Here is a 57,671-nt window from a genome sequence, read left to right as displayed (position 1 = left end):
GACCGACACCGTGCACATCGTCCTCGCCGGCTCCGCGGACACCCGCGCCTACGCCGCCGCGCTCTCCCTCCTGCCCGGCGTGTACCAGGTGGACGCGCCGAGCGGCGCCTACCGGCACGGGCAACGCAGCGCCGCCCCGGGCCAGGACCGGCTGACGGCACCGACAGGACGCGTCCGGCTGGCCGTCGTACCGACCCAGCAGGCGATGTACGGCGACGTGCCCGCGTTCGTCGACCGCATCCGGAAGACCCCGTCCCCGGCGCCCGCACTCGTCGGCGGCTATCCCGGGGAGACGACCGACTTCCGCGCGACGCTGCTGGAGCGACTGCCGTACGCGATCGGGATCGTCCTGGCGGCCACCTACGCCATCCTCTTCCTGATGACGAGCAGCGTGCTGCTGCCCCTCAAGGCCACCGTCCTCAACCTGCTCAGCCTGTCGGTGATGTTCGGCTGCCTGGTATGGGTCTTCCAGGACGGCCACCTGTCCGGCACCCTCGGCTTCACACCGACCGGGTCGATCGAGCCGAGCATCCCCGTGCTGATGTTCTGCGTCGCCTACGGGCTGTCGATGGACTACGAGGTGTTCCTGCTGGCCCGCATCAAGGAGGAACACGACCGCACCGGCGACACCCTGCGCGCCGTCGGCGAGGGCATACGCCGCAGTGCCCCGCTCATCACCGCGGCCGCCGGAATCCTGGCCCTGTCGTTCCTCTCGTACGTCGGCTCAGGCGTCGTCTTCCTGAAGGAACTCGGCCTCGGCACCGCCCTGACCATCCTCGTCGACGCGACCTTGATCCGCCTGGTGCTGCTGCCCCTGGCGATGCGCCTGGCGGGCCGGGCCAACTGGTGGGCACCGAGAATGCTGCGGCGACTGCGAATCCGGGAAGCACGCACGCCGACGGACGAACTCCCCGCGGGATACGTGTGATCACCGTCAGCCCTCATGCGTGGGGGTCCGCGTCCTCCCCGGCCTGCGCGTCTCCGGCGAAGAGACCTCCACCGTCACTCTCACCCCGTTCGTGCCGTTCCTGTGGCGTCGCGCGACTTCGCGGGACGCCACCGCTCGCATCCTCCGAGGCGGCGACGACCACCACCTCGTCCCCGGCGATCCAGCGTCGGCGGTGTGCCTTGGGCGGGTTGACGTACAGCCCGTAGCCCGGGGCGCGGCCGGCGTCGGCGTGGCTGCGGTACCCGATGGCGCACTCGCCCCGGTCCCGCGCGGCGGCGACGACGGTGGCGAAGGACGCCTCCTGGTCGAGCCGTACGTAGTCGGCGGCGGAGCGCAGGTGGATCTGGGTACCGCCGGCCGAGAACAGCTCGTCGAACACCGCGGCCAGGTGGCGGTTCTGGGAGATCTGCGCCATCAGCAGCCCGATGAGCTTGCCGCTGATGATCACGTCGGCTCCGGGGCCGATCGGTGCGAGAGGCCGGTTGCTGTCGTCGGTCAGTTCGGTGACCACCGGAAGTTCCCGGCCGATGCGCTCCTCAAGGTGGCGCAGCACCAGCAGGGTGACGAGCGTGCGGTTGTCCGACTCCTCCGGGGCCTCGCCCGGCCGTGGGTCCCGGCTCAGCACGATGACGCTGTCGTAGAGGGCGATGTCCAGGCCGTACAGCGTCTCCGGGTGGGTCGTGTCGCCCCTGCGGTGCACGCACGCCCAGTCGGCGTCGCCGGTGTCGCACACCGCCGGCACCGTCGTCTCGTCCTCGTCCGCGAGCACGTCGGCGACGGAGCCGGGGGGTGCGTTGCGGCCCCATTCCCCGAGGATGAGCGGCGCGCGGCGGTTCCATCCCAGCACCAGCAGGCGCTCGGGCCGCGTCTCCCGCGGCCGGGGGCCGGCGATGAGCCGCTCCTCCACGAGGGGTGCGCAGTCGGCCAGTTCGGCGGTGTCGTCGTCGGCGGTGATGACGATGATCCGGTCGTCCCCTTCGATCACCGTCCGCGCCGGGGGGTTCAGCCACGGCACCCCGTCACGGACCAGCCCGACCGCGCATGCGTTGCCGTAGGAGAGAAGCACATCGCCGAAGTCCCGGCCGACCAGCGACGGGTGGAAGGTGGGGTAGAACTCGTCCCCGGCGAAGTCGAGGAGCTCACGGTGGACGAGGGACAGCCCCGGGCGGCGCGCGGCCTGGGCGATGAGCCGGGCGGTGACCGTGTCGCTCTCCACGACGATGCCGCGCTCTCCCGCGGCCAGACGGGCCGCCAGAAGGTAGCGGCTGTCCCGGACCGCGGCCACGACGGGCGCGGTGCCGCCGTCGGCGGATGCCGTCGCCCGCAGGGCCAGCAGGGTCTTGACCACGTCCGCGTCTCCGCGCCCGTCGTCGGGCGGCAGCACGAGCACGGAATCCGCCGTGCCCGGACTGGTCAGCGCCAGCACGGCCGGGTCGGTCGACGGACCGCTGCGGCAGATCAGACGGGTCCGGCCGGTGGGCCCCACCTTGCTGTCCAGAGCCTCCTCCATCGCCGTCTTGTCGCGGTCGGCCAGGACTGCCACGGCCGACTTCCGCTGGTTGGCGCCGGCCGCGACCAGTTCCCCCACCACCGTGAACACCTGCTCCGACCAGCCCAGGACCACCACGTGGCCGTGCTCCAGCAGCGTGGAGCGCCCGCGGCGCAGGGCGATGAGCCGCTCGGTCAGCCCGGTCGTGATGAGACCGACGAGGGTCGAGACGTACACCAGGGCGACGAGGGCGAGCAGCACCGACAGCAGCACCCGTAACGGCGGGCCGGTTTTGCCGCCCAGACGCAGCGTCTCCCCGGTCAGTCGCCAGACCTCCGCCAGCCTTCCGGGAAGGGTGGCGGGGACGTGCGGATTCGTCCACACCAGCACGGCGCTCGCGGGGACGACGAGGGCCAGGCAGACCACCACCAGCCAGCCGACCAGGGCCGAGGTTCCGCGCGCCAGGGTCGTGTCGAACCAGTACCGCGCTCGGGCACCCACCCCGGGACGCCGCTGTTCCACCTTGTTCCCCCTCCGCGCACAGAATCCGACGGGGGCAGTGTGCTGACCAGTCGTCCCGCGAGGCGCGGAACGGCGCGCGATTCATCCCTTCGCCGTAACCGGGTGCAACGGACCACCTGGCCGTGCCCCCGCACACCCGGCCCGGTCAGGTTTGACCGGTGGTCTTCGCTCGTCCGTGGCACATCGCCCGTGACTCGGGGCGTGCCGCCCCGGCGGTCCAGTAGAAGTTCGCCATGACCGAAGATCACCAGGTGGACGCCGGCAACGGCGGTCTGACCAGGCGCACGCTCACGACCGCCGCCGGCACCGCCGCCGCGGCCACCCTCCTCGGCGCGGGCAGCGCGGCCGCCCTGCCTGCCCAGGCTCCCCCTCGGACCCCCGCCCCGGCCGCCCCCTCCGGCGCGCGGGCCGCGGACTTCGACCGGTGCCTCGCCGTCGCACGGGCCCTGCTCGTCGTCGACTCCGCCGACCGGCCCCTCGTACCCGGCTACCGACGCGTCCTCAAGGACGGCTTGCCACGACGCCGGACAGGCGCCGCCAAGAACGTCCTCGTCATCGGAGCGGGCCCGGCCGGCCTCGTCACGGCCTGGCTGCTGCGGCAGGCCGGACACCGCGTGACCGTCCTGGAGGCCAACGGCAACCGGGCGGGCGGCCGCATCAAGACCTTCCGCCGCGGCGGCCACGAGCGGGCGGAGCAGCCCTTCGCCGACCCCCGGCAGTACGCCGAGGCCGGCGCGATGCGACTGCCCGGCAGCCACCCGCTGGTGATGGACCTCATCGGCCAACTGGGCCTGAAGAAGCGGCCGTTCTACTACGTCGACGTCGACGCGGACGGACGTCCCGCTGCCCACACCTGGATCCACGTCAACGGCGTCCGCATGCGACGCGCCGACTACGCCCGCGTACCCCGGCGCATCAACCGCTCCTTCGGCGTCCCGCGCGCCCACTGGGACACGCCGGCCGCCGCCATCCTGCGCTCGGCCCTCGACCCGGTGCGCGACGAGTTCAGCACCCTCGGCCCGGACGGCAAGCGCGTCGACAAGCCGCTGCCCGAACGGGTGCAGGGCTGGGCCAGGGTGATCCAGCGCTTCGGCGACTGGTCGATGTTCCGCTTCCTGACCGAGCACGCCGGCCTCGACGAGCGGACGGTCGACCTCATCGGCACCGTCGAGAACTACACCTCACGGCTGCCCCTGTCCTTCGTCCACAGCTTCATCGGCTCCTCCCTGATCAGCCCGGACACGACGTTCTGGGAACTGGAGGGCGGCACGGCCGTCCTGCCGGACGCCCTGCTCGAAAAGGTCCGCGAGGACGTGCGGTTCGACCGGCGGGTCACACGGATCGAGTACTACGATCCCGACCGCGCCGGCCGCGACACCGCGCACGTCCACGCCAAGGGACCCCACGTATGGGTGGACACCGTCTCGGAGGGACGGGACGGTCGGGTTGTCCGGGAACAGTTCACCGCCGACGCGGCCGTCGTCACCGTCCCCTTCTCCGGCCTGCGGCACGTGCAGATCAGCCCGCTGATGTCGTACACCAAGCGCCGGGCGATCACCGAACTGCACTACGACTGCGCGACCAAGGTGCTGCTGGAGTTCAGCCGCCGCTGGTGGGAGTTCGACGAGTCCGACTGGAAGCGGGAACTCGACCGCATCGACCCCGGCCTGTACGACGCCTACCGCACCGGCCGCACCCCCGGCGACGGCCGTCTGCTCGGCGCGCACCCCTCCGTCCCCCGCGGGCACATCACCCCCGGCCAGCGCGTGCACTACGCCGCCAACCGCGCCGTCACCCGCGACCAGCCCGAAGCGGCCGACGTCATCGGCGGCGGCTCGGTGTCGGACAACGCCAACCGCTTCATGTACCACCCCTCCCACCCGGTACCCGGCAGCGAGGGCGGAGTGGTCCTGGCCTCCTACAGCTGGGCCGACGACGCCCTGCGCTGGGACTCCCTCGACGACGACGCCCGCTACCCGCACGCCCTGTGCGGCCTGCAGGAGGTCTACGGCCAGCGGATCGAGGTCTTCTACACCGGCGCCGGCCGCACCCAGAGCTGGCTGCGTGACCCCTACGCCTACGGCGAGGCGTCCGTTCTCCTGCCCGGCCAGCACACGGAACTGCTCCCGTCCATTCCGGCCCCCGAGGGCCCCCTGCACTTCGCGGGCGACCACACCTCGGTGAAGCCGGCGTGGATCGAGGGAGCACTGGAGTCAGCCGTACGCGCCGCCCTGGAGGTACACGGCGCACCGAGCCGGTCGTAGAGCGCCGGGGGGGGGGGGAGGGGTCGCCGGGCAGGCTTCAGTGCCAGCAGGTGGCCTCTCCGTCGTCGTCGCTGCCGTCCGACGTGCTCCCGATGGAGACTTCGTAGGCGATGCCGTCGCTCACCTGGGGCCGGGGCGAGTAGGCGTCGGTGCGAAAGTCCACGTCGAGCAGCAGGTGCCGGCCGCTGTCGGTTCTGGTCCAGCAGGCGCCCTCCACGGTGTCCGGCGCGGCTATGGGGGAGGGGTCGCGCTCGTACTGCCAGCCCGCCGCGGACGCCGCTCTCGTGTAGTGGGCGATGACGTCCGCGCGCGTCCCCGGGAAGGCGTAGATGCGGTCCGCGTGGAGCCAGGGCTTGCCGCTGCTGTCGTCGTCGCAGGCGGTGGTCACGCCCTGGCCGCGGTAGTTGGCCGGCGCCGCGGCGTGCGCGGGGGCGGCGTCGAGCAGCGGCTGTGCGGCCAGTCGCTTGAGCTCGTCCTCAGTGCCCTGGCAGCTGTCGCCCCCGAGGGCGGTGCACGCCCCGAGGAAGGCGGCCGGCAGCAGGACTATGACGGCCAACGCTGCGCGGGAGGAGGCGGAGCAGGGGGTGAAGAACAACGGGTGCTCCTGGAGAGGCGGGCTGACGGAGAAGGGGGGACGCGGTCGTCTCGGAGGCGCGTGCGGCCGCAGCGGACGCTGGGGCGGAGTGATCATAGGGGCGGCCTTGCTCGCCGCAGTGTCCGGCTGCCTCGCAGCGTCCCGGCCGGCCCGGGCCACGACCAGCAACAGGGCGGCAGCCGACGGCTCCCCGCGAAATCCGGGGACGTGCCGAGGGTGGATAGGCGATCCCGATCAGGGGATCCTTCTTGACGAAGTCCCCTGCGACGGGGCGGATTTCGGGCTTACGGGCGTGTCGCAGTCCCGGTCGCGCCATGATCCCCGTCGCGCCGATGTGCCAACAGAGTAAGGACAGAAGTCGAAACGGGGGAGGCGTAGCAGTGCGGAACCAGCTCCTCGGAGGCCGTTACCGGTTGGTGCAGCCGCTCGGCGAGGGCGGAATGGGGCAAGTATGGGAGGCGGAGGACGAAATGCTGAGGCGGCGCGTCGCCGTCAAGGTGATCTCTCGGCTGGCCGGCGACGGAAGCCGCGGCAGTGAGGCACGCGCCAGATTTCTGCGAGAGGCACGCATCACCGCCCACCTGCAGCACCCCAACATCGTGACCGTCCACGACCTCGGCGAGACGGGCGCGGGAAACGAACGGGCCCCGTTCCTGGTGATGGAGCTGGTCCGAGGGGAGAGCCTGGAGGCGGTGCTGTGCCGAGGTGCGGTCACCCTGCCGGACGCCGCCAGATGGGGCGCGCAGATATGTGACGCCCTTGCTGACGCGCACCACGCCGGAATCATGCATCGGGACATCAAACCGTCCAACATCCTCCTCACGCCTTCCGGAACCGTGAAGGTCGTCGACTTCGGCATCGCGCGGGCGGTCGACCCCTACGCGACCCCGGACCGCCTCACCCCCACCGGCTTCATCGCGGGCACGCCCCCCTACATGGCGCCGGAACAGGCGCGCGGCCTCCCGGAACCGCGCAGCGACCTGTACGCCCTCGGGTGTCTGCTCTTCGAGCTGATCACCGGCCGACTGCCGTTCCAGGCCCCCGACACGGTGGGTTACCTGACCGCGCACCTCACCCAGGAACCCCCCGTCCCCAGCTCGGTGTCGAGCAACATCCCACCCGTCTGGGACGACCTCGTACTGACCCTGTTGCAGAAGGACCCCGGCAAGCGGTATCCGAGCGCCGCCGACCTCGCCCGGGCGCTACGAAAACTCGACCGCGTACAAGAGCGCACATCTTCGGCGGGCCACGAACCACGCAGCGTCCTCCTGACCGAAATGGCCCGCGCCATGAAGACGTCACTCGCGCGCCGGGCGACCCTCTCCGTGTACGAAGCCGGCAGTGGCGCCGTCCGGACAACACAATCGCTGGTGAAGACGACGGTTCAACTGCCGTCCACCGCACCACACGAGTCCTTCGCCATGTCCTGGACCGGCCAAGAGCCACTGATCACCTACGCGGCAAGACCACGCGCGATGGCTTACTGGTACACAGCTCTGCTTTCGTCCGCGATCGCGGTGGCCAGCATTTACTTCCCGCTCCATTTAGGACTCGTCACGCCTGGAGCCACTGACGGCCAGGAGGGCTGGCTGGCCATCCTGACCTTGGGGGGCACACTCGGCGGCTTGGTTGCACTCGGGTCCGCTGCCGGCGCTCTCAGCGGGACGCTCGCGATCGGCAAATACGCGGGTACGCGGACAGCGCGATCCCCATGGACTCTTCAAGTCGATCAACAGGGCATCACAACCGGCAGCGCCGCTGGACGGCGAGAGATCGCGTGGAGCCAGATCCAGCGCGTCAGCATCGAGGAAATCCAGGGAACACCGTCCTACCGTTACACCGGAATTCACATCGACCCGGAGCCCGGCGCCGGCAGGCCGACCATCCTCCGGCCGGCAGGCTGGCCTTATTCCCAGCCGGACACGGTCAAAGCTCGCCCGCGCGTCCCGCTCTGTGTCCTTGGCCCCATGACGGAAAGACAGCGGACAGAACTGATAGAGGCCCTTGCTGTATACGGCGGCCAACGGTGGATCTCCGCAACACGCTTCACCACGCTGCCGGTCGACCTGTGAAGGGAGTGGATCGGTGTCGACGTTCCGTCGAACGACACGTGGGGGGCCTTCACCCTCCGACCGGCCCTGGAGCGGGACCATGAAACTTTCTCGGTGGCTGTCCGGCGCTGCCGCCTTCCTGCTGGCCGGCGTGCTCGCCACTGTGCTGTCCCTGGCGTCAGCCGGGCCGGCCCGAGCGGGCCAGACCGGTCTGCGGGCGGCGGATCCGAGCGTCATCCGGGTCGGCGGCACCTACATCTCGGTGCAGTCCGTGGGTGACGGCATCGCCGTACGGCAGGCCTCGTCGCCCGACGCCCTCGCGTCGGCGTCCGCCCGCCGGGTCTGGTCGGACACGGGCAACCTCGGTGAGGTCTGGGCGCCGGAGATCGTGCGCGACAGCGGCCGCTACTACATCCACTTCACCGCAGGCCGCGGGTCGGCACACCGGATGTACGTCATCAGTTCCAGCAGCCCGGACGGCGGATACAGTGGCGCGACCAGGCTGGCCCTGCCGGACGACAAGTGGGCCATCGACGGCAGCCTCTTCGCGTTCAACGGGCAGTGCTGGTTCGTCTGGTCCGGCTGGGCCGGGGACACCAACGTCGAACAGAACCTGTACATCGCCCGGATGAGCAGCCCGACCACTCCGACCGGTGCGCGGTACGTCATCTCGCAGCCGCGTGAAGCGTGGGAGCGGGTGGTCGGCAATCCGTTCATCAACGAGGGTCCCGAGCCCATCAGGGACCCGAACGGACAGTTGCACATCGTCTACTCCGCCAACGGCAGCTGGAGCGACCAGTACTGCCTGGCCGACCTGCGGCTGCGGGCCGGGGGCGACCCGACCTACGTGTGGGACTGGTACAAGTCCAACGGCTGCCTGTTCGGCTCGAACCGCGCGACGATGATGGCCGGCTGGGATCCGACCCTGTACGTCGACGGCCCAGGCCACCACAGCTTCGTGCTCCTCGACGGTGACATCGCCACCAGCCCGCCCGCCGGCCCGAGGTTTCCGCTGATGTTCCACGCGGTCCCGAAGGGAACGCCGTACGCGTGGGAGAACCGGTACTGGTACACCGGCACCTTCACCTGGTGGGGCAACACCACCTACCGTCGCGCCAACGTTCCGGGCGCCACCACCGACACCGGCTGGAGCCTCAAGTTCTTCGAGTAGGGCCGCAGGCGGTCGGCCGGCGGAACGGCTCCCTTGCGCCCGCGAGCCCCGAGTGCACCAACGCCTTCGCCCGCCCCGAGGAGCACAACGGGGCGGGCGAAGGCGGCAGCGGAGACGTCACTTGGTGAGCGGCGCCAGCTTGGGGTCGTTGGCGTACGCCTCGGCGGCGTTCTGCTTGGTGACGATCACGGGCGGCAGGAGGAAGGCCGGGACGACCTTGACGCCGTTGTTGTACGACTTGGTGTCGTTGATGGCCGGCTTCTCGCCCTTCTGCAGGGCCTTGATCATGTTGACGGTCTCGGCGACGAGCTTGCGGGTGTCCTTGTTGATGGTCGAGTACTGCTCACCAGCCATGATCGACTTGACCGACTCGACCTCGGAGTCCTGGCCGGTGACGACCGGGACGGGCTTGCCGGCGCCCTTCACCGAGGTGAGGATGGCGCGGGCGAGCGTGTCGTTGGGGGACAGGACGCCGTCCAGGGTCTTCTTGCCGCCGTAGGCGGAGGTCAGCAGGGAGTCCATGCGCTGCTGCGCGTTCTCGGCCTTCCAGCCCTGGATCGCCGTCTGCTTGATGTCGGTCTGGCCCGATCCGACAACGATGTCGCCCTTGTCGATGAGGGGCTTGAGCACCTGCATCGCGCCGTCGAAGAACACCTTGGAGTTGTTGTCGTCCGGCGAGCCGGAGAACAGCTCGATCGTCCAGGGTCCCTTCGGCTTCTTCGCCTTCATGCCGTCGACGAGTGCCTGACCCTGGAGCTGACCGACCTTGAAGTTGTCGAAGGCGATGTAGTAGTCGACGTCCGGGGTGTTGGTGATGAGCCGGTCGTAGGCGATGACGACGGCGCCCTCCTCCTTGGCCTGCTTGACCTGGGTGGCGAGCTGGGAGGCGTCGGTGGCGCCGATGACGATGACCTTGGCGCCCTTGGTGACCATGGAGGAGATCTGCGCCTGCTGGTCGGCGACCGTGGTCGAGGCACCCGCGTACTGGACGTCGGCCTTGAACCCCGCGTCCTTGAGCCCGTTGCTGAACAGGTCGCCCGCGAGCACCCAGTTCTCCGAGGTCTTGGAGGGCAGCGCGACGCCGATCAGGGAGTCCTTGGCGAAGCCCTTGCCGTCGCTGTCACTGCCGGCGGCGCCCTCGCGTTCGTTGGAGCAGGCCGTGGCGAGGGTGAGCAGAGCGGCGGCGCCGACGGCGGCGACGGTTCTGATGAGGGATGTGCGCATGGTGGTGGAGAACCCTTCGTGCGTGCTGGGGGAAACCTTGTCGCGGGGGGATGAGCCGGTCACCCGGCTGTCAGGGGGCCGGGTGACCGGCCGTCGGAGGCAAGCGGGCGCAGGACGCGCATCGTGGGGCGCGCCGACACCGCTTGGAGTGGGGATCGTCGCTCAGCCCGCCACCTTGGCGGTGCCGGCGTCCGGGGCCGGATCCGGCACGGTCGCGGTCCCGGAGGGTTCGTCCCGCCGGAAGGGCCGCATGAGCGTTCCCGTGATGGAGAAGCGCCCCTGGCTCTTGTTGTAGACGTCGAGGGCGACGGCGAGCAGCAGGACGAGTCCCTTGATGATCTGCACCATGTCCGTGCCGACGCCCTCCAGTTGAAGGCCGTTGTTGAGCAGGGCCATCACCAGACCGCCGACGATGGAGCCGCTGACGGTGCCCAGGCCGCCGGAGACCGCCGCACCACCGATGAACACGGCGGCGATGGCGTCCAGTTCCCAGCTGAGGCCGTCCTGGGGGCCCGAGGCGGAGGACCGCGCCACGAAGATCATGCCGGCGAGCGCGGCCAGCACGGACATGTTCATCATGACGAAGAAGTTGACCCGCTTCAGCTTCACACCCGACAGTTCGGCCGCCCGCGCGTTGCCGCCGACCGCGTAGATGTGCCGGCCCCCGATGGTGTTGCGGGTGTAGTGCGAGTAGACCAGGACGAGGACGATCAGGATGATGCCGGAGATCGGCAGGCTGGTGCCGATGCGGCCGCCGGCGAACCGCAGCGTGGCGAAGACGATGACGCCGAGCATGACGGCCAGGCGGACGCCCGTGATCCACAGGGGAGCCGTGTCGGCCTTCATCTCGAGCCGGGTCCGGCGCGCCTTCCACTCGCGCCACACCACACCCGCGCAGGCGGCGACACCGAGCAGCAGCGTGAGGTTGTTGTAGCCGGTGTCGGGACCCACCTCGGGGAGGAAGCCCGCGCCGATCTTGCGGAAGCCCTCGGGCACCGGGACGGTGTCGGCGTTGCCGATGTACTGGTTGCCGCCACGGAACAGCAGCATCCCCGCGAGGGTGACGATGAACGCCGGTACGCCGACGTAGGCGACCCAGAAGCCCTGCCAGGCACCGATGGCGGCGCCGACGAGCAGGCCGAGCAGGATGCCGAGGGGCCACGGCAGGTCGTGCTCCTGCATGGCCTTGGCTACGACGATGCCGGTGAAGGCCGCGACCGAGCCGACCGACAGGTCGATGTGCCCGGCGACGATCACCATCAGCATGCCGATGGCGAGGATCAGGATGTAGGAGTACTGGCTGACCACGGCGATGAGGTTGCCGGAGGTCAGGGTCAGCCCGCCGGTCCAGATCTGGAACAGCAGGACGATGGCCACCAGGGTGAAGATCATGCCGAACTGGCGGGCGTTGGAGGTCGTGCCTCCGAAGAGGTTCTTCTGCAGGTCGGTGATGCGGCTCATGGCGTTCGGCTCTTCTTCGTAGCGGTGTCCGTCGTAGCGGTCTTCGTCGGCGCGATCGTCGTCGTAGCGGTCTTCTTCGTGGCGGTCATCTGCTTCATGAGGACTTCGGGATCGGCGTCGGCGCGTGCCACCTCGCCGGTGATGGCGCCCTCGAACACCGTGTAGATGCGGTCGCACAGACCGATCAGCTCGGGCAGTTCGGAGGAGATGACGATCACCCCCCTGCCCTGGGCGACGAGTTGCTGGATGATCCGGTAGATCTCGAACTTGGCCCCGACATCGATGCCCCGGGTCGGCTCGTCGAGGATCAGCAGGTCCGGGTCGGTGAACATCCACTTCGCCAGGACGACCTTCTGCTGGTTGCCGCCGGAGAGCTTGACGACACCCTCGTCGACACTGGGCGTCTTGATGCGCAGGCTCTGGCGGTACTCCTCCGCGACCCGGTGCTCGCGGACCGGGTCGATCACGCGGCGCCGGGTGATCTTCGACAGCTTCGCGGACACCATCGACGTCTTGATGTCGTCCAGCAGATTGAGGCCGATGGACTTGCGGTCCTCGCTCACGTAGGCCAGACCGTGGCCGATGGCGTCCGCGACGGTCTTCAGGCGGATCTCCTCGCCGTCCTTGAAGACGCGCCCCGACAGCCAGGTGCCGTAGGAGCGGCCGAACAGGCTCATGGCCAGCTCGGTGCGGCCGGCGCCCATGAGCCCGGCGAAGCCGACGATCTCCCCGCGCCGGACGTGGAACGACGAGCCCTTGCACACCATGCGTTCCTCGGAGGCGGGGTGCCGCACCGTCCAGTCGCGCACCTCGAAGAAGACCTCGCCGATGTCGGGCGTGCGCTCGGGGAAGCGGCTGGCGAGCTCGCGGCCGACCATGCCGCGCACGATGCGGTCCTCGTCGACACCGTCCTCGCGCACGTCGAGGCTCTCGATGGTGCGGCCGTCCCGCAGGATCGTGATGGTGTCGGCGACGGCCTCGATCTCGTTCAGCTTGTGCGAGATCATGATCGAGGTGATGCCCCGCTCCCGGAAGCCGCGCAGCAGGTCGAGCAGGTGCCGGGAGTCGTCCTCGTTGAGGGCCGCCGTGGGCTCGTCGAGGATGAGGAGCTTGACGTCCTTGGCGAACGCCTTGGCGATCTCGACGAGTTGCTGCTTGCCGACGCCGATGTCCTTGATCAGGGTGTCGGGGTCCTCGCGGAGCCCGACCTGCTCCATCAGCTCCCGGGCCCGGTGCTGGGCTGTCTTCCAGTCGATGGCGCCGCGGCGGCGGGGCTCGTTGCCCAGGAAGATGTTCTCGGTGATCGACATTCCGGGCACCAGGGCCAGCTCCTGGTGGATGATGACGATCCCGGCCTGTTCGCTGGCCCGGATGTCGTGGAAGCGGACCGGTTCGCCCCGGTAGACGATCTCCCCGGAGTAACTGCCGTACGGGTGGACCCCGCTGAGCACCTTCATCAGCGTGGACTTGCCGGCGCCGTTCTCCCCGCAGATCGCGTGGATCTCGCCTTCCCGCACCACGAGGTTGACGTCGGCGAGCGCGGTGACGCCGGGGAAGGTCTTGGTGATCGACCGCATCTCCAGCAGGTTCGTGCGGCTGGGTGTCATGGGCGGTGCTCCCCACCGCCCGGAACGCGCACAGGCGTCCCCGAACCTCCGGGCCTGCGGCATTGCATGGACATCAACTTGCCCTCCGATGACCCGCCCTGGTCGGCGTGTCCGAGATCGTGTCCGAGATTTCGTCTGCTGCGGCACCGGACACTAAATCCATTTGTTTTACTAAGTCAATGGGCTCGTGCGAGATAGGTTGGTGGGAGCAACGAGAGAGGACCGCAGGTGCGGCAGGCAGGTACGAACCTTCCCAAGGTCGGGCGCTACAACAGGGCCGTCGTGCTCGACCAGATCCAGCTCGCCGACGGCATCAGCCGGGTCGAGATCGCCGAGCACACCGGCCTCACCCCGCAGACGGTGTCGGGCATCGTGCGCCGGCTGCTGGACGAAGGCATCGTCCGCGAGGACGGCGCGAGCAGGGTGGCCAGCGGCGGCAAGCCCCGCACCACGCTGCGCATCAACGCCGAGGCCGGCAGCGCCGTGGGCCTGCACTTCGACCCGGTGCAGCTCAGCTGCACCGTGGTGGACCTGCTCGGCCGTCCGCTGCTCGTCAAGAGGCGGCCCACGCACCCGGACGCCGACCCGCCCCAGGTCGTCAAGGCCATGGCCGAGCTGGTCGCGGACGTCCTGACGGAGACGGGCGTCGACCGCGACAAGATCCTCGGACTGGGACTGGCCACCCCCGGGCCGATCGACCTCGAGCAGGGCGCGATCGTCGGCGCACCCCAGCTGACCGGCTGGATGCGGGTCCCTGTGCAGCGCATGCTCAGCGAGGCGACCGGCCTGCCGGTGACCCTCGACAACGACGCCACCGCGGCCGCGGTCGGTGAGCGCTGGTCGGGAGCCGGCCGGGGCGTGGCGGACTTCGCCTACTTCTACTTCGGCACGGGCGTGGGCGGCGGCCTCATCCTCAACCACCAGGTGTACCGGGGCGGTTCACTGAACGCGGGGGAGTTCGGCCACTCCTCGGTGCTGCCCGACGGACCGGAGTGCTACTGCGGGAACCGGGGCTGTCTGGAACGCCTCGTCAACCCCACGGCCATCGTGGCCGAGGTGCACCGCAGGCTCGCCTCTGGATCCCACCCGGACAGCGCCCTGGCCCGGACCTTCGCGCAGCACCCCGAGGCCGTCGACCACCCCGCCATCGGCCTGGCCGCGGCCGCGGGCGACCCGGTCGCCGCCGCGGTCATCGACGAGAGCGCCGAACACGTCGCCTCGGTCGCGGTCGACATCGCGAACTTCCTCGACGTGGACCTGATCGTCCTGGGCGGCTACGGCATCCAGCACGTGGAATCGCGCTACGTGGACGTCGTCGCCGCCGCCCTGGCGCAGCGGCCGCTGTCACGTCACGTACGGGTCGTCGACGTCGAGGCGTCCTGGCTCGGCGTGGACGCGGCGGTGGTCGGAAGCGCGGCACTCGTCCTGCACGCCACGTATTCCCCGCAGTTGTCGGCGCTGCTGGGAACGGGGACGCCTGCGGGGGACAGAGGCCGCCCGGAGACGTCCGCGGCGACCCGCTGACGGGAGAAGGGGAAGGCTGCGGCCGGCTGCTTCAGGCAGCCCTACCCTCGGCCAGGACGGGGGAGTTGGAGGCGAGGCCGAACCCGCCGCTGGTCACTACCGCGTCTCGCGAGCACCGGGGCGAGACTTCCGCCGCGGTGGGTACTGGGTACGCCGACGATGCCATGTGCCCAACGAAGATCAAATGCACCTGGCGATCCCGGCCGTGTGAGGAGTACCCCTATGAATCTCGACCGACTTGCTGCGCCAGGCGGCGGGCCGACCTGGCCTGTATGGGGGCAGGTGCTCTTCGGCGCCGTGATTTGCCGCGATCGGACTGTTTGTGCTGGCAATGCTCGTCAAGAGCCGTAAGGGGCGGTAGCCACCGCCTGGGTGGGGGACTGCGAGTGCGCGTGTCTGCGTACCTCCTTGGGCTCACTCCCGCTGGTGGAGTCGGCGGCCAGGTTGGGTCACGGCCCGGGTTCGCAAATGCGCACCTTGCGCTCTCGGTACTGGTCGGGTGACATACCCGGCCCGGCGTCCGGGCAGCCGGCGGGGTGTAGGCGTAGTTCCGAGTAGGGGCCGGGGATGATCCAGCCCTCCAGCCATCCCTTGAGCCAGTCGGCGAGGGTCAGGGTGGTCGGGGTGAGCGTGCAGCAGTCGTTGGCGTCCCAGTCCCAGATGCGGCCCTCGGGTGTGCGGAAGTCGACCATGGTCCACATGCAGCAGCCCCGGTCCATGAGTGGCACCACGCCCTTCGGCACCGACTCGTCCCATGGGTCGTCCGCAGGCAAGCTGAAGATCCGGTACGCCTCGGCGAGGTCCTCGAAGTCGCCGAACCAGGCGTCGACGGGGGTGAGGGACAGGCATGACCAGATGCCGAAGCCGCCGTTGCCCACTTCCAGGTACAGGCGTCGTAGCAGGGCGGGCATGGGATGCCCGACGCGGTGTTCGAACTCTGCGATGTCGGCCGCGGACGCCGGTGGCGGCAGACCCCCGACCGGCGACCCGCTGGCGGATCGCGGCGATGAGATCGTCGTCGGACGCGTCCGGCCCGGCCGGTAGGCCTGCCTCGTAGTGGTACTGCTCGTAGCTGTAGCGGTGACCACACCGCCAATCACGGCCGGTGAGCTGCTGGTAGGCGCGATCGGGAACGAGGAGCAAGCACTGGGCCGTATCGTCCTTCGAGTCGGCGAACCGTGCCGGATCCGCCAGGATCCGCTCGTATTCCGCGCGGCCGGCGGCCACCACTGCTGCACGCCGGTAGAGAAACTCATCACCTTCGAGATCATGATGTAGCGGGGCGCGAACGAGCCGTGCCATCGCCTCGGAGAGATGTTCGGCGAAGGCGACAGTGTCCTCCACCGGGCCCTCCGACAGGCGATCGATCAGCGCCTGCGCAAGGCGGCGGGCACCGCGGTCCCTCCCCGAAGGCCTGCAGCGGTCGATGAGAGACCAGAAGGTGGTTGCGTCCATTCGGACAGCATGGCTCAAGGGTCTGACATCACGTGCGTACGGACTAAACGCGCCAACCGCCGACGCAAAGGCACCGCGGGCGGAAGACCCAACGGCTTGGCCTTTGACCGATACCGGCGCCACAACGAGGTCGACCGGACCATCAACCGCCTCAACAACTCTCGCGCTGTCGCCACCCGCCGCAGCAGTCCGCCTCTGGCTCAAGCCGCGAACTACCGGAACCGATCTCTCAAAATCCGGGGACGGGGATGAAGCTCGGCCACCACGAGGGCACGCCGCCGGGGCACGGAGGGGTGGCGGTGCCCTCCCAGAAGATCGAGAGGACGCACCAGAAAACACCGAGGAGCGTCACCGCGAGAGCAAAGGCATGGAGAAGGGGACGGTTCCCGAGAAGAGCGCCCACCGTGACCCAGACCAGCAGCAGAACCGTCCAGAGGCCGGGGATGAACAACCACAGCAGAAAACCGCTGTTGGCCGCGTTGTTCACCCCCACGTCACAGGCGGTCCACGACCTGCCCAGAAGCATGGCAGCGGATACCGCGAGAAGCAGCGCCACCGCCACCCCGAGCCATCCATGCAACCGTCGACTCCCCACAGGCCCCCCGTTCACCATTGTGCCTAGTGGGGCCCGACAGTTGGGTGGGAGGCCAAGGCGCGGGCAGCGGCGTGCAGTTGTGCTTCCCACGCCGTCTCGTCGAGCCCCAGCGTGTAGTCGATGCAGCACGTGCAGGGCGGGAGCAGCGCAAGGAAGGCTTGCTCCTCAGGGGTCTCGGCCTCCATCTCCCACCAGTCGTCCGATGCCAACTCGTCGAGTTCCACCTCCCCGGCTGTGAATCGCGTGGCCAGCCAGCGCAGCGCGTATCGTCGGGCCAGGTCGCGATCGGGCAGGCTCATCCCGAGTTCTTCCAGAGCCTGCTCGAACGCGTTGCGGATGTCCCGGGGGTCCGCATGACGCGGCAGACCGGCGAGCTCGCACAGGGCCGGCGTGTCCATTCCCGCTGCGAGTGCGTGGGCAGCGGTCATAGGGAGTTCTTCCGGACAGACCTGATCCGCCTGGTACAGCCACGCCGCCTCGAGGAGGGGCGCATGAATGCTGTGGACAGGGCTGTGAGGTTCGAACGTCTCGTCTTTCGCTGCCATGGTTCATACGATGCCAGTTCGGCCCGCGAGACAGCCCTGCACTGAGGGCGTCGTGTAAAGGGAAGCGTGGCTCTGCGTGGAAGCCTCGCGGCAACCAGCCACTGCCGAGTGACCGTACCGGCGTACGGTCACTCGGCATGGAGAGGCCTTGTCCGCCTAGGAGTTACAGCGACCGGGCAGGTAGCTGTAGCCGTCGAGGAAGAGGACAGGTCCCAGGACGGGGTCCTGGACCACTTCCCAGGACGATACGAAGGGTGACTCCCCTGGCACATGGAAGGTCATGTTCTGGGAGTCGCTGACGACAACGCCCGAGAAACCCGCACTGCCCCTGCTCGCCATGAACTCACCGTTGCCGGAGAACTCATACGTCCAGTGCCCCTCGCTGTTGCTGCCGCCGCACCAGACACCCACGACGCTGTCGGGCACCGAAGCCTCGACCGGCTCGCTGAGCTCCGTGGGCTCGTCGGTGGGCTCCGCGGTGGGCTCCTCCGCAGGTTCGTGCGTGGGTTCCTCGGCAGGCTCTTCCGCAGGTTCGTGCGTGGGTTCCTCGGCAGGCTCCTGCGCGGGTTCTTCAGTCGGTTCGTCGCTGGCGTCTTCGGTCGGTTCCTCCACGCTGTTGTAGGACGAAAGGTTCCCGGAGCGGTTCGGTGAGGGGTCCGTCCCGCAGGCGCTTGTGGTCAGCAGCGCGGCTATGAGAATCGCCGCGCACACGGCGCCGCGGTGGGCGGCGGGGGAGAGGGACGGCATGGGGCCTCCTGATGGACGAGTCGGGCAAGGTGTCAGCGGACGATCGCGCTGCGCCCCCATGCCAGTGCGAGAAAGGTGACCAGCATCCATACGGGGCCGACGACGCCCTGGAAACCGGGAAGACCGGTGATGCCCGCGAAGAGGACGACCGCCAGTACGGGCACGACGCTGAACCAGCCGATCCACCGCGAGACGGTGCGCTCACGCAACGCCATCCAGGCCACCGCACCGGCCGCGACCATGACGCCGAGCCAGCCGATGTACCCGCCGAAGTCGTTGAGTATGAAGTAGACGAACATCCCGTCGTCGCCGAAGGACCGCTCGTTGAAGCCGTCCGGCAGGTAGATCGCCAGGGCTCCCTTCCACCCGTAGCCGTAGGTCAGTCCCGCGGCCGAAGCCGTCAGCGCGCCGCTGACCACATGGGCGGCGGTGCTGGAGGGCACCCGCGGTTCGACCTGGCGCCGCCATGCCGCGGCCAGTACGAGCAGCAGGGAGACCGTCAGGAACCCGGTGACGAGACCGAGGTGCGCCAGTGGGCGGCTCACGTCGTCGAGCACCGAGGCGTCGACCGAGGTCTGCTCGACCGTGCCGGCCCGGACGTCTGTGAGGAGCGTGGCGACTCCTCCGAGCGCGCCCGCTCCGGCCCCGTACAGGGGCCACTTGGCCTTCCGGTCGCCGTCCTGTCGCGGCATGCGCCCCGGGCCGCGCGGGCGGGCATCCGGATCGATGGTGGTCATACGCCTCAACTCCCTGTGGGGCTGGTTCCGTTACCGGTCCGACTGTCGTGCGGGACGAGTCCCGCGGCCCAGGGACGCCGGTCCTGTTCGATCGGGACGGTTTCGCCGGATCCCGCCCGGTAACGACCCGCATTACGGGAACATGTGGGTGTGGGGCGAGGGGATCGAGTACTGCGGCGCACCGCGTACGGCATCGCGGTGCTGGGCGCGGCAGGCTGCGTTGCGACCGTGCCGGTGCACGACTGGCTGGCTGAACGCATCACCGTCGCACCCCTGTACTGGTCCGACCTCGTCCTCGGCACGGTCTGGCCGCTGGTGGGCGCCGTCGTCGCGAGGGGGCGGCCGCGCAACCCCGTCTGCTGGCTGATGCTGTTGCCCGCGATGATCGGGCCGTACCACCTGCTGGCGTACTACGCGGGTTACAGCCGCCTCGTCGCCGCGAAGCCCCTTCCCGGCTGGGAGGTGGGGGCCTGGGTCGGCTGCTGGGGGTTCGTCGGCTACTGGTTCGCCACGCCTCTGGTGCCCCTGCTCTTCCCGTACGGCCGCCTGGAAACAGTGCCGCGCCGGGTGTGCGCCCGGATCGTCGTCACGGTCGCCGGGATCGGAACGCTGGCGACGATGCTGCGGCCCAGCGGCACCGACCCCGTCCCCGGTGTCCCGAATCCGCTCGGGATCGCGGGCTGGGAGTGGCTGCACATCGTGATGCTCGTCTGTGCTGTGGCCACCATGCTCGGCGGCACCCTCGTGGCCGCCGTCTTCCTCGTCCTGCGGACCCGAGCGGCGACCGGCGCCGAGCGGGCGCAGCTGCAGTGGCTGATGCTCGGCGGGCTGCTGATGGCGTTCTCCTTCCTCTCGCTCCTCCTGGACGACGTCCAGCAGCCGGCACTCGTCGGTGATCTCGTGATGCTGATCGGGCTGCTCGGCCCGCCCGCGAGTGTCGCCGTCGCGATGCTGCGGCACGGACTGTTCGACGTGGAGCTCGTCCTCGGCCGCGCCATCGTCTTCACCGTCCTCAGCGCCCTCGTCCTCGGGGTGTACGCCGGGGTCGTCGCCGGTGCGCGGCTGATCGCACCCGGGTCCCTGACGGGAACCTGCCTGCTCGCGTTCACCGCACTGATCGCGGCCAACGGCCGCGGTGCCGTCCAGGCGGCCGTCGACCGGACGCTGTTCGGGCACCGTCACGATCCGTACGCCGTCGTCGCGCACGTCGGCCGTCGTGTCGCCCCGGCCGGTGAACCGGCGGAGGCCATGCAGCACCTCGTCGACGCCCTGCGCTCCGCGCTGCGCCTGCCCTACGCCGCCTTCGAGAGCCCCGCCGTGGCGGCGGCCTCCGGCACACCGGCGGCCGGCGCGGGCTGGCGGTCCTTTCCCTGCCGGGCCCTGGGCCGCGAACTCGGTGTACTGCGCGTAGGGCGGCGAAGCGTCAACGATCCCTGGACGGCCAAGGAGCAGGCCGCGGTCGAAGAGGTCGCGGACCGCGCCGGAACGCTCGCCTACGCCGCCGGGCTCGTCGAGGACATCGCCCGCAGCCGGTCACGCATCCTGTCCGTGCGCGAGGAGGAGCGACGGCGGCTGCGGGCGGACCTCCACGACGGGATCGGCCCCTCCCTGGCCGGCACCGCCCACCAACTCGACGCCCTCGCCCGGCGCATCGACGACCCCTGTCTCGCGGACTGCGCCAGGACGCTCCGGGACAGGCTCCGCTCCACCGTTGTCGATCTGCGCACCGTGGTCCAGGGGCTCCGGCCTGCGGTCCTCGACCAGCTCGGGTTGCGCGGCGCCCTGCGGGAACTGCTGGCCGGATACGACACACCGGCCTGCCACAGCAGCATCGACGGCGCCTGCCACGGCCTGCCGGCCGCTGTCGAGGTCGCCGCCTACGCCATCGCCGCCGAGGCGGTCGCCAACGCCGTCAGGCACAGCGCCGCCGGCCGCCTCGAACTGACTGCCCATGTGGAGGACACCGTCTTGATCCTGTCGATCCGCGACAACGGGCGCGGTATTCCGCCCAGGCACCGGGCCGGTGTGGGACTGCGCAGCATGGGGGAGCGCGCGGCCGAGGTCGGGGGCCGACTCGAGGTGACGACCGCGCCCGGCGAAGGCACGCTCGTACGAGCGACCCTTCCGGTAGGGGACCAGCGGTGACCCTTCCCCCTGTCCCCGACCCTGCCCTCGGCCCGGTCACCGTCCTGGTCGTCGACGACCATCCCGTCTTCCGGGCCGGAATGGCCACCGTCCTCGCGGACCTCCCCGATGTGACGGTCGTCGGAGAGGCGTCCGACGGTGCCGAAGCCATCACGGCCGCCGAGCGGCTGCGGCCGGCGATCGTGCTCATGGACCTGCGTATGCCGAACGTCAACGGCCTGGAGGCCACGGCCCGGATCACCACGGCCCACCCGGGGACTGCCGTGCTCGTCCTGACCATGGACGAGGACGAGGACTCGGTCTTCGCCGCCCTGCGCGTCGGTGCGCGTGGCTACTTGCTCAAGGAGTCGGACGGCGCCGACGTCCACCGCGCCCTGCTCGGGGTCGCCCGTGGCGAAGCCGTCTTCGGGCCCCGGATCGCCGAGCGGGTCCTGGCCCATTTCGCCACCCCGCCCGCCGACCGGTCCCCGCTCCCCTTTCCTCACCTCACCGACCGGGAACGCGAGACCCTCGACCTGATCTCCCGCGGCCTCGACAACGCGTCGATCGCCCGTCGCCTGTCGCTGTCCGAGAAGACCATCCGCAACCGGGTCAGCGACGTGCTGGCGAAACTGCACGCCCGGTCCCGCACGGAAGCAGCGGCTCTCGCACGGGACGCGGGCTTGGGTCAGCCCCGCCATTCGGCGTAGGCGTCCGGATGGCCGGCAACCGCACCGCGGGCGCGCCTCCGTGTCACGGAGCCGGCTGGTCATCGTTGGATGCCGTCTCACGCCAGGCGGTACGGACCCGCTGCCATGACCGGAGGACGTCAGGCAGCTGCTCCAGAATGCTTCGCACAGCGAACAGGATGATGGAGACGACACCTGCGCCTGCAAGGAGCATGAGTACCACTGAGTCGCTCACCGGCTTGTGACCTTTCGTGATGGTGGTCGAACCGGTGGGAAGGCAGGCTCAGTTCGACCACGCTGGGCGTGGAGAGAACTGACTTCCTGCCGACACCAAGAACTCAGGCCGGGACAAGCTCCCGGGGGCTCACTGCAGGGTCGTGCATGCAGACCTGGATGCCTGCGTGTTTGAATCCACTCCCCGGCCGCCTGTGTCGGAGGCGGGTACGGTTCTGTGGAAACCTTCCTGGCACCCCAGCATTGCGCCGGGCCGCCCAGGGAGCGGACAGGACGGGCACTTGGCTCGGCCTGAGATTGCCCCGAAGCTAGCACAACGGCCGTCGGCGCAGCCAAAGTTCCCTTCGCGATTTGACAACTGGACTGGTGGCGTGCGCTGGTTCATGGCGACGGCCTGCGCGGCGGTTCCGGCAACACGGCCGTACCGGTCGACCGGTCGTCGCAGACCTGTCGAGCGCTCCTACCGCACATTCGGTGGTTCGCCGGGCTGGTGGGCGTCGCAGGCGGGCACGCCGTCCAGCCAGGCCGCGCCCTGGACGTAGATGTTGGAGACCCAGCCCTTGTAGTCGCTGAGGTACGTCCAGGCGTCGTTGGTGTAGCCCTCGGCCGTCACCGACTCGCCGTGGTCCTGGCAGAAGGCCGTCACCTGGGTGGGCCCGGGCAAGGTGGCAACCACCGGGGAACCGGACGAGGCGTCCTGGTGGATCCGGACGTCGGTGCCCCATGTGCTGCGGTAGTTGACGTTGTCACCGGTGCCGGTTCCGGGGTCGCCGTCGCAGGCGGGCACGCCGTCCAGCCAGGCCGCGCCCTGGACGTAGATGTTGGAGATCCACGCGTTGCGGTCGGCGAGGTGCGACCAGGCGTCGTTGGTGTAGCCCTCGGCGGTGACCGACTGGGCGTGGATCTGGCAGTCGATGCGCACGGCGGTCGGCCCCGGCAGCAGGTCGGTGCGCGGGCTGTCGGTGGAGGGCGCCGTGTGCAGGGAGACGTAGGTGCCCCAGGTCATGTGGTCGCCGCCCCCGACGGCGGATCCGCCGTCGCAAGTGGGGACGTCGGTCAGCCAGTCGGGGCCCTGGAGGTAGATGTTGGAGATCCAGCCCGTCTGGTCGCCGAGGAAGGACCAGGCGTCGTTGGTGTAGCCCTCGGCGGTCACCCGTTCGGCGTGCTTCTGGCACACGACGCGCACGCCGGCCGGTTCGGTGAAGACGTGCACGACGTCGCTGCCGACGGAGGGAGTGGCGTGGACTCGTACGTTCGTTCCCCAGGTCGAGTGATCGCCCGAGCCGGGGACGGTGGAGCCGTCGCACGCCGGGATGCCGGGCAGCCAGCCGGGGCCCTTGACGTAGATGTTGGAGATCCAGCTGCCGCCCAGGTCCGGCAGGTGGGACCAGGCGTCGTTGGTGTAGCCCTCGGCGGTGACCGACTGGGCGTGCTTCTGGCAGTCGATGCGCAGGGCGGTCGGTCCGGCGAGGGTGGTGTAGACCGGCGCGGTGGTGGAGGGCTCGGTGTGGGTGCGGACGTCCGTGCCCCAGGTGGAGTTGGGGCCGCCCCCGGCACCGGCGCCGTCCACGCGCACGGCGCCCGCGTAGTCGCTGTGGCTGCTCATGGGTGACACCCGGATCTTCTCGTCCGACTGGGGCGCCTCCGCGATCAGGCCGTTGCCGATGTAGATCGCCACGTGGTGCATGTTGGACGGCGTGCCGAAGAAGACGATGTCGCCGGCGTGCAGCGCCCGCCATCCCTGGTCCGCTGAGATCCGCACCGGCCAGGGGGTCTGGAAGATCTGCGATACGACGCGGTCGCCGATGATGTCGTATCCGGCGGCCTTGTAGAAGGCGTACCGCACGTATCCGGAGCAGTCGAAGCCCTTGCGGTACGGGTCGTTCTTGCTGCGCTCGGGGTCCGATCGGTCCACGAAACCGTAGGTGGCCTGGGGCGGCGAAACGCTGTGCCCGCCGCCCCAGGTGTACCAGGTGTCGGCCGCGATCACCTGGCAGGCGGCCGTGACCGCGGCTGCTCCGAGGGCGTCGGTGGGGCCGTGCGGCTTGCACGAGGTGTCCGAGGAGTCGTCGGGCGCGTTGCGCTCGGCCTGGTGGGCGACAGCCGACGACACCGCCCGCCGGGTCACGCGGTCGGCGGTGGCGCCGCTGTCGCCCGCTCCGTAGGAGAGGTGGGCGGTGATGCTCTTGCCGAACTCGTTCAGGAGGTCGTCCGTCTTAGGCGGTCCGGGGCGGTTGCAGACGTGGTCGTCCGTGCGGCAGACGTCGAAGTAGCGGCCGTCGCCCAGGAAGCCGGCGAAGACACCGGGAACGGCCCGCCGCGCGAGCAGGCCGCCGTCCGAGACGGAGGCGCTGCCGACCGAGAAGTCGGGGTTGACGGTGAGCATCTGGCCGTCCTGGCCCATGCCGATCTGGCCGTTGTAACGCGAGGGGTCGGCGATGTCGACGATCGCCGCGATGACGTCCTCGTGGGCCTGCACCGACGGCTGGGCCAGCGCCTCCTTGACGACATGGGCGCCCTGGGAGAAGCCGATCAGGACCAGCCCGGTACCCGTGCCGCAGTGGGTGTCGTACCACTCCACCTCCTGGGCCAGCCGGTCGCGGCCGGCGTGCATCGAGTCCCAGTAGCCGGGCTGGAACGGCATGGCAAGGCTCGCCGGGTACGACAGGTTGCGGACGGACATGTCGCCGTAGTCCACCCCGTGCTGGTCGTGCAGGGCCTTCTGGACGCCGGCGATGTACCAGCTGTTGACGCCGCTGGAGCCCCACTCGTAACCGGGTGAGTAGCTGGAATCGCCCTGTGGGATCGACCGCTCGTCGCTGCCGTACGCGGACACGATCACCCACGGCTTGCACACCATGGGCTGGTTCGGCGCCGGCTCGGCGTGCGCCGACGGTGCCAGTGCCAGTAGCCCCAGCAGCACGCCGAGAACGGCTGCCATCACGGTCCCGCGTGCGGGCCGTCCACCCCTCGTCATACCGAATCCCCCGCTCTGCCGATCCCGTCGGACACGGGACGGTCGTACAGCGGCCCCACCCTACGACCTGACATGGCAGCGTCAAAGGGGCCAGGTGTCGGGAGAATCGCTGCACGTTCCCTTGCCCCAGCCGCAGCGGTCGGCCCGTCTGGTGGTGCGCGCCCCGGGGGCGGGGCCCGGGGCGGATGCCGTGGCTGGCGGTGTGGGTGATGCTGAAGGGGTGGGCGGTGTCGTAGCCAGGTGGTGGAACCCGGCGGCCTACGCCGTTTCGGGCCGCCGCGCCGTGCGCGTGTCGCTCGCCGCGGCGAGCGGCTTCTACGTCTTCCGCTACGGCCTGGACCGCTCCGTGGCGGCGACCTACGCGCTGTTCGCCGCCATCGCCCTGGGCGGACTCTCACGGATCCCCGGCACCGGACGGCAACGGGCCGCCGTACTGCTCCGAGCCCTGCCGCTGTGCTGGGTGCTGGCGGTGGTCGGCACGTATCTCTCGGTGCGGACCTGGAGCGCCGCCGTCGGCATGCTGGTGGTCGGCTTCGCCCTGGCCTTCTCGGCCGTGGGCGGGCCGCGCGCGGCGGGGACGGCACCGGGCCTGCAACTGCTCTACATCCTGCCGTCCTTCCCGCCCTACGATCCGGCCTCACTCGGCGAACGCCTGGTCGGGACGAGCACCGGTGTGGCACTGCTCGTCGCGGCGGAGGCACTGCTGCTGGCAGAGCCGAACCCTCCGGGGTACGAGGAGCGGGCGGCCCGGGCCGTGCGGGTGGCCGCGCGGTGCGCGCGAGGCCTCGCCGCACCGCCGTACACCCTGACCGGCGAGGACCGGGCGGCGGCCCAGGATGCCGTGCAAGGGCTCCGGCCACTGCATGTGCCGGAGGCGGTACGCCCGGCCGGGCCGGGCAGACGTGAGCGCGCCCTGGCGCACACCGGCCTCGCGACCCGCACCCTGCTCAGCCGGCTGGCGGGTCTGCGCACAGACCGCAACGCGGCGGACACCGAGGTCACAGCCGTGCTCCGCGCGGTGGCCGAGCTGGGGGAGGCGACCGCCGGCTGTCTGGGTTCCGGGCCGTCACCGCTGGGGCCGTACCAGGCGCTGGTCGGGGCGCGCGCACGCCTGTCGGCCGTCTCCGCCGGGCCGTTTCCCGGCACCGCTTGTGCGCCGGCCTTCCCGGCCGCGGTGCTGCGCGGGCACGCCGCCGTGCTGGAGGTGGCCGACGCGGCACTCGCCATGGGCGTGGCCGCCGACCTCGCCGTACACGGCCGGCACGCCCGGGTGCCGATCCCGCCGGGCCGCTTCTGGTACGCCTCGATGGGGGCGCCGCTGCTGTGGTGGCACCGGCTGCGCGGGCACGCCGGGCGCCGCTCGGTGTTCTTCCAGAACGCGGTGCGCATCGCCCTGGCGCTGACGGCCGCACGGCTGGTGGCCGGGGTGGACACGCTGCCGCACGGGTTCTGGGCCATGCTGGCGACCCTCACCCTCACCCGTACGACGCTGGACGAGACCCGCCACACCGTCCGCCTGGCGCTCACCGGCACCCTCGTCGGCGCGCTGGTGACCGCCGGGACGCTGACCCTGGCCGGGACGGACACCCGTTTCTACGCGGTGCTGCTGCCGCTGTGGATGCTGATCGTCTTCACGGTCGGGCCGGTGCGGGGTGTCGGCTGGGCACAGGGCATGTTCACCGTGCTCGTGGCACTGGTCTTCGCGCAGCTCGCGCCGCCCACCTGGCACCTGGCGGAGGTGCGGATGCTCGACGTGCTGGTCGGCAGCGCGATCGGCGCGGTCTTCGGACTGCTGGCCTGGCCGCGCGGCGCCCATGACGAGCTGCGCTACGCGGCCGCGGAGCTGCTGCGCAGGGCGGCGGAGATCGTCGTGGCGACCAGCGCCTCGGCCGCGCGGGGCACGGCGTCGGCCCTGCCCTCGGGGGCACCGCCCGGCCACCGGTCGCTGCACCGCTCGGTCATCCTCGCTGAGTCCGCGTACGCCCAGTACCAGAGCGAACCCGCACGCCTCGGTGGCCGAGCGACCTCACCCGCGGTGGACTGGCAGGCGACGCTGATGGCGGGCCACCACACCCTGTGGGGCTCGCAGAGGCTGCTGGAGCCACCGCACGCCGTACTGGGCCCGGCCGCGGCGGAGGCGCTCACCGGCGTCGGCGAACGCGTGGCGGGCCGGATGCTGCTGGTCTCGGCAGCCCTGGACCCGGGCGGCGACACGCCCACCGCGCCCGTGCCGTCGATCGAGATGACCCTCGCGGAATCCACGACCGAGCCGACGGACGCACCGCGGCTGTACTACGCGACGGTGTCGTGGCTGGAATCACTGACGGCGGACCTGGCGCGGATCGGTGCCGGGCCGGGGGAGGAGTGAGACGACGCCTGCTGCGTAACGCGCGCCGCCAGAGGGCCACGGCGAGGGGCGCGACCAAGCCCAGGTCGGCGCGGCCGATGAGTTCGTGGATCCCGGCCGGTCCAAGCTCATGACACTCCAGGAAGGACACCGCCATGTCGGAGCTTCTCGTCGACTTCATCACCTCCCTCGACGGCTACGCATCGGGACGGGGATGGCCCGGGTTCTGGGGCCTGGAGGGCCCGGAGTACCTCGCATGGCTCGGTGAGCAGCCCGAAGCCACCTACCTGATGGGAGCGAACACCTATCGCCTGATGTCAGGGTTCGCCGCAGGCGAGGTCCCGGAGGGCCAAGACGAGTTCAGGCCGGAGGAAGAGGAGTCCGTCGACCAACTCACACAGGCCCCCAAGGTGGTGTTCTCCTCCTCGCTCGAGGAGCCACTGACGTGGGCCAACTCCACGCTCGTGCGCGACGACGCCGTGGAGACGGTCCGCGCCATGAAGTCCAGCGGCTCGGGACTCCTCAGCACGATCGGCAGTCTCAGCCTGTGCCGGTCCCTGCTACGGGCCGGACTCGTCGACCGCTTCCGGGTCGTGATGTTCCCGGTGATCACCGGGGCCACGGGCGAGGAACGCATCTACGACGGCTATCCGGACGTCGCCCTTGAGATGATCGACCACCGCACCTTCGACGGCCGCATCCAGCTGGTCGAGTACAAGCCCCGCGTGCTCGAGCACCCGCCGCTCGGCGCCCCTGAGTGACGTCGCCCCGCCCGCCGGTCCGGACGGCCCCGAGTCCGGCGCCGACGGGTGCGGAGCAACGAGGGACGCCGTCGCTCTTCGGGCGCAGCCGCGAGCAGGGCCTGCGACGGCCGCGCTGCCGGGGTCCGCGCCCCGCATCGCCCTGCGAGCCGATACGGCGATCGCTCCCTGACGCTGCCGACAGCGGGGGCTGGCCCCACCTTCGATCAACCGGACAGCCGGATGGCCGGGAGAACGCCTTGGCGGCGACTGTGGACCTGTCCCGAGCAAGTCGCCCCCAGAGAAGGCAAGATCGTGCGCATTGTCACGGCCACCGCCGCTGCCTTGGCCCTCGCCGGCCAAGCCGTTCCGGCCGCCACCGCCCACCACCCGACCGCCGACGGAATCTGGCGCATGGACGGCTACGGCACCGTCCTGTCCATCCGGAACGGAACCTTCCAGGAGTACCAGACCACCACCGTCAGCTGTCTCAAGGGCGATTCCGCCGAGCGGAGCGGCCCCGGCACCTACACCATGCCTGACGGCACCGTCCTCACGGTGCGCGTCCAAGGAGGCGGCGACCGCGGGTCCTTGCGGGTGGACGGCTCGGTCGGCGACCGGAACCTGCATCGGATCCCTGAGTTGCCCGACGCCTGCACGCGTCCGGCCCCCGAAGGCCCGCTCGCCGCCTTTGACGTCTTCTGGCAGTCCTTCGAGGAGAACTACCCCTTCTTCGCCGCCAAGGGCATCGACTGGCACGCAGTACGCGACCGGTACCGCCCCCGGGTACACGCCGGGACGACGAGGGACGAGCTGTACGCCGTCTTCAGCGAGATGGTCAAGCCGCTCCACGATGCCCACGTCGCCGTCCAGGACGGCGACCGCGTCTTCGCACAGGTTCGACCCGGCACCGCCGTGCCCACCGAGGAGTTGGACACCAAGGTCAAGCAGTTCGTCGTGGCGCGCGACCTCAAGAACGCCCGGAACCTGCAGGACTTCGCCAACGGGCGGATCACCTACGCTGACCTCCCCGGCGCACAGGGCTATGTGCGGATCTCCGGGTTCGGCGGATACGCGGGTCATGGCGCCTCCTACGCCGCCCAGTTGGCCGAGCTGGACAGGGCGCTGGACACGGTCCTCAGCCGGGAGCGCACCCAGCGCCTGAAGGGCCTGATCATCGACGTGCGGATCAATGGCGGCGGTTCCGACGCCCTGGGTGTCCACATCGCCGAGCGCCTCACCGACACCGCCTACCTCGCCTACTCCAAAAGGGCCCGCAACGACCCCGCCGACCCCTCCCGGCACACCCGCCCCCAGCCCGTCTACGTCACGCCCGCCCAAGGACCCCGTTACACCGGGCCGGTCGCCGTGCTGACCGGCGGCTCGACCTTCAGCGCGGGGGAGACCTTCACCCAGGCCCTCATGTACCGGCCCGGCAAGACCGTCCGGATCGGCCGGCCCACCCAGGGAGTCTTCTCGGACGTCATGTCGCGCACCCTCCCCAACGGCATGTCGGCCTGGCTGCCCAACGAGGAGTTCCTGACCCGGTCGGGCAGGACCTTCGACGGCACGGGCATTCCGCCGCACCTCACGGAGCCGGTCTTCACGAAGGAAGAGTTCGACAAGCAGAGGGACTCGGCCTTCGACAGGGCTCTCGACGTCCTGAGGAACTCCGACGGCACCACGAGCTGACGCAGGAGCAGCGGGACCGGGACGCTCAAGTCTCCGTTCGCCGAATGGATCCGTGAGGGTCGCGGCGGCGACGGAATATCGCGCGGTACTCCCTTGGCCGCTGGCCTGTATGTCTGGCGAAGACGCTGCTGAATGTCCCAGGGTCGCCGTACCCGACGTCGGCGGCGATGCTCGCGACGGTCCTGTCGGTCGTCTCCAGCAGGTGTCGGGCCCGACGTACCCGAACTGTCTGCAGGTACGCGAGTGGCGTCTCGCCGGCCTCGTCGCGGAAGCGGCGGAGCAAGGTTCTGGTGCTGACGTGGAACTCCTGGGCGAGGGCGGGCAGGTCGTAGCGAGCAGTGAGGTTCTGGTCGAGCCACCGCTTGACGCTGAGCGAGAACTCCCTGCCCACAGTGGGTATGAGATCCGGGTCGACATAGGGAGCCTGCGTGGAACGCGCGTCATCTACCAGCGCGATGCGCGCGGTGCTCCGTGCGACACGGGGACCGTCGTGCTCGCGGATGAGCTGCAGGGCGAAGTCGTACATGGCACTGAAGGCCGCTGTGGTCGTCACCCCCCGGTCGGTGACGACCAAGCTCTCCGGGCGCAGGCGCACGTCGGCGTACCGGCGGGCGAACCGATCCGCGAACAGCCAGGACGTGGTCGCCTGGCGTCCGTCGAGCAGCCCTGCTTCGGCGACCAGGAAGGCACCCACGCAGATCGATACGACAGCGGCCCCCGAGGCCGCCTGCGACCGGATCGACGCCGCTTCCGGTTTCAGGTGGGCGAGTGTCGCGTTCAGATCGAGCGTGGGCGAAAGCTCGAACCCCGGCACGATCAGGACGTCCACCGGGCGAACCGCCGCCACGTCGAGGACGGAGCCGCCGGCTGCGATCACCCGACGCCGGGGCGAGATGACCGACGTCTCGTAGGCCGGCTGGACCGCTCCTTGTGCCGCGGCGACGTGAGAGGCCATGGCCAGGAGGTCTGGGACGCCGAACACCTCCGACGCGAAGCAGCCGGGGTACGCCAGCACGCCGACGCGCAGCGGACTCATGCGGCCCCTCCAGCTCCGCCAGCTCCTCCGGCTTTCCGGCAGCCTCGAACGGGTGGCGATATTACCGTGATACGTGGCGATGACGCCGCTTCTGGGGAAGGGCGGCCGCTCGTCATCATCTCGGTCATGACCATCATGCGAGGACAGAGCGACCCCCTGGACGACTTCTCACGCAGAGCCGTCAGCGTCGATGACGTCGACAAGACCGTGTACGTCACGGGGTCGGGACCGGCAGTCATCCTCATGCCCGAGATGCCGGGTATCAGCCCCGACGTCGCGCGGTTCGCGCGGTGGGTGCGTGATGCCGGCTTCTCCGTGTACCTGCCCTCTCTTTTCGGCGTCGACGGCGCCTATCCGCTCGCCGAGGCAGGCGAAGCTGTCGTTCGACGCGCCTGCGTCAGCGCCGAGTTCCGGGCGTTCGCCGGTGGCGGCACCAGCCCCGTCGTCACATGGCTGCGCGGCCTCGCCCGCCTGGCGCACGCCGAGCGTGGCGGGCCTGGCGTCGGCGCCGTCGGTCTGTGTTTCACTGGCAACTTCGCCCTGACCATGGCGCTCGAACCGGCTGTCATCGCACCAGTGGTCAACCATCCGTCGCTGCCGCTCGACGATCCCGGCGGTCTGGAGATCAGCGACGAAGACGCTGCCGCCGTTGCTGAACGCGTGGCGCGAGAGGGATTGAAGGTTCTCGCCTACCGCTTCGACAACGACAGGTGGTGCACTGGTCAGCGGTTCGCGGCTTACCGGGCGCTGCTCGGGGACGCCTTCGACGGCCGCGTCCTCAAGGCCGAGGCAGCGAACACGGACCCTCCGCCCTTCTTCCGTGACGTCGTCGGCTGCGCCCACAGCGTGGTCACGGCACACCTGGTCGACCAGGACGGTCATCCCACGATGCAGGCCCGGGACGAGATCATCGCCTTCCTGGCCGAGCGGCTCGTCATGAGCGCTGAGTGAGCCCTTGACGCTCCGGGTAGGAGTTCGGGCCCGTCCCGGCCGTCCTGTCTGGGTGTTACCCCGATGCCTGCGGCCGCCCCTGCCCCGCCGCCGCAGGGCACCGCTACGCTCTGGGTCGCCCCGCCCGCCCAGCCCATCCCGAGCCCGAGAGTACGTGCCGTGGAAACCGAAGACAGACCGCCCTTGACGATCGACGTCGACGCGGAGCGCCGCCTGTGGACGCTCAGCGCGCCGCCCGGCGTGCCGAGCCGGCCGGTCGTGACCGGCGGCACCGTCTACCTGTTCCTGGCGGACGGCCGTCTCGCCGCCGTCGACCCGGACCGCGGCCGCGTGCTGTGGTGCAGCGCGCCGCTCACCCAGCCGGACACCGCACGCCTGGTGTCCGTGGGCGAGGTCGTCGTGATCGCCGTACAGAGGGAGAGCGGGCGCTGTGGGTACGTGGCCCTGGACGCCGCGACCGGCACGGTGCGGTGGACGCGTATCAAGAGTGATCTGCACCGCGTAGCGGTCGCCGGTTCGACGCTGGTGCTGTGGAACGACACCTACGACGAGCGTGCGAAGATCGCCGGGGTCGACGCGCTGACCGGCGAACTCCTGTGGCAGAACGAGTTCGAGCGGATCTGGCGCCTGCTGGTGCGCGGGGAGCGGGTGATCCTCGACACCGGGGGCCTCCGTGCGCTGGACGCCCGCAGTGGTGAGGAGCTGTGGCGCAAGGGCCACGGCAACCCCCTTCCCGGACAGCAGGGGACGGACGACGCGGCGGTCTTCCACGCATGGAAGGACGGCACCGAGCCCGAACTGTCCCTGTGTGCCTCGGACACCGGTGAACAGCTCGCCGCCACCCGCTTCCCGCGGCGGGCGATGCGGCACTTCTCCGAGCCGCCCATCCTGCTCGACGGCGGCCGGGCCCTGTTCGCGAAGAGTTACGGCCGGCGCATCCAGGTCTACGCCCACTCCGGCCTGGCCGCGGCAGAGCCCCTGCTGGAACTGCGGCTCGCTCGCTGGCGCTTCACGTACTTCTCCGAGGGTCCGGTCTGCGTCGGCGACTGGCTGTACGCCGTCGGCGGTCGCCGCCACCATGTGTACGCCGCCGAGTGCGGTGGCGGGTCCGGCCCGCGGGCACTGCCGGTGACCGCGCCGAACGGCCGGGCGGTGACGTGGCCGCGGACGATCGCCGGCCCGAGCCACGTCTTCCTCTCCGACGGCCGGACCGTCGCCGCGGTCCGGGAGGGGCGGGTGCTGTGGACGACGGCCACGGACGTGTTCGACAGCTGGCCGGTGCCCCTCGGCCCCGACCGCGTGCTGTTCTCCTCGCGCAGCCGGACCGGGGACGGGTACCTGCTGCACTGCGCGGACGCGGAGACCGGCCGCCGTCACACCTGACCGCGCTTCCGTCCGCTTCCCCTGCTTTGTCCGGCCCGGTGGTCAAAACTCATGGGGCCGATGTCGGTCCCGTGCGGTAGAAAGCCCTTCAGACTCAGCGCACACCGTAGACACGTACGGAGTTGCGGTTGCGCTCTCGACCAATTCTGGGGGGACTTGTGTTCAGAAGACGGGCGGCTTGGGCCGCCATCGGTACCGTCGCGCTGCTCCTGGCCGGTGCTCCGGCGGCGGACGCCGTGGAGGGGCAGGCTCCCGACGTCCGGTGGGCGAGCAGCGTCTCCGACGACCTCGGAACTCTCGCCGTCAGCGCCGGCTCCGACAGCGCGATCACGGAGATCAGGGCGCATATCGTCTCAGCCGCCACACAGCAGGAGGTCGCCGTCGTCGAGAACGACGCGTTCGTCCTCGTCTCCGGCACGCCACAGGACGGCGTGTGGCACACCAGGCAGCCGCTGGACCTCGCCGATCTGGGCAGCTACACCGTCCGCGTCGAGGCCGCGGACGCCGACGGCGACCGCACCACCGACAACTCCGCGGGCACCCTCGCCTACTACGTCGTGCCGGTGTTCGAGGACGTACGGACCGACCGCGCGGAAGTGGACATCGACCACCGTGAGGTGCGCGTCGACGGCGTCCTCAAGGGCCGGTGGCCGGCGACCCGCGAGCTGAAGCCCCTGGCGGACCACCCGGTCGACCTCGATGTGGACTACTGGACGGAGAACACCGTCCGCACCGACGCCGAGGGACACTTCTCCGGCACGGTCACCGTCAACGGCGCGGTGCCGGTCCAGGCCGTGCACCGGCACAACAACGCGCACCCCTACGTGCTGTACGGAGAGTCCGCGTCCATCCAGATGGGCGTCCGGCAGGTGGCCACCCGCTGGACCGTCCAGAGCCCCGCAGAGGCCCGGACGATCGACTTCGGACAGCAGGTCACGATCACCGCCACGCTGGAGCGGGAGACCCCACAGGGCTGGGTCCCCTTCGAGGGGCAGAGCGGTGGCGTGCTCTTCGAGCCGTCCTCCGGAGGCCAGTTCGCCTCCGTCGGCTACTTCACCACGGGTGCGGACGGCACGGTCACCTTCACCCACGCCCCGTGGGAGACCGGCACCTTCCGCGTGGCGTCGCACAGCGACGACCCGTTCATCGCCCCCGCATCCGTGAACAGCGCCCGGATCACCGTGCTGCGCGCCTCCGTCTTCACCTCGTTCTCGGCCACCCGCACGCCGGACCGCGGCGTGCACGTCGAGGGTGCGATGGACTTCCCCGACGGCTGGACGCCCGCCACCATCCCGGTGCACATCCAGTACTCGCGTGACGGCAAGCAGTGGACCGATCTGCTCACGACCGAGGCCACCTGGTCCGGCAGTGGCCACGCCTTCGCGGCGGACATCGCCGATGCACGGCACGGCTACTTCCGCGCGCACTTCGAGGCGACCGACTCGTTCCGCGCGGCGACTTCGCAGTCCGTGCGGGCGAGCCGCTGACCTCCGGCGATACACAAGGTAGGGACCGGCCGGGCCCGCTCGCACAGCGCCCGTCAAAAAGGGGCCGTGGGTGCGAGGTCAAGCGCCGTGACCTGCCGCCTCGGCCTCCGCCCAAGCCCTGCGCAGTTCCTCGCCCAGTTCCGCGGGAGCCTCCTCGGCGATGTGGTGGTCGCTGTCGATGCCCTTCGCCGTCAGTTCGCCCGCGACCCAGTTCCGCCAGATGCCGGCGATGTCCTCGTACAGCAGGGGGAGATCGCTCTTCGTGCCCCACAGCACGAGGGTGCCGCATTGCACGCGTCGTCCGGCCGCCCGGTCCTCGTCGTCGTGGCGGCGGTCGATGCCGAGTCCGGCCCGGTAGTCCTCGCACATGGCGTGGATGGTCCGCGGATCGCTGAGCGCGTGCTGGAAGTCGTCCCAGTTCTCCTGGCCCATGTCCTCGGGGGTTTCCGGATACCACAGGCTGAGGTTGTTGCCGATGACGGTCTCCGGTCCGGGACTGGGCTGGGCCCGGAAGAACCAGTGCCACCACCGGGTGGCGAATTCGGCGTCGCAGCGTGCGAGGGCCTCGCCGATGGGGACGACGTCCAGTGTGGTCAGGTGCGTGACAGCCGACGGGTGGTCCAGGGCCAGGCGGGTGGCGACGTAGCCGCCTCGGTCGTGTCCGACGACATGGAACGTCTCGTGGCCCAGGGACCGCATGAGCGCCAGGCAGTCCGCGGCCATCCGGCGCTTGGAGTAGGGCGCGTGGTCGTCGTCGGTGGGGGGTTTGGAGGACTGGCCGTACCCGCGCAGGTCGGGACAGACGACCGTGTGGTCCTCGGCGAGCAGCGGGGCCAGCCGGTGCCATGTGGTGTGGGTGCGCGGGTGTCCGTGTACGAGGAGCACGGCCGGTCCGCGCCCGCCGTGGCGCACGCGCAGGCGGACCTCGCCGAGGTCGACGGTCTCGAGTGTGAAGTCGGGAAACACGAACCACCTCTTCCCTTGATTGCGAGGGGCGAACTCCCGGCCACCGGCCGGTACGGCTGTTCCGCTCCTCCGGTACACCCGTCCGGCCCGCCGCTGAGCCGCCGGACGGGTGTACGGGAGGAGGACGGAAGGCCGCTGCCGGCCCTGGTGCCGTGGCACGGTCAGGCGAGGGACACGTTGTACGCCCGCATCCAGGCGTCCACTTCCAGGATGGGAAGAAGGAGGTGGCTGGAGTTGAGCCACGTCATGGTCTTCGACCCCGACCGGGTGAGCCCCTCCACGCGCTGCGGATCGAACACGCCGTGCAAGGGGGAGGAGGGATCGCTGAGCACCTTGTCGATGGAGCGCATGACCTCCGCGTCGTAGGCCGGGTCGTGGGTGCCGGGGTATCCGCTCTTGGGCCGGTCCAGGGTCTCCTGCGGGAGGACGTCGGCGAAGGCGAGCCGCAGCAGGCTCTTCCAGCGGCCGTCGGCGTTCTTCATCTCCCACGGCACGTTCCACACGTACTCGACCAGCCGGTGATCGCAGTACGGGACACGTACCTCCAGGCCCACCGCCATGCTCATACGGTCCTTGCGGTCGAGGAGGTAGGCGAGGGGGCCTTTCAGGCTGTAGTACATGACCTCGCGCATACGGGCGTTCAGCCCCTGCTCCCCGGGCAGGCGGGGGACTTCCGCCTTGAGGGTGAGGTAGCGGTCGTTCTCCGCGTCGGCCGGACGGACGCGCCGGTGCAGATCGGGAGCGAAGGCGTCGGCCAGGCGCGGGGCGTCACCGATCCACGGGAACCGGTCGCGCCACACGAGCCGCTCGTCGTGGTACCAGGGGTAGCCTCCGAAGACCTCGTCGGCCGCCTCTCCGGACAGCGCCACCGTGGACTGTTCCCGGATCGCCTTGAACAGCAGGTACATCGAGGTGTCGAACTGCCCCAGGGACGGCAGGTCGCGTGCTCGCCGGGCGGCGGGCAGGGCCGCGAGGACGTCGTCGGTGTGCAGGGTGATGTTGTGGTGCACGGTGCCCAGGTGGCGGGAGGCGAGCCGGGCGTAGGGGGCGTCCCGTTCGGGTCGTAACTCGGTCGGCTTGAAGTCCTTCTCGTCACCGGCGAATTCGACGGCGAAGGTGTGCAGGGGGCCTTCGCCGGCCGCGTTCAGACGGCGGTTGGCCAGGGCGGACATGATGGTGGAGTCCAGCCCTCCCGACATCATCGCGGAGCGCGGGACGTCGGCGACGAGCTGGCGGTCGACGATGTCCTCGAGAAGGTCCCGGACGGTCGTCACGGTGGTGGTCAGGTCGTCGCGGTGTTCGCGGCTGACCAGGCGCCAGTACGGGTACTCGTGGCTGCCGCTGCGTGAGAAGCGCAGGATGTGGCCCGGAGGGAGCTCGCGCAGGCCGCGCAGCGGTGTCTCGCCGGGGAGGGCCAGACGGGCGTTGAACAGGATGGGCAGGCTGTCCTCCTCCACGACCGGCTGGAAGAGGGGGTTCGCCATGATCCCCTTGGGTTCGGAGGCGAAGAGGATGCCGCCGGGGTAGGCGAAGTAGTACAAGGGCTTGATGCCGATGCGGTCGCGGGCCAGGAGGAGTTCCTCGCGCCGGGCGTCCCAGACGGCGAAGGCGAACATCCCGTTGAAGTGGTCGACGCAGGCCGCGCCCCATTCGAGGTAGGAGCGCAGGACGACCTCGGTGTCGGAGCGGGTGGTGAACCGGTGCCCGCGTGTTTCGAGGGCAGCGCGCAGTTCTCGGAAGTTGTAGACCTCACCGCTGTAGACGAGGACGACGGGCTCCTGGTGGGGTTCGGTCGAGGCGACGGCCGGTTGTGTGCCGCCCTCCAGGTCGATGATGGAGAGGCGGCGGTGACCGAGAGCGGTGTGGGGGCCGAGCCAGGTGCCGGCGGCGTCAGGGCCCCGCAGGGCCATGGTGCCGGTCATGCGCTGGAGCGTCGTGTGCTCCTGGCTGAGGTCGCGGGTGAAGTCGGTCCATCCGACGATGCCGCACATGGATGTCCTTTCTGGGACTGCTGGAGCGGGGCCGACGGTGTCAGGCGGTTGCCGGTGCGGGGGTGTGGTGCCGCGCGGCTGCGGCGAGGATGCGGGTGGCTTCCTCGATCTCGTCCCGGGTGACGGTCAGCGGCGGGGCGATCCGCAGGGTGTTGCCGTGGCGTCCGCCGAGGCCGATGAGGAGGCCCTGGGCGCGGCACGTCTCGACGTGGGCGCGGGCCGCGTCGGGGTCGGGCCGTCCGCTTCGCGGGTCGACGATGTCCACGGCCAGCATCAGCCCCTGACCGCGGGCGTCCGCCAGGTGCGGATGATCCGCGGCGAGGCGGCGCAGCTGTGCCAGGAGACTCTGCCCGGCCGTCTCCGCATTGCGCTGCAGGTCGTGGTCGTGGATGTGGTCGAGGGTGGCCAGTGCGGCGGTGCAGGCCAGCGGGTTGCCGCCGAAGGTGGAGATGGACTTGCCCGCGACGCTGTCCAGGATGTCCCGGCGGGCGATCACGCCGCCGAGCGGCAGACCGTTGGCTATCCCCTTGGCGAACGTGATCACATCGGGCTTCAGCCGGTGGAGTTGATGGCCCCACCAGGCGCGGCCGGTGCGTCCCCAGGCGGTCTGCACCTCGTCGCAGATGAGGACCGCTCCGTGGTCGGCGGCGATGCGCGCGTACCGCTGGAGCAGCGCGGTGGGCGGTGTGTGGAAGCCGCCGAGGCCCTGCACGGGTTCCACGATGAGGGCGGCGGGCGGTGCTTGGCCGGCGAGCTGAGCCTCCAGATCGGCCGCGGGATCCTCGGGCGGGTGCTCGTCATCGCTGGGCGAGGTCCTGCCGTTGGAGGCGAAGGTGACCTGGAACGGTGAGTACGGACTCGGCCGCCAGCCCGGCAGCCCGGACACCGCGGTGCTGGTGAGCGACCGGCCGTGGTAGCTGTCGGTGAGGGCGATGACGTGGTTGCTGCCGGTGTGGCAGGTGGCGGCCAGCAGAGCGGTGTCGTTGGCCTCCGTGCCCGAGTTGACGAAGAAGACCACCGCGTCGTCGATGCCGGACTGCTCGGCGAGGCGTTCGGCCAGCCGTACCTGGGCGTCGATGAGATACAGGGTGGAGGTGTGGACGATGCCGGTGTCGAGCTGGCGGTCCAGGGCGCGGCGGAAATCAGCGACGTCGTAGCCGAGCGAGTTGGTGAGGATGCCGGCGAAGAAGTCGAGATGGTCGCGGCCGTGGGCGTCGGTGACGACGCGTCCGGTGGCGGACACGGGGTGCAGCGGCTGCTCGTAGTAGGTGGTGACCCAGCGGGGCAGGACGCGGCGATGGCGGTCGTGGAGAGGGCGGTCTTGGAGAGGGCGGTCGTCGAGAGGGCGGTCGGGAAGATCCTGGGAGGTCATGCGCCCTCCTGGGCTCGGGCGGTCGGTGCGGGCAGCTGGTGCAGTCGCTCGCGCAGGGCGAGCTGCCGGGTACGCAGTTCCTCCACGTCCTGCGGCCCGAAGGTGGCCGGGGCGTCGGGCCAGTGGTCGCGCAGCGCGTCCAGCGCCCTAGGGGTGAAGTGAGCCTTGCCCTGCTGGTCGACCGTGATGCCGTCGAGGGCGGACCACTCCTGGTTGCGGGCGACGGCCTGGCGTTCCGACATGCCTGGCGGCAGTCGCAGCGCGATGCTGCGCCCGGTGATGACGACGGGGTACCCGCCCGGCCTGCCCTGGGGGGCGGCTGCGTGCCCGGCGAAGTAGTCACGCGGATGCGTCAGGGCGTCCAGCACCGCCGCGCCGGCGGTCGCGCCGATCTCGTTGAGATCCGCGCGCGGCCGGCGGCGCTCTCGCCGGAGGATGTCGTGTACGGCGGTCAGGGGCTGTTCGTCGAGCCAGGCCCGCACCTCCTGGTCGGGCGTCGGAGGAGCGTGCAGGTGGGCGTGGTGGGCGAGGACCTTCAGCCGTGACTCGTCGCCGATCCGCAGCTCGCTGCGGATGAGGCTGACGAGCGTGGAGACGTTGCCCAGCCCGCACAGGACGGGCAGCCCGGCACCGTGCAGGACGGGATTGACGGCGTCGGGGAAGCAGGCGTTCAGCACGGCCGTGCGGGGGCTGGCCTCGGCCGCGGCGGACGCGGCGCGCAGTGCGGTCGCCGCCTGCAGCGGCAGCGTGACGCCGAATCCCGCCGCGCGGATGAGTTCGGCCCACGCGGTCTTCGTCCCGCGGGTCTCGGCGGGCGAGTACTCCGAGGCGCACACCGCCAGGACGTCCGGCTGGTGGCGGCCGAGCAGGGGGCGCAGGTCGGCTCCGTCCGGCACGTCCAGCCGGTGCGGGCAGCAGCGCACGGGACGGTCCGCCAGGGCGGCGTGGGCGTTGGCGAGGCCGGCGAGGTGCCGGGCGCGGTCGTGGTCGCCGCTGACGATGTGGACGACGGTCGGCCCGCCGGCTCGCTGGGCGAAGGCTTTGACCAGCGCGCGGGCGAAGGCACCGGTGCCGAGGACGACGACGTGACGGGAGCGGTTCACCGTCGGCCTCCCCTCGACGGCTCGTGCAGGGCGACGGGCTGCAGCACGGTGTCGAGATGGACGACCTCGGGCTCGGCGAGCCCGGGGCACCGGGCGCTGAGGTCGAGGCGGGGCGGGCGGTCGTCGTCGGTGTAGTACACCGGCGTCAGCCCGCCCCGGGCGTCCGTGCGCACCAGCGGGTTCGCCACGAGGAAGTCGCGGACGGCGGGGGTGTCCCGGCGCGGGTAGATCCGGACGCGTTTGGTGGCGAAGTGGTTGGCGGGCCACTCCGGGTGGGCGCCCAGCCTGCGCTTCCACTGGAAGATGCCCTTGCTGATGTACGCCTCGGTGCCGAACAGGTCCACGCGCGCGACACGCTGCTCGCAGGCCCAGCGCAGCAGATGGTGGTAGAGCGCCTTGAACGCGCCGGTGCGGTAGTGCTCGTCGAGGCCGTCGAGTACGCCCAGGAGCCGGGTGGTGAGGGTGCGCCGGTCCTTGGACCAGTGGCACAGCACCCCGGCAACGCGGGTGCCCGCCTGGCTGAGGAAGAACAGGGTGCCCCGGCGCAGCACGGCGTAGCGTGCCACGTCGAGAGGCTCGGTACGGCTGCGGTCGCCGTGCCGGTTGCGCATGGTGGGGCCGTGCATGCGGTTGTAGAAGAAGGTGAGTGCCTCGGGCGAGGAGTCCTCCTCCAGCACCCACTGGTGCTCGCGCTGGTCGCGGCGGAACTGCCAGCGTTCCCGTTTGGAGATCAGCCGCGCCAACTCCTCCTGTGAGGGCGGGACGTCCACCACCAGGTGGAGGCGGAACGGCGCCGTCACGCTGCCCTGTTCGGGCAGGTGCCGCAGTACGCGCTCCTCGGCCCCGACCACGACGAGGTCGGTGTCGGGCCAGTCGCCCGCGGCCAGGTCGCCCCAGCGGAGGGTGCTGTCCGTGCGCCGGACGGTCGCCCAGCCGAGCTGGGTTCGCTGGTGTTCGAGGAGCTGGAGGATGTTCGTACGGCCCACCGGAAGCCCGGCGTAGCCGATGCTCGGACCGTCCTGGCCGGTGAGGGAGGACAGGACGGGCACGCTGCGCGGGAGGCTGTCGGTCCTGCTGCGGACGGCGCGCCAGCCGGGAGCCGGGGTGTTGTTCCACCAGTAGGCGATGCGCGCCCTGACCGGGGCGAGGGGATGGTGCCGCGCCGGGCGGCCCCCGCCGCCCACCCCTGCCGGGGTGGGGGAGGGCGGGGCCGCCGCGGTGGGCAGGGTGTGGTCCTGCGTCGTCATGGGTGCTCGTCCTCAGCTGACTGCCGCTGTGTGCACGAGGTCCCGCAGGTCCCCGTACCCGGTGATCGGACGCAACTGGTCTGCCTGCGGCGCCCGGTAGTCGTCCGCGTGGTAGGAGCCGGACCCGTGGACCAGGATCTCCGTCTCGTCGAGCAGTCCGCGGTCCAGGGCGTTGAGGACGCCGGTCACCGCCATCACGAGGGACCACTCGCGGATCTGCCGGGGGTCGGCAGGCAGTTCGACGCCGGCCGGTTGCAGCAGGTCGCGGACGAGCGGGTAGCGGTCGAGGCACTCGGCGAGCGAGACGACGATGCCTCCGCCTCCCTGACGGCGGATGATCTCGTTCATCCGTTCCGACGTGGCGGGAGTCCGGGTGTAGAAGGTGGTGTCCAGTTGCTCGTCGGGCGCGAAGGTCCGGCCGGGGAACCGGGGGTCGGAGTCCTGGACGTGCAGGCCGTCGCGGTACTGCCACTGCGGCCGGTAGTCGAACCTGCCGTGGTAGTAGCTGGAGACCATGTCGGGCGTGCCCAGGTGCTGCACCAGGAAGTAACGGGCTCCCGTGCCGGGCCAGTCGCGGCCGGTGTGCTGCTGCTGGCCGTAGAAGTGACCGAGCAGTCCGAAAGCGCTGGAGACGGAATGGGCGTGCACACGCGGCGCGGCCGGGAGGTGGTCGCGCTCGAACAGGGCCCGCGCGGTGTCCGCGACCGCGTAGTTGCTCAGATCCATGGTGTGCCAGAGCCGGACGCCGTACCGGGCGAAGAGGGCGTCGGCCTCCCGGTCGGCCAGTGCGCGCGCGAGTTCCTTGACGTGGAGCGGTTGGGAGGCGTCGAGGACGGCGAGCGGGTTGCGGGCGCGTAAGACGTCGTCGTCGGTCAGGGGCGAGCGCCACAGCTTGTGGCTGGAGGCGGCGGGCACGACACAGACGATCCGGAGCTGGTCGGCGCCGACCAGACCGGTCTCGTGAGCCCGCAGTACGGCGTCGCGCAGAGCGGTCGCCTTGTTCGCGCTGGACGGCGTGATGATCAGGACGGACTCGCCGGTGCGCTGGATGTGGTCGACCGCGCGGGCCACGATCAGCAGGGACGCCAGCGTCTTGGTGGTGCGGGTCCTCGGGTTGTGCATCAGGTTCAGGAACCGCAGCGGGGTGTCGTGGTAGCTGCCCAGGTCCTGGGCGCTGATGCCGCCCGGTTCGAAGAACCGCTCCAGGGCCGGACCGGGGGCCGGCAGCCGCCACCCGGGGGAGAAGCCGGCCGTCCGGTCCCGGCTGCCGGTGTCCGCGAGGACGCGGGAGAGGTCGTCGTAGTACCGCAGGAGGGCGCGGCAGACGGTGCCGGGGCCGGCCGGCGCCAGGGCGGTGGCCGGGGCGGGGGAGACGGTGGTCATCGCACCGCTCCATGGGCGAGCGTGTCGCCGCGCATCAATGAGGCGGCGGCGGGGTCGGCGGGTACGTGGGCCGGGTCGCCGCCGATGTCCAGGGGGCGGTTGTGCTGGTCGACGAAGACGATGTTCGGCTGTAAGTCCCTCGCCTCGGCCGCGGAAACGCTCTGGTAGGCGATGACGATCACCAGGTCGCCGGGCGAGATCAGCCGGGCCGCCGCGCCGTTGATGCCGACGACGCCGCTGCCGCGCTCGCCCTCGATGACGTAGGTGCTCAGCCGGTTGCCGTTGTTGATGTCGACGATGTCGACTTTCTCGCCCGGCAGCAGGTCAGCGGCGTCCATCAGGTCGCGGTCCAGGGTCAGGGAGCCGACGTAGTGCAGGTCGGCCTGGGTCACGGTGGCCCTGTGGATCTTGCTGTGCAGCATGGTGCGGTACATGCGGGTGCTTCCTCACTGTCCGGGGGTCAGGCGGCGATCTGGATGCGGCGCAGGTGCCGGTTGCGGTCGCTGAAGGCGTTACGGGCGTGCAGCAGCCGCCAGTTGTCCCACACGAGCATGTCCTTCTCGGAGTAGTCGATGGACACGTGCTCGCGGTCGAACGCCGCGTGCCAGCGCTGCTGCAGCTCGGCGGCCGGATCGCCGTCGTCCCGTATCAGGTTGTTGCAGCTGAAGCGGACGATCGTGCCCTGGTCGGTCTCTTCGAGGACGGGGTGGCGGGTCTTCAGGTCGAGCCCCAGGCGCTGCACGCCTTCGGTGGTCTTCCAGTCGTACTCGTGCGTGAGGAACCACTCGCGTTCCTCCGCCGTGAAGGACTCGACCCAGGGCCTGGTGTCGGCGAGCGTGGTCTCGCCGCCCGGCCCGCCGGCCGGTGTGACGCACCACAGCGCGATGTAGCGCGGGGGGACGACGGCGAAGTCGTATCCCTCGGAGTGCGGGGTCAGCGGGCGGGTGTTGCCCGCGTGGTAGACGTCGTCCATACCGGGCTCAGGACGTACGTCACCGACAACCGCGCCGGTGTAGTTGGGCACGAAGCGGCCCAGGTTCCGGCAGAACCTGACCGGGTCGAATTCCTCCGGCACGTTGCACATCAGGACGTAGCCGTGCTCGTCCATGAGCTGGTGGAACGTCTTCATCAGCAGCTCGTCGGTCAACGGATCGCCGTTGAAATCGACCTGGGAGAGAATGCTGAGAGGTGAGTGCGCCATTTCTTTTCCTCCGACGAAAGCAGGCGGAAGTATGCGCCCATGCGTTTCAGAGCAGGTGGCGGTGAATTGAGCACGGGCATCGTGGAATGCATGGCGAAGCGGGGGGGCCTCAAAGACCGGGGGCCCAGTTGAAATAACCGGTGACGCGTCGTCACGATATCCGGAGCGGGCGGACGCGTGTCAAGCGCCGCAAGTATTTAACGTTCCGTATGCATGCACCGCCGGCAGTCGAGTCACAGCGTGTAGTAACCGCTGCTCATGGAGTTTTCCAGACGGGCGTTGATGTCTGCTTAAAGTAATTCTGTTTGCTCGAAGGGGCGTCGGGTACCCACGACTGACCACCTGTGTCCGAATCCGCAGAGTCACGCCGGAGGGCGTGGTTTCAAGGCAGAGGATGGCTGAAATGGCGCTCCTCCGGACGGTGTCCTGAAGTGAGTTTCGAAGCGGCCGCGGGTCCCCAGAGCGCCGCGACGGTAAGGGAAGGCGAGAATTGAGCCACACTAGGGCCGAAAAAGAGTCGAAAGATCGCTTAGTCGTCCGCCGGCTGCTGCTCAGCGAAGGCACGACCGCCGTGGGAGACGGACTCTGGTTCAGCATGTGGGCGGTCTACCTGACCGCCGTTCAGGGCGTCCCCGCCGCGACGATGGGTCTCGCGATGGGGCTCGGAGGGGGGCTCGGCCTCCTGGCCGCCCTGCCCGTCGGCACGCTGACGGACCGTCTCGGCGCACGCGAGACCCTCGTGGCCGTCACTGTCCTGCGCGCCGCCTTCTCGCTCACCTTCCTGGCCACGCACACCTTCTGGCCGCTCCTGGTCGCTGCCGCCCTGTTCACCTCGATGGAGACGGCCGCCAAGGGCAGCAAGGTGGCGCTCGTCCACCTGCTGGTGCCAGAACGGGACTGTTTGCCCGTCCTCGCCCGGGCCCGCGTCGTCCAGCACATCCTCTACGCCGCCGGCGCGGGCGCCGCCGCCTGGGTGCTCTCCCGCCAGTCGGCTGCCCCCTACCACGGCGCCGTAGTGGTCAACAGCCTCACCTTCGTCGTCTCGGCCGCGCTGCTGGCCCGCCTCCCGCACGTCCCGCCGGCGCCCGCCGCGCGGCGGCACCTCAGCACAGAGGCACTCCGCAACATCCCCTTCACGGCGATCATGAGCAGTACCGCACTGCTGGCCCTGTGCTGGGCGCTCCTGTCGAGCGGCCTGCCCCTGTGGCTGAAGGAGGACACCACGGCACCGGTATGGATCGCCCCCCTGTCGGTACTGGCCAGCTCCCTCCTGATCGCGCTCTTCCAGGTGCGCGTCACCCGAACCGGGCAACGTCTGGCCGGAGCCGTACGCTCCTCATGGCGCGCCAGTGTCGCGCTCGCCGCATGCTGCCTGGTCTTCGCCGCAGCCGCCTGGCCCGCCGGCCCGGCCGTGGCCGCCGTCGTCGTCCTCGCCGGACTGGCCCTGCACGTCCTGGGGGAGCTGTACTACGTGGCAGCCCGTTGGGGACTGTCCATCAAGCTCATGGCACACGGCGCCCAAGGCCAGTACCAAGCCGTCGCGGCCACCACGGAAGGCGCCGTGGTGGCCATCGGACCCGCGCTGGTCGTCACGCTGATCAGCGGCGCCGGAGGGGCGGGTTGGGGCATCCTCGCACTGATCCTCCTCACCTGCTCCCTGCCGGTCGCGCCTCTGTGCCGATCTGCGGTGCGGCGCGCAGGCTCCCGCTCGGTGAAGGGGAGTTCAGAGCCGGAGCGGGTTTCTCATCCCCAGGGCTAAGCAGCTTTCGCCGCGGGGCGTATGGCTACTTGCGTACGATCGCGGTCCCGGTCGATGGCACGGCGTGCGCGGCAGGTTTCCCCAGTGGTCTCCGCCGTCGGTCACAGGTCGGTGGCGGCGCGGACCAGTGCCGCGACCGCTGTCGAGTGGCTGTGTGGGGGCCAGGCGATGACGGTGGTGACGTGGGGGGCGTCGGGGACCGGTACGGCGGTCAGGCCCTCGCGCAGTCCGGTGCTGCCTGACTCCGGCACGACCGCGCAGGCGCGGCCGAGGGCGATGAGCTGGGTGAGTTGGGTGTGGTCGCGTACCTGCGGTCCGGGGCCGTCCGGGAAGGTGCCGTCGGGGTGGGGCCAGCGGGGCAGGGGCAGGTCGGGTAGGTCGGTGACCTCGGCCAGCCGCAGGTGGGGGCGGGCGCTGAGCGGGTGGGCCGCCGGGAGGATCGCGACCTGACCCTCGGTGTGCAGGTCTTCGGTGTCGAAGCCGGCCGTGTCGTCGAACGGCCGGTGCAGCAGCGCTACGTCGGCCCGGCCGTCGTGCAGCAACCGTGCCTGCTCGCCCGGCCCGCACAACACGACGTCCACGGCGACGGCGCCGGGCTCGGCGGCATAGGCGTCGAGGAGTTTGGCCAGCAGTTCACCGGAGGCGCCCGCTTTCGCGGCGAGGACCACGGTCGGGTGGCCGGTCGCCGCGAGGGCGGCCCGGCGGGTGCGCCGTTCGGCGGCCTCGACGGCGTCCAGCGCAGCCCGCGCTTCCCGCAGCAGCACCGCCCCTGCCCCGGTGAGGGTGACACCCCGGCTGCTTCGCTCCAGCAGGAGGGTGCCCAGGCGCCGTTCGAGTCCGGCGACGGCCCGCGACAGCGGTGGCTGGGCGATCCCGAGCCGCTGTGCGGCCCGACCGAAGTGCAGCTCTTCGGCGACCGCGACGAAGTACCGCAGCTCACGTGTCTCCACCCCGCCAGCCTAACTGGCGCGACCAGCACCGATACCCGGGCGGTATCGCCGTCCACCCAGTCGGTCTTGGACGCCTCGCCCGGCGGGGGAGAAGGATCGATGCCATGAGTGAGACGAACACCGTGAACCACCCCAAGGTCGCGCTGGTGACCGGGGCCAACAAGGGCATCGGGTACGAGATCGCCGCCGGGCTCGGAGCCCTCGGCTGGTCCGTCGGCATCGGCGCGCGGAACGAGGAGCGGCGCGAGGCCGCCGTGGACAAGCTGCGCGCGGCCGGAGCCGACGCGTTCGGCGTGCCGCTGGATGTGACCGACGACGCCAGCGTGACAGCGGCGGCCCGGCTGATCGAGGAGCGGGCCGGGCGGCTCGACGCGCTCGTCAACAACGCGGGGATCACCGGCGGCGGGCCGCAGGAGCCCACCACGGTCGACGTGAACCGGGTACGCGCGGCAGTGGAGACCAACGTGATCGGCGTCATCCGCGTCACCAACGCCCTGCTCCCGCTGCTGCGCCGCTCGCCTGCGCCCAGGATCGTGAACGTCTCCAGCAGCGTCGGCTCCCTCACACGCCAATCCACGCCGGGCGCCGAGACCGGCCCCATCGCCGTCGCCTACGCTCCGTCGAAGACGTTCCTCAACGCCGTCACCGTGCAGTACGCCAGGGAACTGGCCGACACCAACATCCTGATCAACGCCGTCTGCCCCGGCTACACGGCGACCGACCTCAACGGCTTCCGCGGAGTGCGCACCCCCCGGCAGGGCGCAGCCATCGCGATCCGGCTGGCCACCGTATCGGCCGACGGGCCGACGGGCCGCTTCTTCGACGACGAGGGAGAGGTGCCGTGGTGACACGCTCAGGGTTCGCGCCCCACCGGGGAGATGGCGCCTGCGCGTCCTCGTGACAACCGGCCGCCGATCGCCCGCTCCACCGCTCGCGCGGCGTCGTCCGGGTCCATGCCGGTACTGGTGAGGAACCAGCCCAGCACGATGGACGCCTGGCCGTGCCAGCCGCCCTCCGCGCCCAAGTCGAGGGCGTACGTCACGAGCACCTGGACTGCAAACGGGCTTCAAACGGGCTGAGGGCTCGGCCAGACTCCACCATTTCTGATCACCGCAGGGTTCGGCCGTGTTGGATGGGCACATGAGCCAGACAGCTGCCCTGCGCCTACGGCAGGCCATCGCCCGGACCGAAGACGCAACGCGCGAACGTATCCCCATCGGGCGCCGCCCAGAGGAAGCCGACGACCTCCTGGGCACCTTCGCCACCGACGGGGCTCTCGGCTTCGATCCCTTCCCCTTCCTCCGGGCAATCCACGACGCCGGCTCGCGCGCGGTCGTCATCGGCCAGGTCGCCGGCATCATGCACGGCTCCACGGAACTGACAGGAGACCTCGACCTGCTCTGGGACGGCTCCCCTCACGAGGCACAGGCCCTGCGCGACGCCTTGGCCATGTGCGGCTGCACCGAACTTCCCGATCTGGAGCGCTCACAAGTGGCCTACCAGGTCACCGGTGCCAGCGGAGACCTGTGCACTCCCAAGCTGCGCTGGGGCGCGCTGGATGTCACCTCCTGCCTGACCACGGCGGAAACCACCCGTGACCCCGCCGGATTCACCATCCGCTATGCCGCACTCGACGATCTGATCCGCATGCGGCGAGCCCTCGGCCGCCCGAAGGACCTGCGTCGCGCGGACGAACTCGCGCGGATTGGCACTGACTCGGTATGACCGGCGCTCACCATCGTTGTGCATGAACAACCGGTCTTCCTCGGCCGTCGGCGAGGTGAGCAGGGCCGCCGCGTGCGCCGCCTGTTCGAGGTTCCCGCGCGGAGAGGCTGCGCACGCATCGGGACGTTGGTGTGCCGGCGGGGGAGGACTTCGCCGCGTCCATCGCTGGGGACGACCTGCCTGTTCTGCGGCTGAACGGGCATACGGCGTTGAGCCGGAGGAGGACCGCCTGCGGCCGGCCACCGCCGCGAGGGACTGATTGATCGGGGACTACGGCCGTGCGCCTCGGAGGGGTGCCGGCCCTGCTGGCCGCAGCACCGCGGGCGCCCTGACCATGCTGCTGCCGCACAGCTGCCAAAGAGCCGCCGAAAAGGGGAAGTGAATGGGTACCGCGACCAAGGTCCCCGAGACGCGGGACATGAGCGGAGAGGAACTGTCCGGCGACGAGGCCTGGGCCGCGCTACGGCGCTACGGCGGCTGGCCGCTGCTGCGTGACGCCTTCATCCGCTTCCGGTACGCCGACGGATTCAGCCACTCCCGCGCACTCGCCCTGCAGACGGTTCTCGCCGTCGTACCCCTGGCGATCGTCTTCGTCGGACTGTCCACCTCCCTGCACACCGAGAGCATCGGCAGGCTGGCCGAACTGACGATCCACCAGATCGCCCAGGGCCCCAGCTCCGACGTCGTCGACGACGCGCTCGCCCGCAGCCGGCGCACAGGCGGCGACGGTACCGAGGTCGCCCTCTGGTTCGGCGCCGTCTTCTCGCTGGTGAACGTCACCACGGCCATGTGCCAGATCGAACGCGGCGCCAACCGGATCTACGGCAACGAGCGCGACCGGCCCTTCCGCCGCAAGTACCTGCGCGGCCTGGTGATGTCCCTCACCGCTGGTCTCCCGCTCGGCCTGGGGTCCGTCCTCCTCGTCGCCGGAAACCACCTCGCCTCGGCGGCCGTCGCCGTCTACCACCTCAACGGCAGCGTCCTCAAGGCGTGGGACATCCTGCGCTGGCCACTGGGACTGCTCCTCGCCCTCGTCTCCACCAGCGCCGTCTTCCGCCGCTCACCGCGCCGCAAACAGCCCGGCTACACCTGGCTCGCCTTCGGCGCGGCCGTCTACCTGGTGCTGTGGACGACACTGACCTGGCTGCTGAGCCTCTACCTCGACCTCAGCGGCTCGTTCGACACCGTCTACGGCCCGTTGAGCACTTTCATGTCCCTGCTGCTGTGGGCCTACCTGACCTCCATCGCCCTGTTCCTCGGGCTGTCGTTCGCCGCCCAGCTGGAAGCGGCGCGCGGCCGCCGTCCCGGTCCCGTCCAAGCCGATCCCGGAGTCTGAATGGTCATGCCAGGTGCCGCCCTGCGACGCCTTGCCGCCGAACGCCGACGGCAGGCCGACCGCAGGTTCGGCGCACGCCTGCTCGCCGCCGCAGGCGTCGCCGCCGTGGCGGCGGTACCTTTCGGGCTCCTTCTGGTCCTGGTCGAGGGACAGTGGAGGCCCTTGCGTCGCACCGACATCGGCGCCGCCCGCCGCCTGCACGAGATCGCCGCCCAGCACCCGCAGTGGACCGACGTCCTGCACGTGCTGTCCGACTGGGTCTGGGATCCCGTCACCCTCCGCACGGCCGTCGCGGCCCTGACCGCCTGGCTGCTCCACCGGCGGGCGTGGCGCCTGGCGTCCTGGGCCGCGGTGACCGCGGTGGCAGGCGGCCTGATCGGCGTGCTGGTCAAGACGGTGGTGGAGCGGGCCAGACCCGCCCTTGAGGACCCGGTGGCACACGCCCCCGGCTACTCGTTCCCGTCCGGCCACGCCATGACGGCCACGACGTCCTTCGCCGTGTTCCTGCTGGTCCTGCTCCCGCTGATCCCGCGCCGCCTGCGGATCCTGTGCTGGTGCGTCGCCCTGTTCTCCGTGCTCGGTGTCGGCTTCACCAGGGTCGCCCTCGGCGTGCACTGGTTCAGTGACGTGCTCGGCGGCTGGTTCCTGGGCCTGGCCGTCGTGGCCTTCACCACCTGGGCGTTCGAGGCCTGGCGTGCCGATACCGGCCGGCGCCCCACACCCGTGACCGAGGGCCTGGAGCCGGAACTCACCGAGGACGCACCCGAGCGGTGAGCCGCGGTCGCCAATCTGTGTGACACCGGATGTCCCACGTCCCTGCCGGGCGCGTATCCCCCAGGTCCGAAGGCAGACTGCGCCGACCGGGGGAGTCGCCAGGGTGACGGCCGTGCCCGGGTCAGCTACGGACAAGTGGGCCGGAGCAGTGTCCGTTATGGAGCAGCCCCGGCAACCGGGTGACCTCCCGCCGGTCGTGCAACCGATCCGCGCCCCCGGCGGGAAGAGACGGTGACGGGCCCGACGGCCGGCGACGGCCGTGGCGGCTGACCGGACACGAGCCGAAGGAGTACGACATGCGTGAGGGCCTTGCCCGTGAAGGACCGCTCGCGGGGCGCGTCGCCGTCGTCACCGGCGCCGCCCGCGGAGTCGGAGAGGCCCTCGCGCGCCGTCTGTCCGAGGACGGCATGCGCGTCGCCCTGCTCGGACGGGAGGCGGCGACCTTGCGCCAGGCCGCTGCCGCCCTGGCCGGTCCCACCCTGTGCGTCGAGGCGGACGTGACCGACCAGGCTGCCCTCGACCGTGCCGCTCGGCAGGTCGAGGACCGGCTCGGCCCCGCCTCTGTGGTCGTGGCCAACGCCGGCATCGCCGCGGGCGGCCCCTTCCAGCGCACCGACGCCGACCTGTGGCGACGCGTCATCGACGTCAACCTCGTCGGATCGGCGAACACCGCCAGGTCCTTCCTGCCGCAGCTCACCCGCACCCGCGGCTACTTCCTGCAGATCGCCTCCACCGCCGCCTTCGGATCCGCGCCCCTGATGAGCGCCTACTGCGCCTCCAAGGCGGGCGCGGAATCCTTCGCCCAGGCGCTGCGGGGCGAGGTCGAAGGCGCCGGTGTGGCGGTGGGGATCGCCTATCTGCACTGGACCGGCACCGACATGGTCACCGGTATCGACGAGCACCCGGTCCTCGTGGCGCTGCGCCGCCACCAGCCGTGGTTCGCCCGCCGAGTCCACAGCCCCGCCGAGGTCGCCGACCGGCTCGCCGCCGGCGTGGCGCACCGCGCCCCGTACGTCTACGCGCCGTCGTGGCTGCGCTGGTGCGTACCCCTGCGACCGCTCTTCCCCGCCCTCGTGAGCCGCATCGCACGGCGGGAACTGCGCGAACGGTCCCCGGACGAGTTGGCGGCCGACGTGGGCGTCCTCGGGGCGGGCGGCCGCGCCGACTGGGAAGCGCATGTGACCGACACCCGCCCCCACCCCCGTCCCGGCCCACCCACGCCCTGAGCGGCCTCCCCGGCCGACGGCACGGACCGACCCCGCCGCGCAGGAAGCCGGGTTCGAACACCCGCATATCCACCACGAGCAGCGTGATGGCGGCGACGAACACACCGCCACGGAACGCCCCCGGACACGCGGCGGCGCAGCCGGCCGCGCTGCGGCGCCCGTAAGCGCCCGATTCGTTGCCCATGCAGATCCGGTGAAGACCGGACCGGGACGGCCCTCGCGCCGCCCGCTTCCGCCCCAGGCCACCGCGTACCCACCGCCCCTACGCCCCGGCAGCTTGATGCGGGCGATCCGGAGACGGCGGTGAAGTCCCGCCCAGGGGGTACCGGCACCGCAGAAGACGTGCACATGCCTGCCCGGGAGGGGTCGATGGAAGCGGTGAAGCAGTTGCGGCAGCTCAGGACCGTGTACGCCTGGGGCGCGGCCGCCTGGACCGGGTGTCTGCTGCTCACCTTGGTGGGGGAGCGCGGCTCGACACGGCAGACGGTACTGCTGCTGGTACTCCTCGCTGCCTTTCTGACCCTGCTGCTGTGGTCGACCTGGTGCCTGTGGGAGAGCGGGGCGAAGCGGCGCCCCGGGCCCGCGAGCGCTGCGGCGCCGTCGGGCGGGGCAGGCGAGAAGTGACCGAGGGAGGACCATCATGACGACGTACGTCATCTCCGTGCCCGGGACGTTCACCGGCGGAGCCGGACCCGAGGTGCGGGACGAACTGGTGCGCGCGCTGCGCCCGGCCGACCCGCACCACACAGACCTGGGGACGCAGGAGGACATCGACATCCTCACCGTCCACGACGACGACACTTTCACCGTCCGTCTCACCGTCGAGGCGGACAGCGGCCCCGAGGCGGAGGAGAAGGCCCGCCGGCTCACCGAGTCCGCACTGACCGCGGTGGGTCTGGACGCCACCGCGCCACTTGGGCCCGCCGTGGTCACGGGCATCGACACGACGGGGTGACGCAGCCCGGGGCCCGCGCGCGCCCCACCCATGGGCCCCAGGACCGGACCCTGCGCAGGCCCCGGCCATCACCCGTTCCGGTGAAGCCGGGCGGTCCGGCTCCGCTCGCCGCATGACCACGGCCGCTCTGGGGATGACCTCGTCAACGCCGCCGGCCGCGGCGGACGAAGGGAGCCTGCGTGAGCGACACCGTCTTCGTCGCGGACTTCGCCTCCGAGAGCCAGTGGGTCGCCGGGCGGTCCTGGGCCTACCCGGACGGCGGTCCCACCAACCCGGGCGACGACAAACTCGACCACCTCACCGCCGACCCGGCGTACTCCCGCACCGGCACGTTCCGGGCCACCCGCCGCCCCGACGGCCTGTGGGACACGGGCCTGCTGACCACGGAGGAAAGCGCCGAGGGCTTCATGGTGCGCACCGGTGACCGCCTGGAAGCCCGGGTCACACTGCCCGTCGGACTCGGCGCCTGGCCGGCGATCTGGACCTGGCGCGACGGCGGCAACGAGGTGGACGCCTTCGAGTACCACCCGGACAACCCCGACCTGCTGGAACTCACCAACCATGTGCGCCCTGGCGGCAGTTACGTCCACGACGAAGCCGTCGGCCCCGGCAGGACCGTCGACCTCGCCGTGACCTTCGGCAGACGCGACGTGGTCTGGCGGCTGAACGGCCACGAGGTCTTCGCCGACGGCCGCGGGGTGGGCGCGCACTGGCACGCCTACCTCATCGTCAACCTCTCGGTCTGCGCGGGCCGCTACCACCCCCCGCCCGAACCCACCGCCCACGAGCTGTCGTACGCGGTGGAGAGCCTGATCGTGCGACGGTGACAGGGTGATGGCCGCCATCCCGGGCCGAGGAGCTGTCCGTGCCCGGCCGCCCCTTGCGCGTGCCGACCGGCCGGGCTTACTGGACAGCCGGCCCGTCGGCTCTCAGCGCGCCGACCGGTCGGCAGGCACGCGCACATCACCGCCCCGGCTCCTGAGCGGCACACCCGCCTCGCCGAGGACGCGGTGCACGAAGCCGTAAGAGCGGCCGTGGGCCTCGGCTATCGCGCGGATCGAGCGCCCCTGCTCGTACTCCCTCTTCATCACCTCGGCCAGTTCCTTGCGCGCCGCACCCGTGATCCACTTCCGCTTGTCCACGACGATCTCCTCTCGTGACATCGAACGTGATCCCCGGTTGCCCGCCTCGCCGTGATCCATGTCGCCGATCGGCTGCCTCGGGGCCGGGGTCTGTTGGTGTGCATAAGGGATTTCAACGCAGGGAATATGTAATCGACCTACTCAATAAGGTTGAACGACGTGATACATCTCGCCTACAAGGGGTGGCCATCCGATACACCCCTGTCAGTTCTTGTAGTCATCATCGTGGCCGTCCTCATAGTCGCAGCCTTGATAGGGCGTGCAAAACGGAAATAGCTCGGCGATGTGTCCGCTGATCGTTCCCGTCGCCTTGCCCGGGCGGGGCGGCTACCGGGTGTCCTCGCTCGGCCCGTAGTCGAGGACCACGTGCCCCCCAGGAGCGGCAGTCGTCGCCGGTCTGGCGGAGGTTGAGCGGCGCCAACCCCTACTAGGGCAAGGTGCTTCGTCTACCTGACGTCGCTTCCCCTGAGGCGCAGCCAGATCTTCCCCACCCCTCACACGGCCTCCGCCCGCACGGAGGCAGCGTGAGGGGCACGGTGCGACGCACGGGCGCCACGGAAGGGATCAGGTCGACTCGCGGATCACCAGCTCGTTCGGCATGATGACCGGCTTGCGGGGGGCGCCCTCGATGAGGCCCAGCAACAGGCGCACCGTGGCGGTTGCCTGGTCGGCCATGGAGCTGCGCACGGAGGTCAGCGCCGGAGTGGTGTACGCGGCGGCCTCGATGTCGTCGAAGCCCACGACGGCCACGTCGTCGGGCACCCGGCGGCCCGCCTGGTGCAGGGTGCGCAGGGCACCGATGGCCATGAGGTCGTTGGCCGCGAACACCGCGTCGAGGTCCGGGTCGTCCTCCAGGAGCTGCCGCATCGCCTCCGCACCCGAGATCCGGGTGAAGTCGCCCAACGCGACGATCGAGCGCCGGCCGGTGTCCCGCAGGGTCGCGCGGTACCCCTCGAGCCGCTCCCGGGCCTCGTACAGATCCAGCGGCCCGGTGATGGTGGCGATGCGCCGTCTGTCCCGGTCCAACAGGTGCCGCACGGCCAGCTCCGCACCGCCCGCGTTGTCCAGGGCCACGTAGGGAACGTCCGCCGCGGAGGTCCGGTTGAAGGAGGCGACCGGCAGACCCATGCGCGCGAGTGCGGCGGGAAGGGGATCGGCGCCGTGCAGCGCCACGAGCATGACGCCGTCCACATGGCCGCCCGCCACATAGCGCTCCACCCTGGCCCGGCTCTCGTCGGACTCGGCGAGGATGAGCACCAGGCGTTTGCCGAAGGCCTCCAACTCCCGGCTGACGGTGCGCACCACGGTGGAGAACAGGGGGTCGTCGGAGACGACGCCCTTGGGCGGATCGGAGACGACCACGGCGACGGCGTCGGTCCGGCGGGTCACCAGGTTCCGCGCGGCGGCGTTCGGCACGTAACCGAGTTCCCGCACCGCCTGCATGACGACCTCGCGGATCTCCGGCGCGACGGTGGTCTCGCCGTTGATCACGCGGGAGACGCTCGACTTCGACACGCCCGCCCGGGCCGCGACCACTGCCAGAGTGGGTCGTTTCATCGCCTTCCGATCGCCGGCACCCGGTCCTGGAGTCCAGGGAGCGTTTTCCCCTCAGAATGACCGCGGCCCGACGGACCTGTCAACGGGCCCGCCAGCGCCCCCGTTGACGTAGTAGCGGCAGTACCCGCCGCCCTGCGCGGGCCGGCCCGCGGCCGTCCCGGAAGCAGCCGCAAATGGATCTCAGAAACCGTTCCCTGAGCCGGTACTCGGGTGCCGAAGGCGTCGCCATCCCTTGTACCAAAGCCTTGACAGCCCACTCGGCCCGGCTCATTCTCACCCCTCAGGGAGCGCTCCCTCACCCCTCTTCCCCCACTGAGGAGTCGCCCGTGCATCCCCTGCTCCGCCGCCTCGGCTTATCCGCCGTCGTCGCGGCTCTCCTGCTCACGTTCGTCTCCCTGCCCGCCCCCCGAGCCCACGCCGCCGAGACCCTGCTGTCACAGGGCCGGCCCGTCGCCGCCTCCAGCACCGAGGAGCCCTTCAGCGCGCAGGGGGCCGTCGACGGCAACCCCTCGACCCGCTGGTCGAGCGCCTTCAGCGACCCGCAGTGGATCAGGGTCGATCTCGGGGCCCCCGCCCAGATCGCCCCCGTGAACCTGCAGTGGGAGGCCGCCTACGGCAAGGCCTTCCGCATCGAGGTGTCGAACGACGCCGAGGTCTGGTCGACCGTCCACGAGACCGCGCAGGGCACCGGCGGCACCCAGCACGACCACCCGCACTACATGATCCTCAACCTCGCGGTCGGCGGCGACTGGCCCGGCCCGACCGACGCGTCCACCCCGTTCCCGTCCCGCCTGCTCGTCGACTACGTGCGCGTCTACCAATAGCCGAGCGCGCACCGACCCCCTGTCAGATCCGGTCCGCCCAGTCCGGGGCGGACATCGTGCCCTCGCCGCACCGGTTGCGCGGACCGGACCGCACCCGCACCACGCCCCACCCACTCCGACGAGGAAGTGACATGCGCAGATACTCCTTAGCTCGCTCACCCATGTCGGTGGCGGCACTGGCGATCGCCCTCGCCGCCGCCCTCGGCATCACTTTCGGCGCCCCCTCCGCGCGCGCCGCCACCGTCACCGTCCAGGCCGAGTCGTACGCGGCACAGTCCGGCGTCGGCCTGGAGGCGACGGCGGACACGGGCGGCGGACAGAACGCCGCCTACCTCGCCGACGGCGACTGGATGCGCTTCGACCAGGTCGACCTCGGGCCCGCCGGCCGCCTGACGGTGTCGGCGCGCGTCGCCTCCGCCGCGGGCGCGGGTTCCGTCGAACTGCGCACCGGTTCGCTGGCCGGCCCCCTGCTCGCGGTGATCCAGACCAGCCCCACCGGCGGCTGGCAGAACTGGGTGACCCGCAGCGTCGAGGTCTCCACCCACCCGACCGGCGCGCAGACGGTGTTCGCGGTGCTGCGCAGCGGCACACCCGGCGACTTCGTCAACATCAACTGGTTCTCGTTCGTCAGTGGCGGCGACGAACCCGCGCCGGGCTGGGTCGACGTCGACCAGGCCAAGTGGCAGGCCCAGCTGACCCAGTTCCGGGCGATGACCCCGGCGCCGGTGCCCGCCGACGCCGTGCGCGTCCCCGAGTTCAACGCCACCTGCACCTACAGCCACTCCAAGCCGGACGACCCGATCGTCGCACCCGGCCTGCCCGGCGCGTCCCACATGCACAGCTTCTTCGGCAACAGGAGCACGGACGCCTTCACCACGACCCAGAGTCTGCTCGGCAACGCCGGCACGAGCTGCACGCCCGCCAAGGACCTCTCCGCCTACTGGATCCCCACCCTCTACGAGCGCAACAAGGCGGTCGAACCCGACGGCGTGATCGTCTACTACGGGTCGCGGTTGCCTGATCCCACGGCCACCGTGCCCTTCCCGCAGGGCTTCCGCATGATCGCGGGCAACGCCAAGTCGCAGGTGGCCACCCCGGCCGGCTCGCCCAACCAGTTCTTCTGCGCCGGGCCGGGCGGCGAGATCGGCCGCAGCGCCGACGGCAACTGGCCCGTCTGCGCGCCGACCGCCAAGCTCGTCTACCAGCTGCTCTTCCCGGACTGCTGGGACGGCAAGCACCTCGACAGCCCGGACCACAAGTCGCACGTCGCCTTCACCTATGACGGCAAGTGCAGTGGCGCCTACCCGGTCGCCATCCCCTCGGTCTCCTTCGTGATCAGTTACCCGACCAGCGGGAGTGCCGACGGGTTCGCCCTGTCGTCGGGCATGGCCTCGTCCATCCACGGTGACTTCTTCAACGCCTGGGACACCGCGGCCCTGGGCCAGCGGGTCAAGGACTGCATCGTGCAGAGCGCCAAGTGCAACTCGGCCGGAACGTTCTGACCCGGCGGACGGTGGGCGCCCTGCTCCTGGGCGCGGCGGTCGCCGGCTGCGGCAGGCAGCCG

Annotated in this window: 48 protein-coding genes and 2 pseudogenes (1 of these 50 cut by a window edge); 25 read left to right on the top strand and 25 right to left on the bottom strand. The window is 70.6% G+C overall.

Annotation, left to right across the window (positions count from 1 at the left end; translation table 11 throughout):
• Window positions 1-928, top strand: the 3' portion of a protein-coding gene (locus IE308_RS09750) for an MMPL family transporter (RefSeq protein WP_268256471.1). It extends 695 nt beyond the left edge of the window; the window shows 928 of its 1,623 coding nt (coding positions 696-1,623); the start codon falls outside the window, past its left edge; it ends in the stop codon at window positions 926-928.
• Window positions 929-941: 13 nt separating this feature from the next.
• Here the strand turns inward: IE308_RS09750 and IE308_RS09745 are convergent, their stop codons facing one another.
• A complete protein-coding gene (locus IE308_RS09745) occupies window positions 942-2,960 on the bottom strand; it encodes a CASTOR/POLLUX-related putative ion channel (protein WP_190217528.1) in 2,019 nt (672 codons plus the stop codon).
• A 233-nt stretch (window positions 2,961-3,193) separates the two neighbouring features.
• Here IE308_RS09745 and lgoX point away from each other — a divergent pair, with 233 nt between their 5' ends.
• Window positions 3,194-5,224: an L-glutamate oxidase LgoX gene (gene lgoX, locus IE308_RS09740; RefSeq protein ID WP_190217527.1), complete on the top strand. Its 2,031-nt coding sequence runs from the start codon at window positions 3,194-3,196 to the stop codon at window positions 5,222-5,224.
• Window positions 5,225-5,261: 37 nt separating this feature from the next.
• On the opposite strand, the gene IE308_RS09735 is transcribed toward lgoX, so the two are convergent.
• Window positions 5,262-5,819, bottom strand: a complete 558-nt coding sequence (locus IE308_RS09735; protein WP_190217526.1) for a hypothetical protein — start codon at window positions 5,817-5,819, stop codon at window positions 5,262-5,264.
• Between the two features lie 380 nt (window positions 5,820-6,199).
• Here IE308_RS09735 and IE308_RS09730 point away from each other — a divergent pair, with 380 nt between their 5' ends.
• Entirely contained in the window at window positions 6,200-7,891 is a 1,692-nt protein-coding gene (locus IE308_RS09730; protein WP_229908801.1) for a serine/threonine-protein kinase, read from the top strand.
• Window positions 7,892-7,970: 79 nt separating this feature from the next.
• Entirely contained in the window at window positions 7,971-9,041 is a 1,071-nt protein-coding gene (locus IE308_RS09725; protein ID WP_190217525.1) for a glycoside hydrolase family 43 protein, read from the top strand.
• Window positions 9,042-9,158: 117 nt separating this feature from the next.
• On the opposite strand, the gene IE308_RS09720 is transcribed toward IE308_RS09725, so the two are convergent.
• The 3 genes from IE308_RS09720 to mmsA form a co-directional block, all read right to left on the bottom strand.
• On the bottom strand, window positions 9,159-10,265 hold the full coding sequence (locus tag IE308_RS09720; RefSeq protein ID WP_110625949.1) for a substrate-binding domain-containing protein: 1,107 nt from the start codon (window positions 10,263-10,265) through the stop codon (window positions 9,159-9,161).
• Window positions 10,266-10,427: 162 nt separating this feature from the next.
• Window positions 10,428-11,726, bottom strand: coding sequence for a multiple monosaccharide ABC transporter permease (gene mmsB / locus IE308_RS09715; RefSeq protein WP_190217524.1), 1,299 nt, complete (start codon window positions 11,724-11,726; stop codon window positions 10,428-10,430).
• The gene (gene mmsA, locus IE308_RS09710; RefSeq protein WP_229908800.1) at window positions 11,723-13,333 is read right to left on the bottom strand and encodes a multiple monosaccharide ABC transporter ATP-binding protein; all 1,611 of its coding nucleotides are present in this window, start codon (window positions 13,331-13,333) and stop codon (window positions 11,723-11,725) included. The genes mmsB and mmsA overlap by 4 nt, the downstream gene beginning before the upstream one ends.
• Window positions 13,334-13,561: 228 nt before the next feature.
• On the opposite strand from mmsA, the gene IE308_RS09705 reads away from it, so the two are divergent.
• Window positions 13,562-14,857, top strand: coding sequence for an ROK family transcriptional regulator (locus tag IE308_RS09705; RefSeq protein ID WP_190217523.1), 1,296 nt, complete (start codon window positions 13,562-13,564; stop codon window positions 14,855-14,857).
• Window positions 14,858-15,306: 449 nt separating this feature from the next.
• Here the strand turns inward: IE308_RS09705 and IE308_RS09700 are convergent, their stop codons facing one another.
• Window positions 15,307-15,768 carry an SMI1/KNR4 family protein gene (locus IE308_RS09700; protein WP_229908799.1) on the bottom strand — a complete coding sequence of 154 codons (462 nt, stop codon included), beginning with the start codon at window positions 15,766-15,768 and terminating at the stop codon, window positions 15,307-15,309.
• Window positions 15,769-16,030: 262 nt separating this feature from the next.
• Window positions 16,031-16,312, bottom strand: a pseudogene (locus IE308_RS37440) (DUF4240 domain-containing protein); the annotation flags it as partial.
• Window positions 16,313-16,351: 39 nt separating this feature from the next.
• Here IE308_RS37440 and IE308_RS36845 point away from each other — a divergent pair.
• Window positions 16,352-16,492, top strand: a pseudogene (locus tag IE308_RS36845) (IS5/IS1182 family transposase); the annotation flags it as partial.
• Between the two features lie 49 nt (window positions 16,493-16,541).
• Here IE308_RS36845 and IE308_RS09690 read toward each other — a convergent pair.
• The 4 genes from IE308_RS09690 to IE308_RS09675 all read right to left on the bottom strand — a co-directional run bounded on the left by IE308_RS09690 (window position 16,542) and on the right by IE308_RS09675 (window position 18,936).
• On the bottom strand, window positions 16,542-16,874 hold the full coding sequence (locus tag IE308_RS09690) for a hypothetical protein (protein WP_229908798.1): 333 nt from the start codon (window positions 16,872-16,874) through the stop codon (window positions 16,542-16,544).
• Window positions 16,875-16,930: 56 nt separating this feature from the next.
• On the bottom strand, window positions 16,931-17,452 hold the full coding sequence (locus IE308_RS09685; RefSeq protein ID WP_190217522.1) for a hypothetical protein: 522 nt from the start codon (window positions 17,450-17,452) through the stop codon (window positions 16,931-16,933).
• A 156-nt stretch (window positions 17,453-17,608) separates the two neighbouring features.
• Complete coding sequence (locus IE308_RS09680) at window positions 17,609-18,199, bottom strand: PT domain-containing protein (protein WP_190217521.1); 591 nt, start codon at window positions 18,197-18,199, stop codon at window positions 17,609-17,611.
• 32 nt (window positions 18,200-18,231) lie between these two features.
• Entirely contained in the window at window positions 18,232-18,936 is a 705-nt protein-coding gene (locus IE308_RS09675; protein WP_190217520.1) for a hypothetical protein, read from the bottom strand.
• A gap of 150 nt (window positions 18,937-19,086) precedes the next feature.
• Here IE308_RS09675 and IE308_RS09670 point away from each other — a divergent pair, with 150 nt between their 5' ends.
• A complete protein-coding gene (locus IE308_RS09670; RefSeq protein WP_190217519.1) occupies window positions 19,087-21,081 on the top strand; it encodes a sensor histidine kinase in 1,995 nt (664 codons plus the stop codon).
• Window positions 21,078-21,770: a response regulator gene (locus IE308_RS09665; protein WP_190217518.1), complete on the top strand. Its 693-nt coding sequence runs from the start codon at window positions 21,078-21,080 to the stop codon at window positions 21,768-21,770. The genes IE308_RS09670 and IE308_RS09665 overlap by 4 nt, the downstream gene beginning before the upstream one ends.
• 673 nt (window positions 21,771-22,443) lie before the next feature.
• Here the strand turns inward: IE308_RS09665 and IE308_RS09660 are convergent.
• Entirely contained in the window at window positions 22,444-24,924 is a 2,481-nt protein-coding gene (locus IE308_RS09660; RefSeq protein WP_190217517.1) for an NlpC/P60 family protein, read from the bottom strand.
• A 256-nt stretch (window positions 24,925-25,180) separates the two neighbouring features.
• On the opposite strand from IE308_RS09660, the gene IE308_RS09655 reads away from it, so the two are divergent.
• The 3 genes from IE308_RS09655 to IE308_RS09645 all read left to right on the top strand — a co-directional run bounded on the left by IE308_RS09655 (window position 25,181) and on the right by IE308_RS09645 (window position 29,739).
• A complete protein-coding gene (locus tag IE308_RS09655) occupies window positions 25,181-27,328 on the top strand; it encodes an FUSC family protein (RefSeq protein ID WP_229908797.1) in 2,148 nt (715 codons plus the stop codon).
• 134 nt (window positions 27,329-27,462) lie between these two features.
• A complete protein-coding gene (locus IE308_RS09650; RefSeq protein ID WP_190217516.1) occupies window positions 27,463-28,068 on the top strand; it encodes a dihydrofolate reductase family protein in 606 nt (201 codons plus the stop codon).
• Between the two features lie 294 nt (window positions 28,069-28,362).
• Window positions 28,363-29,739 carry a S41 family peptidase gene (locus IE308_RS09645; protein ID WP_190217515.1) on the top strand — a complete coding sequence of 459 codons (1,377 nt, stop codon included), beginning with the start codon at window positions 28,363-28,365 and terminating at the stop codon, window positions 29,737-29,739.
• A 25-nt stretch (window positions 29,740-29,764) separates the two neighbouring features.
• On the opposite strand, the gene IE308_RS09640 is transcribed toward IE308_RS09645, so the two are convergent.
• A complete protein-coding gene (locus tag IE308_RS09640; RefSeq protein WP_190217514.1) occupies window positions 29,765-30,775 on the bottom strand; it encodes a GlxA family transcriptional regulator in 1,011 nt (336 codons plus the stop codon).
• 126 nt (window positions 30,776-30,901) lie between these two features.
• On the opposite strand from IE308_RS09640, the gene IE308_RS09635 reads away from it, so the two are divergent.
• From IE308_RS09635 to IE308_RS09625, 3 genes are all read left to right on the top strand, one after another.
• Complete coding sequence (locus IE308_RS09635) at window positions 30,902-31,726, top strand: dienelactone hydrolase family protein (protein WP_229908796.1); 825 nt, start codon at window positions 30,902-30,904, stop codon at window positions 31,724-31,726.
• A gap of 63 nt (window positions 31,727-31,789) precedes the next feature.
• Window positions 31,790-33,109, top strand: a complete 1,320-nt coding sequence (locus IE308_RS09630; protein WP_268256470.1) for an outer membrane protein assembly factor BamB family protein — start codon at window positions 31,790-31,792, stop codon at window positions 33,107-33,109.
• 158 nt (window positions 33,110-33,267) lie between these two features.
• Entirely contained in the window at window positions 33,268-34,596 is a 1,329-nt protein-coding gene (locus tag IE308_RS09625) for a hypothetical protein (RefSeq protein ID WP_190217512.1), read from the top strand.
• 78 nt (window positions 34,597-34,674) lie between these two features.
• Here IE308_RS09625 and IE308_RS09620 read toward each other — a convergent pair whose 3' ends face one another.
• The 8 genes from IE308_RS09620 to IE308_RS09585 form a co-directional block, all read right to left on the bottom strand.
• A complete protein-coding gene (locus IE308_RS09620; protein WP_190217511.1) occupies window positions 34,675-35,562 on the bottom strand; it encodes an alpha/beta hydrolase in 888 nt (295 codons plus the stop codon).
• A 161-nt stretch (window positions 35,563-35,723) separates the two neighbouring features.
• Window positions 35,724-37,553, bottom strand: coding sequence for an asparagine synthase (glutamine-hydrolyzing) (gene asnB, locus IE308_RS09615; RefSeq protein ID WP_190217510.1), 1,830 nt, complete (start codon window positions 37,551-37,553; stop codon window positions 35,724-35,726).
• Between the two features lie 40 nt (window positions 37,554-37,593).
• Window positions 37,594-38,925, bottom strand: coding sequence for an aspartate aminotransferase family protein (locus IE308_RS09610; RefSeq protein ID WP_190217509.1), 1,332 nt, complete (start codon window positions 38,923-38,925; stop codon window positions 37,594-37,596).
• Complete coding sequence (locus IE308_RS09605; protein WP_190217508.1) at window positions 38,922-40,028, bottom strand: potassium transporter TrkA; 1,107 nt, start codon at window positions 40,026-40,028, stop codon at window positions 38,922-38,924. Before IE308_RS09605 ends, IE308_RS09610 begins: the two co-directional genes overlap by 4 nt.
• On the bottom strand, window positions 40,025-41,275 hold the full coding sequence (locus IE308_RS09600) for a GNAT family N-acetyltransferase (RefSeq protein WP_190217507.1): 1,251 nt from the start codon (window positions 41,273-41,275) through the stop codon (window positions 40,025-40,027). Before IE308_RS09600 ends, IE308_RS09605 begins: the two co-directional genes overlap by 4 nt.
• A gap of 12 nt (window positions 41,276-41,287) precedes the next feature.
• Entirely contained in the window at window positions 41,288-42,658 is a 1,371-nt protein-coding gene (locus IE308_RS09595) for a DUF6002 family protein (RefSeq protein WP_229908795.1), read from the bottom strand.
• Complete coding sequence (panD, locus tag IE308_RS09590) at window positions 42,655-43,092, bottom strand: aspartate 1-decarboxylase (protein WP_190217506.1); 438 nt, start codon at window positions 43,090-43,092, stop codon at window positions 42,655-42,657. The genes IE308_RS09595 and panD overlap by 4 nt, the downstream gene beginning before the upstream one ends.
• A 26-nt stretch (window positions 43,093-43,118) precedes the next feature.
• Complete coding sequence (locus IE308_RS09585; RefSeq protein ID WP_110625930.1) at window positions 43,119-43,859, bottom strand: TauD/TfdA family dioxygenase; 741 nt, start codon at window positions 43,857-43,859, stop codon at window positions 43,119-43,121.
• A gap of 571 nt (window positions 43,860-44,430) precedes the next feature.
• On the opposite strand from IE308_RS09585, the gene IE308_RS09580 reads away from it, so the two are divergent.
• Window positions 44,431-45,618 (top strand): MFS transporter, encoded by a 1,188-nt coding sequence (locus IE308_RS09580; protein ID WP_190217505.1) that lies wholly within the window; start codon window positions 44,431-44,433, stop codon window positions 45,616-45,618.
• A gap of 101 nt (window positions 45,619-45,719) precedes the next feature.
• Here IE308_RS09580 and IE308_RS09575 read toward each other — a convergent pair whose 3' ends face one another.
• On the bottom strand, window positions 45,720-46,568 hold the full coding sequence (locus tag IE308_RS09575; RefSeq protein WP_190217504.1) for a LysR family transcriptional regulator: 849 nt from the start codon (window positions 46,566-46,568) through the stop codon (window positions 45,720-45,722).
• Between the two features lie 104 nt (window positions 46,569-46,672).
• Between IE308_RS09575 and IE308_RS09570 the strand changes: the two genes are divergently transcribed.
• Window positions 46,673-47,416: an SDR family oxidoreductase gene (locus IE308_RS09570; RefSeq protein ID WP_110625927.1), complete on the top strand. Its 744-nt coding sequence runs from the start codon at window positions 46,673-46,675 to the stop codon at window positions 47,414-47,416.
• 5 nt (window positions 47,417-47,421) lie between these two features.
• On the opposite strand, the gene IE308_RS09565 is transcribed toward IE308_RS09570, so the two are convergent.
• Window positions 47,422-47,610, bottom strand: a complete 189-nt coding sequence (locus IE308_RS09565) for a hypothetical protein (RefSeq protein WP_190218327.1) — start codon at window positions 47,608-47,610, stop codon at window positions 47,422-47,424.
• A 98-nt stretch (window positions 47,611-47,708) separates the two neighbouring features.
• Here IE308_RS09565 and IE308_RS09560 point away from each other — a divergent pair, with 98 nt between their 5' ends.
• From IE308_RS09560 to IE308_RS09530, 7 genes are all read left to right on the top strand, one after another.
• Window positions 47,709-48,293 (top strand): hypothetical protein, encoded by a 585-nt coding sequence (locus tag IE308_RS09560; RefSeq protein ID WP_190217503.1) that lies wholly within the window; start codon window positions 47,709-47,711, stop codon window positions 48,291-48,293.
• Window positions 48,294-48,675: 382 nt separating this feature from the next.
• The gene (locus IE308_RS09555; RefSeq protein ID WP_190217502.1) at window positions 48,676-49,629 is read left to right on the top strand and encodes a YihY/virulence factor BrkB family protein; all 954 of its coding nucleotides are present in this window, start codon (window positions 48,676-48,678) and stop codon (window positions 49,627-49,629) included.
• Window positions 49,630-49,635: 6 nt separating this feature from the next.
• Window positions 49,636-50,403 (top strand): phosphatase PAP2 family protein, encoded by a 768-nt coding sequence (locus tag IE308_RS09550; RefSeq protein WP_190217501.1) that lies wholly within the window; start codon window positions 49,636-49,638, stop codon window positions 50,401-50,403.
• Between the two features lie 296 nt (window positions 50,404-50,699).
• Window positions 50,700-51,629 carry an SDR family oxidoreductase gene (locus tag IE308_RS09545; RefSeq protein ID WP_190217500.1) on the top strand — a complete coding sequence of 310 codons (930 nt, stop codon included), beginning with the start codon at window positions 50,700-50,702 and terminating at the stop codon, window positions 51,627-51,629.
• 369 nt (window positions 51,630-51,998) lie between these two features.
• Window positions 51,999-52,253 carry a hypothetical protein gene (locus IE308_RS09540; RefSeq protein ID WP_162655423.1) on the top strand — a complete coding sequence of 85 codons (255 nt, stop codon included), beginning with the start codon at window positions 51,999-52,001 and terminating at the stop codon, window positions 52,251-52,253.
• Window positions 52,254-52,269: 16 nt separating this feature from the next.
• Window positions 52,270-52,584, top strand: a complete 315-nt coding sequence (locus IE308_RS09535) for a hypothetical protein (protein ID WP_190217499.1) — start codon at window positions 52,270-52,272, stop codon at window positions 52,582-52,584.
• A 179-nt stretch (window positions 52,585-52,763) separates the two neighbouring features.
• Window positions 52,764-53,411: a LamG domain-containing protein gene (locus tag IE308_RS09530; RefSeq protein WP_190217498.1), complete on the top strand. Its 648-nt coding sequence runs from the start codon at window positions 52,764-52,766 to the stop codon at window positions 53,409-53,411.
• Window positions 53,412-53,513: 102 nt separating this feature from the next.
• Here the strand turns inward: IE308_RS09530 and IE308_RS09525 are convergent, their stop codons facing one another.
• Window positions 53,514-53,747 carry a helix-turn-helix domain-containing protein gene (locus IE308_RS09525; protein WP_190217497.1) on the bottom strand — a complete coding sequence of 78 codons (234 nt, stop codon included), beginning with the start codon at window positions 53,745-53,747 and terminating at the stop codon, window positions 53,514-53,516.
• Between the two features lie 543 nt (window positions 53,748-54,290).
• Window positions 54,291-55,283: a LacI family DNA-binding transcriptional regulator gene (locus tag IE308_RS09520; protein ID WP_190217496.1), complete on the bottom strand. Its 993-nt coding sequence runs from the start codon at window positions 55,281-55,283 to the stop codon at window positions 54,291-54,293.
• 326 nt (window positions 55,284-55,609) lie between these two features.
• Here IE308_RS09520 and IE308_RS09515 point away from each other — a divergent pair, with 326 nt between their 5' ends.
• Both IE308_RS09515 and IE308_RS09510 read left to right on the top strand, forming a co-directional pair.
• The gene (locus IE308_RS09515; RefSeq protein WP_229908794.1) at window positions 55,610-56,107 is read left to right on the top strand and encodes a galactose-binding domain-containing protein; all 498 of its coding nucleotides are present in this window, start codon (window positions 55,610-55,612) and stop codon (window positions 56,105-56,107) included.
• Window positions 56,108-56,268: 161 nt separating this feature from the next.
• Window positions 56,269-57,609 carry a DUF1996 domain-containing protein gene (locus IE308_RS09510; protein WP_229908793.1) on the top strand — a complete coding sequence of 447 codons (1,341 nt, stop codon included), beginning with the start codon at window positions 56,269-56,271 and terminating at the stop codon, window positions 57,607-57,609.
• Window positions 57,610-57,671: the final 62 nt, after the last annotated feature.

The organism is Streptomyces griseosporeus, assembly GCF_014656055.1.
Lineage (GTDB): Bacteria > Actinomycetota > Actinomycetes > Streptomycetales > Streptomycetaceae > Streptomyces > Streptomyces griseosporeus.
The sequence above is the reverse complement of the archived record's forward strand: the minus strand, read 5'-3'. Positions and strand labels throughout refer to the sequence as shown.

Excerpts from the sequence above, each read along its gene's own strand:
- lgoX (WP_190217527.1), top strand. The coding sequence starts at position 3,194 with ATGACCGAAGATCACCAGGTGGACGCCGGCAACGGCGGTCTGACCAGG.
- IE308_RS09725 (WP_190217525.1), top strand. The coding sequence starts at position 7,971 with ATGAAACTTTCTCGGTGGCTGTCCGGCGCTGCCGCCTTCCTGCTGGCC.
- IE308_RS09720 (WP_110625949.1), bottom strand. The coding sequence starts at position 10,265 with ATGCGCACATCCCTCATCAGAACCGTCGCCGCCGTCGGCGCCGCCGCT.
- mmsB (WP_190217524.1), bottom strand. The coding sequence starts at position 11,726 with ATGAGCCGCATCACCGACCTGCAGAAGAACCTCTTCGGAGGCACGACC.
- mmsA (WP_229908800.1), bottom strand. The coding sequence starts at position 13,333 with ATGACACCCAGCCGCACGAACCTGCTGGAGATGCGGTCGATCACCAAG.
- IE308_RS09700 (WP_229908799.1), bottom strand. The coding sequence starts at position 15,768 with ATGCCCGCCCTGCTACGACGCCTGTACCTGGAAGTGGGCAACGGCGGC.
- IE308_RS09685 (WP_190217522.1), bottom strand. The coding sequence starts at position 17,452 with ATGGCAGCGAAAGACGAGACGTTCGAACCTCACAGCCCTGTCCACAGC.
- IE308_RS09680 (WP_190217521.1), bottom strand. The coding sequence starts at position 18,199 with ATGCCGTCCCTCTCCCCCGCCGCCCACCGCGGCGCCGTGTGCGCGGCG.
- IE308_RS09675 (WP_190217520.1), bottom strand. The coding sequence starts at position 18,936 with ATGACCACCATCGATCCGGATGCCCGCCCGCGCGGCCCGGGGCGCATG.
- IE308_RS09660 (WP_190217517.1), bottom strand. The coding sequence starts at position 24,924 with ATGGCAGCCGTTCTCGGCGTGCTGCTGGGGCTACTGGCACTGGCACCG.
- IE308_RS09650 (WP_190217516.1), top strand. The coding sequence starts at position 27,463 with ATGTCGGAGCTTCTCGTCGACTTCATCACCTCCCTCGACGGCTACGCA.
- IE308_RS09640 (WP_190217514.1), bottom strand. The coding sequence starts at position 30,775 with ATGAGTCCGCTGCGCGTCGGCGTGCTGGCGTACCCCGGCTGCTTCGCG.
- IE308_RS09635 (WP_229908796.1), top strand. The coding sequence starts at position 30,902 with ATGACCATCATGCGAGGACAGAGCGACCCCCTGGACGACTTCTCACGC.
- IE308_RS09630 (WP_268256470.1), top strand. The coding sequence starts at position 31,790 with ATGCCTGCGGCCGCCCCTGCCCCGCCGCCGCAGGGCACCGCTACGCTC.
- asnB (WP_190217510.1), bottom strand. The coding sequence starts at position 37,553 with ATGTGCGGCATCGTCGGATGGACCGACTTCACCCGCGACCTCAGCCAG.
- IE308_RS09610 (WP_190217509.1), bottom strand. The coding sequence starts at position 38,925 with ATGACCTCCCAGGATCTTCCCGACCGCCCTCTCGACGACCGCCCTCTC.
- IE308_RS09600 (WP_190217507.1), bottom strand. The coding sequence starts at position 41,275 with ATGACGACGCAGGACCACACCCTGCCCACCGCGGCGGCCCCGCCCTCC.
- IE308_RS09595 (WP_229908795.1), bottom strand. The coding sequence starts at position 42,658 with ATGACCACCGTCTCCCCCGCCCCGGCCACCGCCCTGGCGCCGGCCGGC.
- panD (WP_190217506.1), bottom strand. The coding sequence starts at position 43,092 with ATGTACCGCACCATGCTGCACAGCAAGATCCACAGGGCCACCGTGACC.
- IE308_RS09585 (WP_110625930.1), bottom strand. The coding sequence starts at position 43,859 with ATGGCGCACTCACCTCTCAGCATTCTCTCCCAGGTCGATTTCAACGGC.
- IE308_RS09570 (WP_110625927.1), top strand. The coding sequence starts at position 46,673 with ATGAGTGAGACGAACACCGTGAACCACCCCAAGGTCGCGCTGGTGACC.
- IE308_RS09560 (WP_190217503.1), top strand. The coding sequence starts at position 47,709 with ATGAGCCAGACAGCTGCCCTGCGCCTACGGCAGGCCATCGCCCGGACC.
- IE308_RS09555 (WP_190217502.1), top strand. The coding sequence starts at position 48,676 with ATGGGTACCGCGACCAAGGTCCCCGAGACGCGGGACATGAGCGGAGAG.
- IE308_RS09550 (WP_190217501.1), top strand. The coding sequence starts at position 49,636 with ATGCCAGGTGCCGCCCTGCGACGCCTTGCCGCCGAACGCCGACGGCAG.
- IE308_RS09545 (WP_190217500.1), top strand. The coding sequence starts at position 50,700 with ATGCGTGAGGGCCTTGCCCGTGAAGGACCGCTCGCGGGGCGCGTCGCC.
- IE308_RS09540 (WP_162655423.1), top strand. The coding sequence starts at position 51,999 with ATGGAAGCGGTGAAGCAGTTGCGGCAGCTCAGGACCGTGTACGCCTGG.
- IE308_RS09535 (WP_190217499.1), top strand. The coding sequence starts at position 52,270 with ATGACGACGTACGTCATCTCCGTGCCCGGGACGTTCACCGGCGGAGCC.
- IE308_RS09525 (WP_190217497.1), bottom strand. The coding sequence starts at position 53,747 with ATGTCACGAGAGGAGATCGTCGTGGACAAGCGGAAGTGGATCACGGGT.
- IE308_RS09520 (WP_190217496.1), bottom strand. The coding sequence starts at position 55,283 with ATGAAACGACCCACTCTGGCAGTGGTCGCGGCCCGGGCGGGCGTGTCG.
- IE308_RS09510 (WP_229908793.1), top strand. The coding sequence starts at position 56,269 with ATGTCGGTGGCGGCACTGGCGATCGCCCTCGCCGCCGCCCTCGGCATC.